This window comes from Streptomyces sp. NPDC034670 (assembly GCF_055574875.1).
Genome location: NZ_JBVITR010000006.1, coordinates 132,901 through 186,588 on the forward strand (window position 1 = coordinate 132,901; position 53,688 = coordinate 186,588).

The 53,688-nt window shown below is 72.0% G+C and carries 67 protein-coding genes (1 of these 67 only partly in view); 58 read left to right on the forward strand and 9 right to left on the reverse strand.

Annotated elements, in window-relative coordinates; genetic code table 11:
- Positions 1–154 precede the first annotated feature (154 nt).
- The 46 genes from ACZ56B_RS06755 to ACZ56B_RS06980 all read left to right on the forward strand — a co-directional run bounded on the left by ACZ56B_RS06755 (position 155) and on the right by ACZ56B_RS06980 (position 31,857).
- On the forward strand, positions 155–1,081 hold the full coding sequence (locus ACZ56B_RS06755; RefSeq protein ID WP_468786993.1) for a bifunctional DNA primase/polymerase: 927 nt from the start codon (positions 155–157) through the stop codon (positions 1,079–1,081).
- Positions 1,078–2,256, forward strand: coding sequence for an AAA family ATPase (locus ACZ56B_RS06760; RefSeq protein WP_468786995.1), 1,179 nt, complete (start codon positions 1,078–1,080; stop codon positions 2,254–2,256). Before ACZ56B_RS06755 ends, ACZ56B_RS06760 begins: the two co-directional genes overlap by 4 nt.
- Before the next feature lie 274 nt (positions 2,257–2,530).
- Entirely contained in the window at positions 2,531–2,743 is a 213-nt protein-coding gene (locus tag ACZ56B_RS06765) for a hypothetical protein (RefSeq protein WP_468786997.1), read from the forward strand.
- The gene (locus ACZ56B_RS06770; protein WP_468786999.1) at positions 2,740–3,165 is read left to right on the forward strand and encodes a hypothetical protein; all 426 of its coding nucleotides are present in this window, start codon (positions 2,740–2,742) and stop codon (positions 3,163–3,165) included. Before ACZ56B_RS06765 ends, ACZ56B_RS06770 begins: the two co-directional genes overlap by 4 nt.
- Positions 3,166–3,269: 104 nt before the next feature.
- Complete coding sequence (locus ACZ56B_RS06775; protein ID WP_468787001.1) at positions 3,270–3,695, forward strand: hypothetical protein; 426 nt, start codon at positions 3,270–3,272, stop codon at positions 3,693–3,695.
- A gap of 119 nt (positions 3,696–3,814) precedes the next feature.
- The gene (locus ACZ56B_RS06780) at positions 3,815–4,315 is read left to right on the forward strand and encodes a single-stranded DNA-binding protein (RefSeq protein WP_468787003.1); all 501 of its coding nucleotides are present in this window, start codon (positions 3,815–3,817) and stop codon (positions 4,313–4,315) included.
- Positions 4,316–4,328: 13 nt separating this feature from the next.
- Complete coding sequence (locus ACZ56B_RS06785) at positions 4,329–4,535, forward strand: hypothetical protein (protein ID WP_468787005.1); 207 nt, start codon at positions 4,329–4,331, stop codon at positions 4,533–4,535.
- On the forward strand, positions 4,532–5,158 hold the full coding sequence (locus tag ACZ56B_RS06790; protein ID WP_468787007.1) for a hypothetical protein: 627 nt from the start codon (positions 4,532–4,534) through the stop codon (positions 5,156–5,158). Before ACZ56B_RS06785 ends, ACZ56B_RS06790 begins: the two co-directional genes overlap by 4 nt.
- A gap of 41 nt (positions 5,159–5,199) precedes the next feature.
- Positions 5,200–5,439 (forward strand): hypothetical protein, encoded by a 240-nt coding sequence (locus ACZ56B_RS06795; protein WP_468787009.1) that lies wholly within the window; start codon positions 5,200–5,202, stop codon positions 5,437–5,439.
- 99 nt (positions 5,440–5,538) lie between these two features.
- Positions 5,539–5,808, forward strand: a complete 270-nt coding sequence (locus tag ACZ56B_RS06800; RefSeq protein WP_468787011.1) for a hypothetical protein — start codon at positions 5,539–5,541, stop codon at positions 5,806–5,808.
- Complete coding sequence (locus tag ACZ56B_RS06805) at positions 5,805–6,212, forward strand: DUF6907 domain-containing protein (protein WP_468787013.1); 408 nt, start codon at positions 5,805–5,807, stop codon at positions 6,210–6,212. The genes ACZ56B_RS06800 and ACZ56B_RS06805 overlap by 4 nt, the downstream gene beginning before the upstream one ends.
- Complete coding sequence (locus ACZ56B_RS06810; protein WP_468787015.1) at positions 6,209–7,351, forward strand: conjugal transfer protein; 1,143 nt, start codon at positions 6,209–6,211, stop codon at positions 7,349–7,351. Before ACZ56B_RS06805 ends, ACZ56B_RS06810 begins: the two co-directional genes overlap by 4 nt.
- Positions 7,348–7,521 (forward strand): hypothetical protein, encoded by a 174-nt coding sequence (locus ACZ56B_RS06815; protein ID WP_468787017.1) that lies wholly within the window; start codon positions 7,348–7,350, stop codon positions 7,519–7,521. Before ACZ56B_RS06810 ends, ACZ56B_RS06815 begins: the two co-directional genes overlap by 4 nt.
- Positions 7,518–7,823 carry a hypothetical protein gene (locus tag ACZ56B_RS06820; protein WP_468787019.1) on the forward strand — a complete coding sequence of 102 codons (306 nt, stop codon included), beginning with the start codon at positions 7,518–7,520 and terminating at the stop codon, positions 7,821–7,823. The genes ACZ56B_RS06815 and ACZ56B_RS06820 overlap by 4 nt, the downstream gene beginning before the upstream one ends.
- 92 nt (positions 7,824–7,915) lie before the next feature.
- Positions 7,916–8,119, forward strand: a complete 204-nt coding sequence (locus tag ACZ56B_RS06825; RefSeq protein ID WP_468787021.1) for a hypothetical protein — start codon at positions 7,916–7,918, stop codon at positions 8,117–8,119.
- A 32-nt stretch (positions 8,120–8,151) separates the two neighbouring features.
- The gene (locus ACZ56B_RS06830) at positions 8,152–8,337 is read left to right on the forward strand and encodes a hypothetical protein (protein WP_468787023.1); all 186 of its coding nucleotides are present in this window, start codon (positions 8,152–8,154) and stop codon (positions 8,335–8,337) included.
- Positions 8,334–8,513, forward strand: coding sequence for a hypothetical protein (locus ACZ56B_RS06835; protein ID WP_468787025.1), 180 nt, complete (start codon positions 8,334–8,336; stop codon positions 8,511–8,513). Before ACZ56B_RS06830 ends, ACZ56B_RS06835 begins: the two co-directional genes overlap by 4 nt.
- An 86-nt stretch (positions 8,514–8,599) precedes the next feature.
- The gene (locus tag ACZ56B_RS06840) at positions 8,600–10,711 is read left to right on the forward strand and encodes an FtsK/SpoIIIE domain-containing protein (RefSeq protein WP_468787026.1); all 2,112 of its coding nucleotides are present in this window, start codon (positions 8,600–8,602) and stop codon (positions 10,709–10,711) included.
- 183 nt (positions 10,712–10,894) lie between these two features.
- Complete coding sequence (locus tag ACZ56B_RS06845) at positions 10,895–11,095, forward strand: hypothetical protein (protein ID WP_468787028.1); 201 nt, start codon at positions 10,895–10,897, stop codon at positions 11,093–11,095.
- A 280-nt stretch (positions 11,096–11,375) separates the two neighbouring features.
- Positions 11,376–11,630: a hypothetical protein gene (locus tag ACZ56B_RS06850; RefSeq protein ID WP_468787030.1), complete on the forward strand. Its 255-nt coding sequence runs from the start codon at positions 11,376–11,378 to the stop codon at positions 11,628–11,630.
- 12 nt (positions 11,631–11,642) lie between these two features.
- Complete coding sequence (locus tag ACZ56B_RS06855; protein ID WP_468787032.1) at positions 11,643–11,924, forward strand: HNH endonuclease; 282 nt, start codon at positions 11,643–11,645, stop codon at positions 11,922–11,924.
- Positions 11,925–12,103: 179 nt separating this feature from the next.
- On the forward strand, positions 12,104–12,541 hold the full coding sequence (locus ACZ56B_RS06860; protein ID WP_468787034.1) for an AAA family ATPase: 438 nt from the start codon (positions 12,104–12,106) through the stop codon (positions 12,539–12,541).
- Between the two features lie 249 nt (positions 12,542–12,790).
- Positions 12,791–13,057, forward strand: a complete 267-nt coding sequence (locus ACZ56B_RS06865; protein WP_468787036.1) for a hypothetical protein — start codon at positions 12,791–12,793, stop codon at positions 13,055–13,057.
- Complete coding sequence (locus tag ACZ56B_RS06870) at positions 13,041–14,516, forward strand: terminase (RefSeq protein WP_468787038.1); 1,476 nt, start codon at positions 13,041–13,043, stop codon at positions 14,514–14,516. The genes ACZ56B_RS06865 and ACZ56B_RS06870 overlap by 17 nt, the downstream gene beginning before the upstream one ends.
- A complete protein-coding gene (locus tag ACZ56B_RS06875) occupies positions 14,510–14,686 on the forward strand; it encodes a hypothetical protein (RefSeq protein WP_468787040.1) in 177 nt (58 codons plus the stop codon). The genes ACZ56B_RS06870 and ACZ56B_RS06875 overlap by 7 nt, the downstream gene beginning before the upstream one ends.
- Positions 14,683–16,029: a phage portal protein gene (locus ACZ56B_RS06880; protein WP_468787042.1), complete on the forward strand. Its 1,347-nt coding sequence runs from the start codon at positions 14,683–14,685 to the stop codon at positions 16,027–16,029. Before ACZ56B_RS06875 ends, ACZ56B_RS06880 begins: the two co-directional genes overlap by 4 nt.
- Positions 16,013–16,768, forward strand: a complete 756-nt coding sequence (locus ACZ56B_RS06885) for an HK97 family phage prohead protease (protein ID WP_468787044.1) — start codon at positions 16,013–16,015, stop codon at positions 16,766–16,768. Before ACZ56B_RS06880 ends, ACZ56B_RS06885 begins: the two co-directional genes overlap by 17 nt.
- A 66-nt stretch (positions 16,769–16,834) precedes the next feature.
- Positions 16,835–18,085, forward strand: coding sequence for a phage major capsid protein (locus ACZ56B_RS06890; RefSeq protein WP_468787046.1), 1,251 nt, complete (start codon positions 16,835–16,837; stop codon positions 18,083–18,085).
- 38 nt (positions 18,086–18,123) lie between these two features.
- Positions 18,124–18,513: a hypothetical protein gene (locus ACZ56B_RS06895; protein ID WP_468787048.1), complete on the forward strand. Its 390-nt coding sequence runs from the start codon at positions 18,124–18,126 to the stop codon at positions 18,511–18,513.
- The gene (locus tag ACZ56B_RS06900; RefSeq protein WP_468787050.1) at positions 18,513–18,731 is read left to right on the forward strand and encodes a hypothetical protein; all 219 of its coding nucleotides are present in this window, start codon (positions 18,513–18,515) and stop codon (positions 18,729–18,731) included. Before ACZ56B_RS06895 ends, ACZ56B_RS06900 begins: the two co-directional genes overlap by 1 nt.
- Before the next feature lie 12 nt (positions 18,732–18,743).
- Positions 18,744–19,286 (forward strand): head-tail connector protein, encoded by a 543-nt coding sequence (locus tag ACZ56B_RS06905; protein ID WP_468787052.1) that lies wholly within the window; start codon positions 18,744–18,746, stop codon positions 19,284–19,286.
- Entirely contained in the window at positions 19,287–19,748 is a 462-nt protein-coding gene (locus ACZ56B_RS06910; protein ID WP_468787054.1) for a hypothetical protein, read from the forward strand.
- Between the two features lie 13 nt (positions 19,749–19,761).
- A complete protein-coding gene (locus ACZ56B_RS06915) occupies positions 19,762–19,977 on the forward strand; it encodes a hypothetical protein (protein WP_468787056.1) in 216 nt (71 codons plus the stop codon).
- Positions 19,977–20,468 carry a phage tail tube protein gene (locus tag ACZ56B_RS06920; protein ID WP_468787058.1) on the forward strand — a complete coding sequence of 164 codons (492 nt, stop codon included), beginning with the start codon at positions 19,977–19,979 and terminating at the stop codon, positions 20,466–20,468. The genes ACZ56B_RS06915 and ACZ56B_RS06920 overlap by 1 nt, the downstream gene beginning before the upstream one ends.
- A 5-nt stretch (positions 20,469–20,473) precedes the next feature.
- On the forward strand, positions 20,474–20,980 hold the full coding sequence (locus tag ACZ56B_RS06925; protein WP_468787060.1) for a hypothetical protein: 507 nt from the start codon (positions 20,474–20,476) through the stop codon (positions 20,978–20,980).
- A 15-nt stretch (positions 20,981–20,995) separates the two neighbouring features.
- Positions 20,996–21,442: a S1 domain-containing protein gene (locus ACZ56B_RS06930; RefSeq protein WP_468787062.1), complete on the forward strand. Its 447-nt coding sequence runs from the start codon at positions 20,996–20,998 to the stop codon at positions 21,440–21,442.
- Between the two features lie 134 nt (positions 21,443–21,576).
- Positions 21,577–24,375: a hypothetical protein gene (locus tag ACZ56B_RS06935; protein WP_468787064.1), complete on the forward strand. Its 2,799-nt coding sequence runs from the start codon at positions 21,577–21,579 to the stop codon at positions 24,373–24,375.
- On the forward strand, positions 24,376–25,350 hold the full coding sequence (locus tag ACZ56B_RS06940) for a phage tail family protein (protein WP_468787066.1): 975 nt from the start codon (positions 24,376–24,378) through the stop codon (positions 25,348–25,350). It abuts the gene before it with no gap.
- A gap of 13 nt (positions 25,351–25,363) precedes the next feature.
- On the forward strand, positions 25,364–26,548 hold the full coding sequence (locus ACZ56B_RS06945; protein WP_468787068.1) for a siphovirus ReqiPepy6 Gp37-like family protein: 1,185 nt from the start codon (positions 25,364–25,366) through the stop codon (positions 26,546–26,548).
- Positions 26,549–26,550: 2 nt separating this feature from the next.
- Positions 26,551–27,495, forward strand: a complete 945-nt coding sequence (locus ACZ56B_RS06950; protein WP_468787070.1) for a hypothetical protein — start codon at positions 26,551–26,553, stop codon at positions 27,493–27,495.
- Between the two features lies 1 nt (position 27,496).
- Positions 27,497–29,023, forward strand: coding sequence for a right-handed parallel beta-helix repeat-containing protein (locus tag ACZ56B_RS06955; RefSeq protein ID WP_468787072.1), 1,527 nt, complete (start codon positions 27,497–27,499; stop codon positions 29,021–29,023).
- A 14-nt stretch (positions 29,024–29,037) separates the two neighbouring features.
- Positions 29,038–29,835 (forward strand): LysM peptidoglycan-binding domain-containing protein, encoded by a 798-nt coding sequence (locus tag ACZ56B_RS06960; protein WP_468787074.1) that lies wholly within the window; start codon positions 29,038–29,040, stop codon positions 29,833–29,835.
- A gap of 70 nt (positions 29,836–29,905) precedes the next feature.
- Positions 29,906–30,823 carry an N-acetylmuramoyl-L-alanine amidase gene (locus tag ACZ56B_RS06965; protein WP_468787076.1) on the forward strand — a complete coding sequence of 306 codons (918 nt, stop codon included), beginning with the start codon at positions 29,906–29,908 and terminating at the stop codon, positions 30,821–30,823.
- Positions 30,824–30,825: 2 nt separating this feature from the next.
- Positions 30,826–31,059 (forward strand): hypothetical protein, encoded by a 234-nt coding sequence (locus ACZ56B_RS06970; RefSeq protein WP_468787078.1) that lies wholly within the window; start codon positions 30,826–30,828, stop codon positions 31,057–31,059.
- On the forward strand, positions 31,059–31,490 hold the full coding sequence (locus ACZ56B_RS06975) for a hypothetical protein (protein WP_468787080.1): 432 nt from the start codon (positions 31,059–31,061) through the stop codon (positions 31,488–31,490). Before ACZ56B_RS06970 ends, ACZ56B_RS06975 begins: the two co-directional genes overlap by 1 nt.
- The gene (locus ACZ56B_RS06980) at positions 31,480–31,857 is read left to right on the forward strand and encodes a hypothetical protein (protein WP_468787082.1); all 378 of its coding nucleotides are present in this window, start codon (positions 31,480–31,482) and stop codon (positions 31,855–31,857) included. The genes ACZ56B_RS06975 and ACZ56B_RS06980 overlap by 11 nt, the downstream gene beginning before the upstream one ends.
- Before the next feature lie 103 nt (positions 31,858–31,960).
- On the opposite strand, the gene ACZ56B_RS06985 is transcribed toward ACZ56B_RS06980, so the two are convergent.
- On the reverse strand, positions 31,961–32,206 hold the full coding sequence (locus ACZ56B_RS06985) for a GntR family transcriptional regulator (protein ID WP_468787084.1): 246 nt from the start codon (positions 32,204–32,206) through the stop codon (positions 31,961–31,963).
- Positions 32,207–32,356: 150 nt separating this feature from the next.
- On the opposite strand from ACZ56B_RS06985, the gene ACZ56B_RS06990 reads away from it, so the two are divergent.
- A complete protein-coding gene (locus ACZ56B_RS06990; RefSeq protein WP_468787086.1) occupies positions 32,357–32,710 on the forward strand; it encodes a hypothetical protein in 354 nt (117 codons plus the stop codon).
- On the forward strand, positions 32,707–32,892 hold the full coding sequence (locus tag ACZ56B_RS06995; RefSeq protein ID WP_468787088.1) for a hypothetical protein: 186 nt from the start codon (positions 32,707–32,709) through the stop codon (positions 32,890–32,892). The genes ACZ56B_RS06990 and ACZ56B_RS06995 overlap by 4 nt, the downstream gene beginning before the upstream one ends.
- Here the strand turns inward: ACZ56B_RS06995 and ACZ56B_RS07000 are convergent.
- Together ACZ56B_RS07000 and ssd are read right to left on the reverse strand one after the other, a co-directional pair.
- Entirely contained in the window at positions 32,843–33,838 is a 996-nt protein-coding gene (locus tag ACZ56B_RS07000) for an ATPase, T2SS/T4P/T4SS family (protein ID WP_468787090.1), read from the reverse strand. The two genes, ACZ56B_RS06995 and ACZ56B_RS07000, sit on opposite strands and share 50 nt — an antisense overlap.
- Positions 33,835–34,941 (reverse strand): septum site-determining protein Ssd, encoded by a 1,107-nt coding sequence (ssd, locus tag ACZ56B_RS07005; RefSeq protein WP_468787092.1) that lies wholly within the window; start codon positions 34,939–34,941, stop codon positions 33,835–33,837. Before ssd ends, ACZ56B_RS07000 begins: the two co-directional genes overlap by 4 nt.
- A 579-nt stretch (positions 34,942–35,520) precedes the next feature.
- Between ssd and ACZ56B_RS07010 the strand changes: the two genes are divergently transcribed.
- Positions 35,521–36,354, forward strand: coding sequence for an HAD family hydrolase (locus tag ACZ56B_RS07010; protein ID WP_468787094.1), 834 nt, complete (start codon positions 35,521–35,523; stop codon positions 36,352–36,354).
- Positions 36,355–36,791: 437 nt separating this feature from the next.
- Here ACZ56B_RS07010 and ACZ56B_RS07015 read toward each other — a convergent pair whose 3' ends face one another.
- Positions 36,792–37,655: a Fic family protein gene (locus tag ACZ56B_RS07015; RefSeq protein ID WP_468787096.1), complete on the reverse strand. Its 864-nt coding sequence runs from the start codon at positions 37,653–37,655 to the stop codon at positions 36,792–36,794.
- 101 nt (positions 37,656–37,756) lie between these two features.
- Between ACZ56B_RS07015 and ACZ56B_RS07020 the strand changes: the two genes are divergently transcribed.
- Positions 37,757–38,737, forward strand: coding sequence for an ATP-binding protein (locus ACZ56B_RS07020; protein WP_468787098.1), 981 nt, complete (start codon positions 37,757–37,759; stop codon positions 38,735–38,737).
- A gap of 3 nt (positions 38,738–38,740) precedes the next feature.
- Here the strand turns inward: ACZ56B_RS07020 and ACZ56B_RS07025 are convergent, their stop codons facing one another.
- Entirely contained in the window at positions 38,741–40,027 is a 1,287-nt protein-coding gene (locus ACZ56B_RS07025) for a polysaccharide deacetylase family protein (RefSeq protein ID WP_468787100.1), read from the reverse strand.
- Between the two features lie 345 nt (positions 40,028–40,372).
- Between ACZ56B_RS07025 and ACZ56B_RS07030 the strand changes: the two genes are divergently transcribed.
- Together ACZ56B_RS07030 and acs are read left to right on the forward strand one after the other, a co-directional pair.
- Complete coding sequence (locus ACZ56B_RS07030) at positions 40,373–42,775, forward strand: bifunctional SulP family inorganic anion transporter/carbonic anhydrase (RefSeq protein WP_468787102.1); 2,403 nt, start codon at positions 40,373–40,375, stop codon at positions 42,773–42,775.
- Between the two features lie 224 nt (positions 42,776–42,999).
- On the forward strand, positions 43,000–44,955 hold the full coding sequence (gene acs / locus ACZ56B_RS07035) for an acetate--CoA ligase (RefSeq protein ID WP_468787104.1): 1,956 nt from the start codon (positions 43,000–43,002) through the stop codon (positions 44,953–44,955).
- A gap of 198 nt (positions 44,956–45,153) precedes the next feature.
- Here the strand turns inward: acs and ACZ56B_RS07040 are convergent, their stop codons facing one another.
- Positions 45,154–45,621 carry a hypothetical protein gene (locus ACZ56B_RS07040; RefSeq protein WP_468787106.1) on the reverse strand — a complete coding sequence of 156 codons (468 nt, stop codon included), beginning with the start codon at positions 45,619–45,621 and terminating at the stop codon, positions 45,154–45,156.
- Between the two features lie 136 nt (positions 45,622–45,757).
- Between ACZ56B_RS07040 and ACZ56B_RS07045 the strand changes: the two genes are divergently transcribed.
- The 5 genes from ACZ56B_RS07045 to ACZ56B_RS07065 all read left to right on the forward strand — a co-directional run bounded on the left by ACZ56B_RS07045 (position 45,758) and on the right by ACZ56B_RS07065 (position 49,746).
- Positions 45,758–46,102, forward strand: a complete 345-nt coding sequence (locus tag ACZ56B_RS07045) for a hypothetical protein (RefSeq protein ID WP_468787108.1) — start codon at positions 45,758–45,760, stop codon at positions 46,100–46,102.
- A 230-nt stretch (positions 46,103–46,332) separates the two neighbouring features.
- On the forward strand, positions 46,333–47,772 hold the full coding sequence (nhaA, locus tag ACZ56B_RS07050) for a Na+/H+ antiporter NhaA (RefSeq protein ID WP_468787110.1): 1,440 nt from the start codon (positions 46,333–46,335) through the stop codon (positions 47,770–47,772).
- A 140-nt stretch (positions 47,773–47,912) separates the two neighbouring features.
- A complete protein-coding gene (locus ACZ56B_RS07055) occupies positions 47,913–48,401 on the forward strand; it encodes a phage holin family protein (protein WP_468787112.1) in 489 nt (162 codons plus the stop codon).
- Positions 48,398–49,363, forward strand: coding sequence for an alpha/beta fold hydrolase (locus ACZ56B_RS07060; RefSeq protein WP_468787114.1), 966 nt, complete (start codon positions 48,398–48,400; stop codon positions 49,361–49,363). Before ACZ56B_RS07055 ends, ACZ56B_RS07060 begins: the two co-directional genes overlap by 4 nt.
- 200 nt (positions 49,364–49,563) lie before the next feature.
- Positions 49,564–49,746: a hypothetical protein gene (locus ACZ56B_RS07065; protein ID WP_468787116.1), complete on the forward strand. Its 183-nt coding sequence runs from the start codon at positions 49,564–49,566 to the stop codon at positions 49,744–49,746.
- Between the two features lie 102 nt (positions 49,747–49,848).
- On the opposite strand, the gene ACZ56B_RS07070 is transcribed toward ACZ56B_RS07065, so the two are convergent.
- From ACZ56B_RS07070 to nth, 3 genes are all read right to left on the reverse strand, one after another.
- Positions 49,849–51,048, reverse strand: a complete 1,200-nt coding sequence (locus ACZ56B_RS07070) for a MarP family serine protease (RefSeq protein WP_468787118.1) — start codon at positions 51,046–51,048, stop codon at positions 49,849–49,851.
- 114 nt (positions 51,049–51,162) lie between these two features.
- On the reverse strand, positions 51,163–51,870 hold the full coding sequence (locus ACZ56B_RS07075) for an NUDIX hydrolase (protein WP_468787190.1): 708 nt from the start codon (positions 51,868–51,870) through the stop codon (positions 51,163–51,165).
- Between the two features lie 118 nt (positions 51,871–51,988).
- Positions 51,989–53,005, reverse strand: a complete 1,017-nt coding sequence (gene nth, locus ACZ56B_RS07080; protein ID WP_468787120.1) for an endonuclease III — start codon at positions 53,003–53,005, stop codon at positions 51,989–51,991.
- Between the two features lie 251 nt (positions 53,006–53,256).
- On the opposite strand from nth, the gene ACZ56B_RS07085 reads away from it, so the two are divergent.
- Positions 53,257–53,688 carry the 5' portion of a Crp/Fnr family transcriptional regulator gene (locus ACZ56B_RS07085; protein ID WP_004985207.1) on the forward strand. 243 nt of this gene lie beyond the right edge of the window, so 432 of the gene's 675 nt are visible here — the first part of the coding sequence; its start codon is at positions 53,257–53,259; its stop codon lies beyond the right edge, outside the window.

Genomic DNA, 53,688 nt, shown 5'->3' on the forward strand with positions numbered 1-53,688 from the left:
ACGGAGTCGGCCCCCCTCCCACCCCCGCCGACCAGGAAGACCCCCCCAATCAAAAGCAAGTCCCCCCCCCCCCTTGTTTCCCCCCCCCCCCCCCCCCCCCCCCCCCAGCACCCCACGAACCACCTGATCCAGCTCGTAGAAGAGAGCCCCGTTCGTGATCGGCATCCGCATCCCCGCCGAACTCCCGGCCGCCGCCGAGACCTACGGCGAAGCGGGCATCAAGGTCTTCCGCGTCCGCCGCAACAAGACCCCTTACGCAAACTGTCCGCGCTGCGACCGGCAGAGCAGCCTGTACATCAAGCACCGGCCCGAGGACTGCCAGTGCGGCGTCCCCACCTGCCACGGCTTCCACGCCGCCACCACCGACCTCGACCTGATCCGCAAGTGGTGGCGCGAAGAACCCGACGCCAACATCGGCGCCCCCTGCAAGCTCAACGGCTGGGCCGTCATCGACATCGACCCGCGCAACGGCGGCCGCGAGTCCTACCAGGCCCTGGAGAAGCGCGTGGGCGTCCTGCCTGGCACCACCATGCAGCTCACCGGCGGCGGCGGGCTCCACATGCTGTACCGGTCTCCCGACTTCGACCTGCCCGGCCTGCTCGGCCCCGGCATCGACTTCAAGCACAACGGCTACATCCTGCTTGCCCCCTCCGTGCACTCCTCCGGAGGCCGCTACCGGTGGGCGGGCAGCGGGGGGTACCTCGCTCCGACCGTCGCCTGGCCCGAGAAGCTGCTGCCCCGGAAGGCGAAGCGCCGGGTATCGTCCCCGCGGGCAACCCCGCGCCACCGCTTCCCCGCGCCGGAGAAGCCCGGCCAGCGGCCCGGCGGTGGGCGCATGTGGACCGTGGCCGACCTCGTCCAGCACGTCATGGACTCCCGACCCGAGGGCGACCGCAACAACCGCTTCTACTTCGCCGCGTGCCGCGCGCACGAGCTCGCCGAACAGAACCTCATCGATCTCAACGAAGCCGAAGTCGGCCTGATGTCCGCTGCGTCCGCGGTCGGCCTGACCGACTCCGAAGCCCGCGCCTCGTTCGACAGCGCGTCCACCCGTCCCTCTGACCGGGGGTGGGTGGCGTGACGACCGACTTCGAGCAGACCATGGACGCCTACTTCGGCCCGGACGGCGAGGAGCCGCCCGTCGACTGGGGTGACGTGGACGCGGCGCCCGCCGAGAACAAAGAGCCGGCGCCCCGCACGTGGGCGGCCCAAGATCTGCGGTCGGTCCTCGACGGCTCGTACAAGCCGCCGCAACCCACCGTCGGCCGTCGCGACGACGGCGTCGGCCTGTTCTACCCGGGCCGCATGAACAGCGTCGCCAGCGAGTCCGAGGCGGGCAAGACGTGGTTCGCCCTGATCGCCTGCTTGCAGGAGATCAACGACGGCAACCACGTTCTCTACCTCGACTTCGAGGACGATGCGGGCGGCGTTGTCGGTCGGCTCCTCTGCCTCGGGGCCAACCCGGCGGATGTCCTGGAACGCTTCCACTACGTCCGGCCCGAGAACTCACCCAGCGACATCGACCTCATCGACCTCGCCATGGTCCTGGAGCACAGCCCCACCCTGGCGATCGTCGACGGCGTCACCGAGGGCATGAGCCTCTTCGGCCTGGAGCTGAAGGACAACACCGACATCGCCAAGTTCGGGCGGCTTCTCCTGCGGCCGCTACAGAACGCCGGAGCCGCGGTCGTCACCCTCGACCACGTCGTCAAGTCCAGCGAGAACCGAGGCCGGTACAGCATCGGCGGCGTCCACAAGCTCAACGGCCTCAACGGCGTGATGTACATCCTCGAGAACCGGCGTCCGTTCGGCATCGGCGTCACCGGCAAATCCACCATCCGCGTCGCCAAGGACCGACCCGGCCAGATCCGCAAGAACGGACTGTCGCACTCCAGCGGCATGCACTGGTACGCCGACCTCGTGGTCAAGTCCGAGTCGCAGGAGTACGCCGAAGCTCACCTGTACGCGCCGAGCGTCCGCGACGAGGACGACCGCGAAGCCGACGAAGAAGCCCGCCGCATGCGCGCCCTTCAGGCCAAGGTCCTCGACGCGCTCGCCGGCGCACCGGGGCCGCTGCCCGGCAAGGGCATCGAGGACCGCGTCGCTGGCCGTGCCGTGGACGTGCGGCGGGCGGTCGCCGCCCTCGTCGACTCCGGCCGGATCGTGACCGAGCCGGGCCCCCGTGGCGCCACTCTCCACAGCCTCTCAACCGCTCCCACAAATGGGGATGAACCACCCGAAGGGGAGGCCGCTTGACCTCGTCCCGGGCATGGGACGAGGTCGTCTGTCCGACTCTGTCCCGCTTTATACACCGGTCCTGATCGACAGTCCACCGAAATGACCTCGTCCCACCTCGTCCCACCTCGTCCCGGACGAGGTCGTGAGTCCTCGTCCCTCGTCCCACTCTTTTAGGTGGGACGAGGACGAGGTCACACAGCGGGGCTCCAGAGGCGCAAGCCGCCGGGACGAGGTCAACCACCCGCCATAGGAGGCGCCCAATGCCCGTCTTCACCACCAGCCGGACCGAACCGTGAACGTCGACGACATCGTGGCGGAGAAGATCGCCGCCGCCCGCGCCCGCGCCGAAGCGGCTAAGGCCCGGCGCGCAGCCCTCAACGCCGCCCGGCAGCGCGGCCTCGCCCACCGGCACGCCCAACGCCTCCGCAACCAAGCCGCCGCCCGCACGACGGACGGAACCGTGACCGAGACGGTCACGGACGACACCACCGAGGAGACCCAGTGATCCCCGCCAACCGCCCCGCCTACGTGGCCCGTTACCGGCACCACAACAAGGCCACCGACACCACCCATCACTCCATCAAGCCCGTCGTCGCCTGGGACGACGACAAGACCGCCCTCGTCGTCGACGAGAAGACCGGCCGCCTCGTCGACGCCGACAGCTACAGCAACTTCGCCGGCCTCCACGAGGCCGACCTGCCGGTCGTCGTTTCGCTGCCCGGTGGCGGCTGGCTCGCCGAGCACCGTGACAGCGACGGCACTGTCTGGACGAGGACAGTCGTTGCCTGGAACGCCAAGAGCGACGGCGAGCTCGTGCCCGTCTGTGTCGACGCCGACGGCTTGACCGGCGACCCCTGCAACGACCACGGCTTCCTGCGGCTGTACCACCCCAGCGAGGAGCCGCCCGCACCCGAGCAGTCCACCTGACCCGCACACTCCGGCCGGGCCCGCGGATATCGGGCCCGGCCATCCATCCAGCATCCCGCCCGGCCGTCGCGGCGGCCAGCACCACCGCCCATAGGAGGCATCTCATGCTCACCACCGACAAGATCACCAACCGGTACGTCACCAGCGAGCAGGCCAAGCAGATCACCGACGAATGGAACCCCGTCTACCCGGCGGTCCGGCAGCACCTCACCGACCTCATCAAAGCTGGCACCGTCACCATCGCCCACCCGTCCCGGACCGATAGGCAGCTGGACCTTCGGCACCTCCGCCTCACGCTCGGCCAGCTCGACCGCGGCACGTTCAAGGGCTGCACGCGCAGCCCCGGCTCGTTCGACGTGACCCAAGCGGACTGGAGCCTGCGGGACGTCCTGCACGCCCTTCCCGACGGCCACCCGCTCCGTGACGCCGTGACCCGTCTCCGCAGGGTCCTGAAGGCCGTGCGCAGCGCCGTTTATGAAGCCCGCGAAAGCGACCCGGAGTGGCAGAAGCTCACGCAGAACGCTTCCTGATCCGCACGCAGTCGGCCGGGCCCGCGGTCATCGGGCCCGGCCTCCCACCCAGCATCCCGCAGATCAGGGCCATTCCGGTGACACCACCGGGATGGTCCGCCCCCCCGAAGGAGCCCGCCATGGCAGGCGAGACCGTGATCACCGTCGTCGGCAATCTGGTCGACGACCCCGAACTCCGCTTCACCCCGTCCGGCGCCGCGGTCGCCAAGTTCCGCATCGCGTCCACCCCGCGCACCTTCGACCGGCAGACCAACGAGTGGAAGGACGGCGAGGCGCTGTTCCTCACCTGCTCGGTGTGGCGCCAGGCCGCCGAGAACGTCGCTGAATCCCTCGCCCGCGGCATGCGCGTGATCGTGCAGGGCCGGCTGAAGCAGCGGTCCTACGAGGACCGTGAGGGCGTCAAGCGCACGGTGTACGAGCTGGACGTCGACGAGGTCGGTGCCAGCCTCGCCTACGCCACGGCCAAGGTGACGAAGAAGACCGGTGGCCAGCGGCAGGCGTCCGGCCCGGCCGGCGACGCGTGGGCGAACGCCCGGCCTGCGAACGGCCAGCAGCAGGGCGGCGGCTGGGGGTCCGCCCCGCCCGCCCAGCAGCAGCCCGCCGATGAGCCCCCGTTCTGATCAGGGAGACGACGTGACTGAGAACGAGATCATCCTGTTCTTCACCGGCCTGCTGGTCGGCGCGAACCTCATGGCCATGTGGCACGCGATCCTCGACATGCGCGAGGCCCGCCGCGACCTCGTCGAGTCCCACCAGGCCCGGCGCCGTGCGGCCGGCGACCACTTCCTGCGCAGTCTGGAGCTGTACCAGGTTCAGCAGCGCTACGGACTCGTCCCGTGAACGGCTGCGAGCTGTGCGGCGAGGATGCCGCGGGCCGGTACCTGTGCGAGCGGCACACCGTCGCTCTCGCCAAGCGGCTGGAGGAACTCCCGGTCCTGTACGCCGAGGTTGGCCAGTGCCTGGTGCCCCGCGGCCGCGGGTGGGGCGAGATCGTCGCCACCCGCGGCGGGGCCGGCCCGCGGTCCCCGCTCGACGAGGACGTCCTCGACACCGTGAACTGGGGCCGGGCAGCCGAGGTGATGCGGCTGTGGCGGGTGGACGTGCAGCGCGAGCGGTGGCCGCAGCACTCGCCGCCGCCCCCGCCGGCGGACCTCGCCGCAGACTGCCGCTGGCTCGGCATGGAGCTGGACTGGATCGTCGACCACTACCCGGGGACCGGGGACCTGTTCCGCGAGACGCGGGAGCTGGAGACGGCCGCCCGCTCGATCGTCGGCGATCCGGCCCCGCGGCCGCAGCGACTCGGGACGTGCGTTGCGGTCGACAGTGACGGTGTCGTCTGCGGTGCGGTCGTCTCTCGCCTGCCAGATCAGACCCGGGTGACGTGCCGGTGGTGCGGATACAGCTATAAGTCCGAGCAGGACTGGCTGCTGCTGCTTCACTTCCAGCCGAAGGAGGCAGCGTGAATGCATTGCATCCAACACCCGTGTTGGATAGAGTCGTCTCGATGGAACCGAAGCCCTGGCGGGAGCGGGTCCGCGACGAGGAAGAGCTGTTGGCGCAGCTCAACCAAGCCGCGTCCGAAGCCGCCGCGCGACGAGCCGAGGCCCTGCTCGAAGGAGTGGAGGAACTCGGCTCCCGAGCAGAGGTCGCCCGAGACTTGGGCCGCAGCTGGCAAGCAGTGGACCAAGCGATCAAGCGCTACCAGCGCAAGCGTCCGCCCGCGGACGCTCCCACAACCGAATAGACAGCGAGGGCCGGACAGCAGCTCCCAGGTGTTGGCGCACCCGGGGCGATCGCACCGCCCGACCCTCTACCGAACATCCTGACCACACCAGGAGTCGGCATGACCGATCTTTTCGCGGGCCCTGACACGCCCGCAAGTCACCCCACCCGCGAGCCGCTGTACGGCACGGCGGCCGACGCCGTCCGCGACCAGCTGCGCAAGCCCACCCAGCTCGACACCGCGATCAGCATCGCCCGCGAGATGGTCGCCACCTACGGCGACGCCAGCGGCTTCGACCTCTTCGCCTACGCCCAGGCGTTCGGCGCCACCCGCGAGGCCCTCCGCATCCTGCTCCGCGCCCTCGACGCCGAAGCGGGTGAGCGCCAGTGAGCACCGCACCCCGCAAGCAGGACCCCCGCTACCGGGACCACACCGTCATCCTGCAGACCCTCGACCACGGCGAGGTCACCGTGCCCGAACCGGCCTGGTGCCGCGGTCACGACGACGACCTCGTCGGGTACCTCGCCGACACCACCCACAACGGGCCCGCGGTCCGCGCCGACGCCGTCACCACCCAGTACGGCCTCCTGACGGTCATGGAGGCCCGCATCACCCAGGCCCCCCACGCGAAGCAGCGACCCGAACCGCTACCGCTGCTCGCCATCCACGTGGACGTCGACGCCACCGTCGCCACCGAGGACGGCCGGCACCTCGCCCAGGCCCTCCGAGTCGCCGCCCGCCGCCTCGACCGCGTCCTCGACGAGGTCGCCCGCCTGCGAGGTGAGCGCCGATGACCACCCGCACCCTCACCAAGGGCCAGGCCAGCGTCCTCGGCGCGGCCGCGGCCGCCATGGTTGCCGTCGGCGCCGCAGGCGGCTGGGGCACCTACAGCAACGCCGTCTCCGAGTTCGGCCGCCAGGCCACCGCCGCCGGCGTCGTCGCCGCCGGAGAGGGCCTGACCCTCATCCTCGCGATGGTGATGCTCGGCCGCACGATGCTCGGAATGTCCTCCCCGGCCGTCGTCCGCGCTGGCATGTGGCTCGCCCCGGTCTCCGCCTCGTGCATCGGCATCACGATCGCCGGCAGCGTCCGGGAGGCCGCGGTGTACGCGGTGACCCCGCTCGCCATGTCCGGCGCCGCCGAGGGCCTCGGGTTCATCGCCCGCAGCGTGGTCGTCTACCGCACCGGTGTGGACGCCGAGACGCTGCGCCGCAACGCCGACGTCGCCCGCCAGCTCGCGTTCTACCGCGCGGTCGCCGAGGGCCACCCCGGCAAGTGGAAGCGGTGGGCCGCCGTGCGCCGCTACTGGCGGCTCGCGAAGCACGTCGGCTTCGGTGATGCCGAGCTCGGCGCCGGCCTGGTCGATGTCCAGCGTCACCGCGTCCGAGAGGGAGCGGACGCGGCCCTCGCCGACATGTACCGCGCCCCGGCGGTCGAGGTGACCGTGGAGCGCGTCAAGGACGACCAGCCGGTCCCGCCCGCGCTGCCCGCCCGGCCGCTGCCCGAGGTGGTCCCGGCCGGCGCCCGCCTGCTGCCGATCGTCGCCCGCCCCCAGCCGGTCGGGATGGCCATCGACAAGGGGGCACCGAAGTACCAGCGGAACCCCTTCGTGCCGCGCTGGTCGGTCGCCCGGTCGGTCATGCCGCCGGTACCCGCGCTGGAGTCGGGGACGTTCTGGAGCCCCACGAAGGCCTCCGACCTGAGCCTCAAGAAGACCGCTTCGGTCCCCGCTGAGCAGCCCCGGCAGGTGGTCACCGCCACCGTCACCCTCACCCCGTCCGACCTGCGGCGACAGGCCCGCAGGCTGAACCGGGAGGCGGTCAGGTCGAACGGCCGGCCGGTGACCATCAAGACGCTGCAGGACGAACTCGGCCTGTCGCGTCGAGAAGCGACCAAGCTGCGGCACGAGGTCGTCGGGGGTGAGCGGTCATGAAGTGGCTGATCCTCGGCGCCCTGCTCGGCCTGCTGCTGACCACCCCGCAGGCGGCCGCCCTGACCACCACCACGGTCACCGCACTGACCGCCCAGCCGCTGCTGCTCGCGTTCGCCCTCGGTGCCGCAGCCCGCCCGCACCTGCCCCTCGCGGGGAGGCGGATCCGATGAGCGACCTTGAGAAGGCCGCCCGGGACGCGGTCGAGGCCGCCGACAACACCGAGCTGACTCGGCAGATCGCCGCGATCATCGCCGCCCAGCAGCTCCTCGCCCAGCAGCAGCCGCAGGCGCCGGCCTGCCAGCACCGGCAGGGCCGCAGCACCGGCGAGTGGCTCGGCATCGGCGCCGCCGTCTGCGTCGGCGGTGTGGGCCTGGCGTTCGCGTCCATCGCCATCGCCATCGGCGCCCTGTCCGTCGCGGTCCTCGCCCTGGTCCTCCGCTCCATCTGGCAGGACGCCCAGAAGAAACGCTGACCGGCTGACCAGCTGCCCGATCCGCCCGTCTCGCACGGGCGGTGAGGGGAGCCGGGACAGCCCCGGCCCACCTGATCCGGAAGGAGCCCGTCATGGGCCTGTTCAACTCCACCGCGAAGAAGGCCGCGATCCAGGCCGCCGTCAACGCCACCGCCGCCGCCACTGAGGCGATCAACACCTACGGCCGCAACTCGCAGAAGGCGCGGATCGCCATCGAGAACGCGAAGGCCGAGGTGTATGACGCCCGGCAGGCCGGCGCCACCGACGACGAGATCCGCGCCGCCCGCCCCGCCTGACCCACCCCTCACTGACCCGAGAGGAGCCCGTCATGGGCCTGTTCAGCCGCAAGTCGTCTCCGCCGACCGCCACGGTCGACCTGGACGTCGCCCGCCGTGCCGCCGAGGCCGTGAACCGCGGCGACGCCGAAGAGGCCGGCCGCATCGTCGACGCCACCAGCGACCCGCAGGCACACGCGCTCGCCGCCTTCCGCTACATCGACGTCGAGGAGGCGTGACCGTGCCCGCCACCAACCACGACGCCCTGTCCTGGGCCGAGATCGCCCGGGTCGTCGCCCTCGGCGCACAGATCCAGCGCCGCAAGGCCAAGGGCCGGGGCACCGCCCGGCTGGAGAAGCAGGCCGAGGAGATCATCGCCAAGGCCGAAGCCCGCGAAGCGGCCCGAAGGAAGTGAATCCGCCCCGGGGACGGCGTCCTGCGGCCAAGCTGTCCGCCGTCCCCGGGCCTTCCCAACCCCCAGAAGAGGCAGGAAGCCCCATCATGACCGAGACCGCTCCAGAGCGGGTCAACGGGCACGCGAACCCGCAGGTCTCCCTGCTGAAGTTCGCTCCCGAACAGCCTGCGCCCGCCCCGGGCGCCGAGCAGGCTGAGAAACCGCGCCGCCGGATCCACATCGACCACTTGCGCCGCATCGTCGTCCAGGTCCGCGCCGACGACGGATACCGCACCCTCGTCCGCCACGGCGCCTACACCCTGGGCGGTGCCCGCATCCTCGCCCGCCGCGCCTGGGACTCCCGCACCACCGCCCGCCACGAGCGGATGATGCGCGCCGCCGAGGCCGCCGGCAACGAAGAACTGGTGCGCACCTGGGAGCAGCGCGCCTACGCCTACCGCTTTGCTCGTCACCGCCGCCGCGTCGAGCTGCTGCAGATGGCCCTCAACGCCCCCAAGGCCATCGGCTCCGCCACGGCCACTGGTATCGGAGCCCTGCTGATGCTCGGCGTGCTGATCGCCCTGGGCACCGAGGACACCAGCGACATCTTCACCCCCATCAAGGCCGTCGTCGACTTCGTCGGCTGGGCCGCGTTCATCGCCGGAGTCGTGTGGGAGCCGCTGCTGTACTCCCTCCCCGTGCTCGCCCTCGCCGGCGCCTGGGCCGTCGGCCGCCACCAGCACACCGCCCCCACCTGGTCCCTGCCCGCGGACGCCGAAGACCGCGACATCGTCCCCGACGAAGGCGCCATCCTGCGCGCCCTGGGCAACCTCGGCATCGGCCCGCTGAACAAGGCCATCAAGGACGGCTGGCAGCCCCGCTGGGTCTCTCCGACCACCCGTTCCGGGAACGGCTGGCACACCCAGCTGCAGCTCCCCATGGGCGTCACCGTCGAAATGATCGCCGCCCGCAAGAACGTCCTCGCGCACAACCTGCTCCGCAAGCCGGTCGAGGTGTGGCCCACCGAGCCGCCGAAGATCCCCGGCACCCTGGACCTGTGGGTCGCTGACCAGGGATCCCTGTCCGGGCCCGTCCCGCCCTGGCCGCTCCTCACCGAAGGCACCGCCGATTACTTCAAGGGCGTGCCCGTCGCCGTCTCCCAGCGCGGCGAACCCATCCTCGGCAAGCTCATGGCCGCCAACTGGATGGTCGGCGGCATCATGGGCTCCGGCAAGTCGAGCCTGGTCATCGCTCTGCTGCTCGGCGCGATCCTGGACCCGCTCGTCGAGGTCGAGGCCTACGTCATGGCGTACAACGTCGACTACGACCCGCTCAAGCCCCGCCTGCGCGCCCTGATCAAGGGCGACGAGGACGAGCAGATCGAGGCCGCCGTGCGCGCCCTGCGCCGCCTGCGGGACGAGGTGACCGAACGGGGCAAGCTCCTGGAGGAGCTGGGCGGCGAGAACACCAAGCTCACCCGGGAACTCGCCCTGAAAGACCCGCGGATGCGCCCGAAGGTCGTCGTCTTCGACGAGTGCCACGAGCTGTTCATGCACAAGGAGCACGGCAAGGAGGCCGCTGAACTCGCTGTGAAGGTGATGAAGAAGGCCCGCAAGACCGGCATCACCCTGATCTGGGTCACCGTCTCCCCCACGGCGGACAGCATCCCGCGCGACGTCACCCGCAACACCAGCCACCGGGTGGCCTTCGCCGTCGGCGACCACGTCGCCAACGACGGCCTGCTCGGCTCCGGCAAGCACAAGGCCGGCGTCACCGCGACCACCCTCATCCCCGGCGAGGACATCGGCACCGCCGTCACCGTCGGCTTCACCAACAAGCCGTTCGAGGTGATCCGCTCCCACTACGTCGCCCGCGACCCGGAGAAGGGCATCGACGAAGTCACACCCGTCGTCGAGCGCGCCCTGGGCCTACGCGACGGCGTCGAGCCCGGCGCCGAGCCCGAGCACCAGGAAGCCGACCCGCTCGCCGACGTCGCCGCCGTCCTCGGCGACGAGCCGCGCATGCTCACCCAGGAGGTCCTCCACCGGCTCGCCGAACGCAACCCGGCCGCCTACCGCGAGTGGGGCCCGACCGACCTCAAGGCCGCCCTGGAGCCGTTCGGCGCCGAGCAGTACAAGAGCGGCGGCAAGTCCATGGTCTCCCGCGACCGCGTCCAGGACGCCATCCTCGACCGGCTCGCCGACACCGAAGACGACTGAGGGAGCCGCCAAGATCGAGGGAGTTCTCCCCGCCCGGCTCCCCAACCCGCCTCCCTCGCCATGACCTGCACAAACACCCAGTGAGGGAGGCGAGGGAGGCAACCGCAGAGAGGCCCGGATCCCGCTGGATCCGGGCCCTTCGCCTCCCCCGCCTGGCCTCCCTCCCCGGGGCATCATGGGGTCATGGAGTCGCAGATCATCCGGCCCGGGCACCTCACCGCACACCAGACCGCGCGCCTGCTCGGCGTGTCCCTCACCGGCCTCCGCAGCATCGTCCACCGCGGCCAGCTCACCCGCTCCGGCGGCACCCCGCGCCAGCCCTGGTACGCCGCCAAGGACGTCGCCGCCCTCGCCGCCAAGCGCGCCGCACGCGCCGCCGCTTGACCGCAGGTCAGGCCAAGTGCAACGATCTCGGTGAACAACTGTGCCCGCACGCGGCACCACAGACGCACGACGAAGCCCCCGCGCTCCTTCACCAGCCGGGGGCTTCGTCGTGCCCAGACGTCCGCGCAGGGCACCAACCTGGATCGCTCACGACGTGCGGGTTGCTGCTGGCGCACGCCCTGCGCGGACCCCCAACGTCACAGGACAGGCACAACGCACCCAGACGGTCCCCACAGAGCCGATGATGGCCCCGCCAGCATCAGCACACCGTGGGGGCCGCATGAGCCAGTACAGAGACATTCAGACCGCCGTCAGAGTCGAGAAGCTCCGCATCTGGTTCGCCTGGATCTGCGGCAACATCATCTTGCTGATCATCGCCAACGGCACCAAGGACATCGCCGTCGTCAGCACCATCACCCTGGTACTGCTCATCGTCGGCTTCCTCGCACTGACCGTCGCCCTGTTCCGCATGACCGGGGCCCTGAACCGCAAGGCGCTGGCCGCCCGCCGCGAGGTCCTCGGCGACGACCTGTAGGAGGTGGCGCCCGTGGCCGGCAATCCGCGCAACGGGCGCCCCTACCGCCGCCTCGTCGACTGGCTCCGCGCCCAGCGCCTGCCCTGCTGGATCTGCGGCCACAACATCGGCTACGACCTCGACGTCCGGCACCCGCTCAGCTTCACCCTCGACCACGAGACGCCCCTGTCCAAGGGCGGCAGCCTCCTCGACCCGGCCAACGCCCGGCCCGCGCACCGCCGGTGCAACAGCAGCCGCGGCAACCGCACCACCCAGCCCAAGGCAGCACCACAGCGCGCATCACGGAGGTGGTGACCGTGCGCTACCGCTACCCCAGTGAGTGCCGCACGGCACCGGAGTACTGGCTGTGCTTTGCCCTCGCCGAATCTCGCGAGTTCGCTTACGTCGTACCCCGCCGCATCGCCTGCCGCCTCTTCGGCCGCCACAACGTAACGTGCCGTGGCCGACAGAGCTGCCCACGGCGGTGACGCCCCGTGCTGTACGTCATCACCGGACCGCCGGCCGCAGGCAAGAGCTCCTGGATCGACGCGCACGCCAAGCCGCACGACGTGGTCATCGACCTGGACCGCATCACCCAGGCCCTCACCGGCCCCGGCGCCCCGGCCTGGAACCAGCACCCGCTGCACCTGCGCGTCGCCCACCGCGCACGGTACGCAGCCATCGACGAGGCGCTGCAGCTGCTCGACCGGCTGGACGTCTACCTCATCCACACCATGCCCAGCCCCAAGGCGCTGGCCAAGTACAAGCGGTACAAGGCGCGCATCGTGGTGGTCGACCCGGGCGAAGCGATCGTCATGGCGCGGATCCAGGCCATGCGCTCCCCCGAGATGGAGAGGGTGGCCACCCGGTGGTACCGGGCCCGGGCGGGCCGGCCCCGAGAGGCCATGCCGCAGGCGTCGCGGTCGTGGTGACGCAGCGTCGCTCAGCGTCGCTGCGCAGCGCGAACCGCGACCGCGAACATGATCGAAGCGCGTTCGGACCATGATCGGCCGGGGAGAGTGGGTCAAAAGTCCAGCGCGGTACCGGGCGACCCAAAAGCCCTTGTCGCCCGATTTTTTACACGGGGCCTGTACTCGCTAATCACCGCGAACTCAGGTGGGTCGAATTAGTGGACCGTCACTCTGTGTGATGTGACGCTGTGTGATGGCCGGGGGGTGATCATGGCGACCAACGTGGAGGCGGTCGAGGCCGAGCTCGAACAGATGCGGATCACCGATCGCGCCCCTGGCCTCGCGCAGCTCGCCCTCACTCTCGCCCGGCTGATGGACGGGGAGGACGGGGCAACCGCGAAGGCGAACGTCGGCCGCGAGCTCCGGGCCACCATGACAGAGCTGCGCAAGCTCGCCCCGGTCGCTGCGGAGGCGGACCGGGTGGACGAGCTGGCGAAGAAGCGCCAGGACGGGAGGATCCGTGCTCGCCGAGCCTGAGCTGTTGCGCGGCGCCCAGCGGCCCCGGCTGTTCACCGCGCCGCCGACGTTCCTGTCCTCGGCCGGACGGGAGGCGGTGGAGCTGGCCGCGCACGCCGGCCTGGACCTGATGCCGTGGCAGCAGCACGTCCTGGACGTCGGCCTGCGCGAGCGGGATGACGGACAGTGGGCCGCGTTCGAGTGCGCGGTCAACGTGCCGAGGCAGAACGGCAAGGGCGGCATCATCGAGGCCAGAGAGTTGGCCGGGCTGTTCCTGCTGGGCGAGCGCCTGATCATCCACTCCGCGCACGAGTTCAAGACGAGCCGGGTCGCGTTCCAGCGCATCCAATCCCTGATCCTTGGGTGCCCTGACCTGCGCAAACGCGTGAAGCGGATGCTGAACAACACGACCGAGACGTCCATCACGCTGGTCACCGGGCAGAGCCTGCAGTTCATCGCCCGGTCCGGCGGCTCCGGCCGCGGCTGGACCGGGGACTGCAACATCCTCGACGAGGCGATGATCCTCGGCGACGACGCCATGGGCGCGCTGATGCCGACCATGTCCGCGGTGGAGAACCCGCAGCTGTGGTACCTGGGCAGTGCCGGGATCGGCGCCCCGTCGGTCCAGCTCGCGCGCCTGCGCCGGCGGGCCCTCGCCGCGCTGGAGTCGGGGCAGCCCGACCCGTCGCTGGCGTACTTCGAGTGGTCGGTGGACCCGCACCTAGACGAGTGCCCGCCCGCCTGTACCGACCACGACAGCTCGGACGATCCGGCGTCGTGGGCGAAGGCGAACCCGTCACTGGGCTACCTGATCACCCCGGAGTTCGTCCGCAACGAACAGGCCTCGCTGGGATCGAGCGGCATCTTCGAGCGCGAGCGCCTCGGGGTGGGCGACTACCCGTCCGACGAGGCCGACACCTGGCAGGTCATCGGCGAGGACGCCTGGCGGGCCCTGGCCGCCGCTGACAGCTCCCCGTCGGATCCGGTGGCGTTCGCCATCGACATGACCCCCGAGCGGTCCCACGCGGCAATCGCCGTGGCGGGCGAGTGGCGGGGCGGCACGCACGTCGAGGTCGTCGACCACCGGCCCGGCACCGGCTGGATCCTGGACCGCGCTGCGGACCTGCACGCAAAGTGGCAGCCGCGCTGCTGGGTCGTCGACGCCGCTGGGCCGGCCGGATCGCTCATCGCCGACCTCGAGGAACGCCTCGGCGTCGAGATCGTGCAGCCGAAGGGCCGCGAGGTCGCCGCGGCCTGCGGTCAGTTCTTCGACGCCGTGGCCGAACAAACCCTGTCCCACCTGGACCAGGCTCCCCTGGCCTCGGCCCTGGCAGGCGCACAGAAGCGCCCGCTCGGCGACGCCTGGGCCTGGGCCCGCCGGATCGTCTCCGTGGACATCAGCCCGCTGGTGGCAGCGACGCTCGCCCGGTGGGGGCTCGGCGTCGAGGTGGAAGAGGAAGGGGCGCCGAACCTGTGGTGAGAACCGCCCTGCACCTGCTGGAGTTCCTGTTCGTGCTCACCGTCCTCGCCGGCGTCGCCCTCGTCTACGTGCCCGCAGCGCTCATCCTGGGCGGCCTGGCGGGCGTTGTGGCCGTCGAGCGGGTCCTCGCCCAGCCGCCGCCGACCCCCCGTAAGGAGGCGCGGTCATGAGCCTGTTCGGCCTGTTCGAGCGACGAGCGACGGTGGAGAACCCGGCGGTGCCGCTGACCTCCGCCAACCTGGTCAGCCTGCTGGGCGGTACGGCCGGTGAGTCCGGGGTGCAGGTCACGGAGACCAGCGGGATGCGCATGCCGGCTGTGTGGCGGGCCGTCGCGGTCATCGCGAACGTGGCCGCCGCACTGCCGCTGCACACCTACGCCGCGGGCACCCGGGACCGCACCACGGTGGCGCTGCTGGAGGATCCGCACCCGGAGCTGACCCCGTTCGAGCTGTGGCGGCTGGTGTACGTGCACCGGCTGCTGTGGGGTAACGCCTACCTGCAGAAGGTCCGCAACCGGGCCGGGGCCGAGGTTGTGCAGCTGTGGCCGATCCGCCCGGACCGGGTGAAGGTCGACCGGGAGGCACCGACCCCGGAGAACCCGGGCGGGAAGGTGTTCTGGGTCCAGGACGACAACGGGGTGCGGCAGCGGCTGACGTCCCGGGAGATCCTGCACCTGCCTGCCCTCGGGTACGACGGTGTGACCGGCTGCTCGCCGATCCGTGCGGCGGCCGAGGGCATCGGCCTGGGGCTGGCGGCGGAGAAGGCGGCCGCGCGGCTGTACGGCTCCGGGAACATGATCTCTGGGGTGCTGCAGACCGAGCAGCGGCTGACCGCCGAGCAGGCCGCGCAGCTCAAGGCCAACTGGAAGGCCAAGCTGTCCGGGTACGAGTCGGCCGGCGACATCGCCGTCCTCGACTCCGGGGCGTCGTTCCAGCCGGTGACGATGCCGTACCGCGACAGCCAGTTCCTGGAGTCCCGGCAGTTCCAGGTCGTCGAGGTGGCCCGCATGTTCGGCGTGCCGCCGTTCCTGCTGATGTCCACGGAGAAGAGCACGTCGTGGGGCACCGGGCTGGAACAGCAGGCGCAGGGCTTCGTCACCTGGGACCTGGCTCCGACGTGGCTGACGCCGACCGAGCAGCGCGTCACCAAGGAGCTGCTGGGCACCGACCAGTACGCCAAGTACCAGCTTGGCGGGCTGCTCAGGGGGGACAGTTCGGCGCGGGCGACGTTCTACCGGGCGATGCGCGACACCGGCGCGTTCTCCGCGGACGACATCCGCGAGCTCGAGGACCTCACGCCGATCGGCGGGCCCGAGGGCAGCATGCGACTGCAGCCCACCTACATGGCCCCGCTGGGCAGCGACCCGCTCGCCGCGCAGTCCGCACCGGCGGACGCCGAACCCGACGACCGCGCCGCGCGCGCTGCCCGGCACCTGGCGGCCGCGCACCGACTACTGACCCCCGAGCCCGAGCCAGTCCGCGAGGAAGGCGCCGAAGATGACCAGCAGGAATGAGGAGCGCCGCGACCTCACCCTGGCGACGGCCGGGGTGCAGCTGCGCGCGGCCGGAGATGACCAGGGCGTGCGCGGCTTCGACGGCCACGCCGCCGTATTCAACCAGCGCACTGCGATCGGCAACCCGCTGACGTGGGGGTTCTACGAGGAGATCGCGCCGGGCGCCTTCACGAAGACCCTGTCCGAGGGCGACGCCCGGTTCCTCGTCGACCACGACACCCGCCTGGTCGTCTCCCGGGTGTCGGCCGGCAGCCTGCGTCTGACGCAGGACCAGATCGGTCTGGCCGTCGACGCGGACCTCGACACGCGCCTGTCCTACGTCGGGGACCTGGTCGTGAACCTGGAGAACAAGAACGTCACCGGTATGAGCTTCGGGTTCCGCACCGTGAAGGACGACTGGGAGACCGTGAGCGTCTCCACGTCCGAGGGCGACATGGAGGCCGAGCTGCGCATCATCCGCGAGGTGCAGCTCTTCGAGGTCAGCGCCGTCACGTTCCCCGCCTACGAGGGCACCGACGCCGCGCTGCGCTCCGTCGGCGTGGCGCTCGCCGCACGCGGCGACGACGGAGCGTTCGACCGTCGGGCCGCGCACCGGCCCGAACTCAACGACTTCCGCCGCGAGCCGGCCGCCCCTGCGGCCACTCGGGGCAGCGACGCGACCCAGCCGGGAGAGACCACTGGGGGCCGTCAGGCGAGGCAGATGGAGCTGCTCGCCGCCCGCTACCGCCTGGCGCGGTAGCCGCACCCACCAACCATCCCCCAGCCCCTCGCCACCGGTGTGGGGCCCTTCGTGCTGGAGGCACACATGCCCACCCTGAAGGATCTGCTCGACCAGCGCGCCAGCGCCTGGGACGCCGCACAGAAGTTCCAGGACCGCGCGGCCACGGAGACGGAGCTGTCCGCCGAGGACCGCGCGGCCTGGGACGCCGCCCTCGCCGACGTCGAGCGGCTGTCCGCCGACATCGAGCGCGAGGAGCGCCACCAGCGCCTCGCGAGCGTCGACTACTCGCAGGTCATCGACGTGACCCGGGACGCCGACGAGGAGCGGCACGGCGGCCCCGACAAGGCCGAGGCCTACGCCAGCGCCTGGCGCTCCTGGGTCCGCGAAGGCACCACCGAGCTGACCAGCGAGGAGCGCGCCGCGCTGCGCACCGGCTGGATCGACGGCAAGGAGCTGCGCGCCCAGGGCGTGGCCACCGGCGCGGCCGGCGGCTACATGGTCCCGGCGCCGTTCCGGGCCAAGCTCGTCGAGACGATGGAGTTCTACAGCTCCATGCGGGACGTCGCCGAGGTCATCACGACCGAGACCGGCGCCACGCTGCCGTGGCCGACGAACGACGACACCGCGAACGTGGGCGCCATCCTGGCGGAGAACACGCAGGTCACCGAGCAGGACGTGACGCTGGGGACGAACGACATCGGCGCGTACATGTACACGTCGAAGCTGGTCCGGGTTTCCCTGCAGCTGCTCAACGACAGTGCGTTCGACCTGGAATCCTGGCTGGCCGGCGTCCTCGGTCGCCGGATCGGACGCGCGCAGAACATCCACTTCACCACGGGTACGGGCACCGCCCAGCCGGAGGGCGTGCAGACCAACGCCGTCATCGGGAAGACCGGCGCGTCCGGGCAGACCACCACGGTCACCTACGACGACCTGATCGACCTCATCCACTCCGTGGACCCCGCGTACCGCAACTCCGGCCGGGCCCGGTTCATGCTCAACGACGCCACCCTGGCAGCGGCCCGGAAGCTCAAGGACGGCCAGAACCGGCCGCTGTGGGAGCCGTCCGTGCAGGTCGGCGTCCCGGACGGGCTGCTGGGCTACAACTACACGATCAACCAGGACATGCCCGTCATGGCGGCCGGTGCCAAGAGCATCCTGTTCGGCGACTTCTACGCCGGCTACCTCATCCGCGACGTGCAGGACGTGCAGCTGCTGCGCCTCGCCGAGCGGTACGCGGACTACCTCCAGGTCGGCTTCCTCGCGTTCGCGCGCACCGACGGCACCCCGCAGGACACGGCCGCCTACCGCGCCTACGCCAACGCGGCCGCCTGACCCAGCTCTCCGGCCCACTCACAGGAAGGGACGCCCTCATGGCGACCAGCCCGAAGAAGGAGACCCCGGACAGCGGGGTCACGCAGAACAAGCCCACCGCGAAGGCCGCCGAGCACGGCGACCACGACCGCATCGTCATGGCCTCCCGCAAGGCGGACGGCTCCATGGACCAGGTCAACCCCGAGTTCATCGGGGACAAGGACACGGCGATCGCCGCGGCCAAGGAACAGCTGGCCGTGCAGGCGGTGTCCGCCGTCGACGTTGCCGCGCGCGGCGTGGCCGCCGGTCCGGCCGCCGACGGCACCGGGTCCTCGGAGCCGGACGCCGAGATCAAGGCGCTCAAGGAGGAGCAGGACAAGGCCGTCGAGGAGGCCAAGGCGAAGGCCGAGCGCGAGGTCGAGCAGCGGCACCAGGGGCTCGGCGACTGATGGCCCGCATCCGCATGCTGACCAGCGTGGCGGGTGAGGGCTTCTCCTGGCGGGCCGGGGAGGAGATCGACCTTCCCGGCCCGGAGGCGGCGAAGTGGGCGGACGGGGTGCGCGCCGAGCTGGTGCGCACCGCGCCCGTCGAGACGCCCGAGCAGACCAGCACCGAGACGACCGCCCGCCGGGCCCGCCGCAAGACGCCGCCGCGCGGCCAGTCGTAGGAGGGGGACGGGATGGCGCTGGTGACGCTGGAAGAGGCCAAGCGGCAGCTGGACATCACAGGCACCGCCGAGGACGTCGAGCTGCAGACGTACATCGACGCGCTGCCCGCGGTCATCGAGGGCTTCGTGGGCGTCGTCGAGCAGCGGGAGATCACCGACAGAGTGACCGGCGGCGGGGCGGCCCTGGCCGTGCTGCACCCGCCGCTGGTGTCGGTCACCTCGCTGGCGGGCGCGGGCACCACCTACGCGGCTGACACGCTGACGGTGGACGGCCCGGCCGGCGTCATCACCCGCGCGGACGGCGGCAGCTTCCCGGCCGGGACGTACACCGTCACGTACACCGCCGGCCGCGCCGAGGTGCCGCCCACCATCAAGTTGGCCGCGCTCGTCCTGCTGCAGCACCTGTGGCGCACGCAGCGCGCGACCCGCGGCGGACTGGCCGGAGGCGGCGATGACTTCTCCGTCACCGAGCCGGTCCCGGGTTTCGGGTACGCCGTCCCGCACCGGGTGATGCAGCTCCTCGACAGCTTCCGGCTCCCCCCGGGGGTGGCGTAGATGGGCTCGCGAGTGCCCGAGATCCTCGACCGCCTGGTCGAGCTCGGCAGGACCGACCCGGCCCTGGCCGATGTGCGGGTGTCGGACGGGCCGGAGAGAACCGACAGCAGCGCCCGGGACTGGTTGATCGTCGGGTTCGACGGCGACCCGGCCGGGGACTTCCAGGCCGCGCAGACCGTCGGCGGGTGGGCCGGGCTCAGCACCCGCTCCCGCGAGGAGCAGTTCCAGGTGATGGTCGCCGCGATCGCACAGCCCGGCAGCACCGACGTGCGAGCCGCACGGGTGCGGGCGTATGAGATCGGCGCCCGCGTCGAGGAGTGGCTGGCCGCCGACCCGAGCATCGGCCTCGGCCGCGGTGAGGTGGAAGCCGCCATTGAGGCGAGCCAGTTGACGCAGGACCAGACAGACAAGGGCGCTCAGGCTGTGCTGCTGCTGACGGTGGCCGGCCGGTGCTTCACGTAGAAGGGAGCGCACGGTGAGCGTGCGGATGAGGCACCCCGAGGTGGACCGGGAGATCGAGGTCCCGGAGATCTCGGTGATGCACTACGAGCGGTCGGGGTGGAAGAGGACGGACGTCCAGACCGAGGACGCCGCGGCGGTGGGCGTCCCGGCCGTGGACCCCCCGGCCGTCCCGGTCGAGAAGACGACGGCCGCGGCGAAGGGCCGTCGGCGGACTGAGGGAGAGAGCTGATGGCGACTCCGATCAACGCGTCGGTCAGGTACTACCGGCGCGGCGTGACCCGCGTGCTGTGGGTGCCGGTGATCGCGAACAAGAACGCGCCGACCCGGGCCGAGCTGGACGCGGGCACCGCGTTGGAGGGCGAGACCGGCGCGATGTCCGGGTGGCAGACCACCTCGGGCACCGTCCCCACCCCGGCGCTCGGCTCCCGCTTCACGCCGGTGGTCGGCGGTGAGATCACCGCCTCCGACTCCAGCCTCACGTTCTGGGCGAGCAAGGACGCCGACGACGTCCGCACGCTGCTGGTGCGCGAGGCGACCGGGTTCATCGTGTGGATGGACGAGGGCGACGTGCCCACCCAGACCATGGACGTGTACCCGGTCACCGTCACCTCGCAGGCCAAGGTGCGCGAGCTCGACACGGCCGCGCAGATCATGTGTCAGTTCGCCATTACCTCGGAGCCCGCCGAGAACGTGGCCATCCCCGCAGCGGCCGGCGGCTGACGGTCATGCCCAGCTCGGTTCGGATCCTGGGCACCGGGCAGCTGATAGAGCTGTCCCGGCGGATGCGCAGGGCGGGCGGCCCGCGGCTGCGGCAGAACTTCAGCCGCCGGGTCAGGCGGGCCGCCGAGCCGCTGCAGAAGGATCTGCAGCGGTCCATCCGCACGGTGCAGCTTCCCGGCCCGGGCCGCACCAAGCGGGGCGGCCCGTCGCCCACCACGCGCCCGCTGCGGTCGACGATCGCCGGGGCGGTCCGGATCAGCGTCCGCTCGGGCGCCGCCCCCGGCGCCCGCGTCTGGATCGACCGGGCCCGGCTCCCCGCCGACATGCGGAACATGCCCTGGGTCATCGAGGCGGGCAGGGTCCGTCACCCGGTGTTCGGCAACAGACGCCGCTGGGCGACGCAGTGGGCCCGGCCGACCGGCTGGTGGTCCAGCACCGTGCAGGCCGGTCTCCCGCGGATGCGGGCCGAAGTCGAACGCGTCCTCGGCGATGTCCGCCGGGACCTCGAATGAGAAGAGAGAACCACAGTGATCATCGCGTACAGGCAGGACGACGGCAGCGTCGAGCGAGTGTCCACCGACGACCTGTCCGCGCTGGAGGCGGCCGCCGTCGAGGAGGCCATGGGGGATGTGCCGTGGCGGACCATCGAGGACCGGCTGCGGGCGCAGGACCCGACCGCGATGCGCGCGGTGCTGTGGGCGTTCCGCCGGCGCAAGCAGGCCGGCCTGGAGTTCGCGACGTTCGATGTCCCGGGGTGGCGGCGCCGCCTGTCCGCGCGGATCGAGCGCGCTGAGATCGACGAGGTCCTCACCAACCTCATGGCGGAGGCCATGGCCAAGAGCGAGGACTCGATGATCGACGCGATCACGCCGCACCTGCGGAAGCTCGCCGACAACCGGGACGACGTCGACCAGGCGCTGGAAGCGCTGGGAAAAGGCCACTTGATCAAGGGCCGCCAGGACTCCGCGGCCTGATCCAGAGCTACGAGCCGCTGTTCTTCCACTACCTGCACATGCAGCCGTCCGAGTACGACCGGCTGCCGGTCGACCGGTTCCTGCGCCTGGTCGCCTGGCTGGACCGGCATGTCGCATCGCTGAGGGGGTGAGCCGTGGCTGAGCGTCTCACCTTCACGCTGGCCGGCCGGGACGAACTGAGCCGGGTGCTGGACGGCACCGCCGACTCGGCGGATCGGTTGAGGCTGCGGCTGGCCGGCATCACGGCGGACTCCGACGGCCAGCTGCGCGACCTGCAGGGCCGTTTCCTGTCGCTGGCCGACGCGCAGGCCCTGGTCGACGACCGCACGGGCACGGTCCAGCGCAGCATGACGTCGCTGTCGGACGCGTCCAGCAAGCTGGGCCAGTCCCTCAAGGCCAACCTCATCAGTTTGTTGCCCGCGGCGATCCCGGCCGCGGCGGGCCTGGCGAGCTCGGCGGCCGTCCTCGCCGGGCAGCTCGGCGCGGTCGGCGTGGCGGCCGGCGCCTACGCGCTCGCGCTCGGCCCGCAGATCGTCGCGATCGGGGAGGCCCTGGAGGCGCAGGAGAAGTACGAGGAGGCCGTAGCCGAGTCGGGCGCCACCTCGAAGAAGGCGATCGAGGCGCAGGTGGCGTACCAGCGGCAGCTGGAGAAGATGCCCCCGGCGACACAGAGGGCCGCGGTCGCCGTCGGTCTGCTGAAGGACTCCTACCAGGAGTGGTCCGACTCGCTGGCCGACGACGTGATGGGCCCGTTCACCAAGGGTGTCGCCGTCGCCAACGCGCTGTTGCCGAAGACGACGGGCCTGGTGAAGGGCGCATCCACGCAGTTCGACCGGCTCATCACCCTCGTCGGCGGCGCGATCTCCACGCCGGGGTTCGATGCGCTGAACCAGCGGTTCACCCAGTTCACGAACGAGACCCTCGACAACGGCATCGACCGACTGACGATCTTCTTGTCCAAGCTGGAGTCCGGCGAGTTCAACGGCGGCGCCCTACGGCAGTGGTGGGACTACGCCCAGCAGGCGGGCCCGCTGGTCGGGGACACGCTGGAGAACATTGCCGACGCCCTACTGAACGTCCTTGAGGCGGGCTCCGGTGTGGGTGTCGGCATGCTCGATGTCATCAACGCCCTGTCCGGCATCGTCAGTGCGGTGCCGCCTGAGGCGATCGCCGTGCTGCTGCAGCTGGCCATCGCCGTCAAGGCGGTCAAGCTCGCGGCGGCCGGCGGTGCTGCGATCAGCGCCGGCCTGGCCGCGCTCGGCGTGCAAATCGGCGCGATGCGCGCGGCGGCGGCCGGGGCCCCCGGCCCGCTGCTCGCCACCACGGCCGCCATCGGAGCCCTCTCCAAGGGCGCCAAGCTAGCCCTGGCCGGTACCGGGATCGGGCTCCTCGTCATCGCCCTGTCGGAGCTGTCGCAGGCCGGGGAGCCAGCGTCCCTGGACGTCGACAAGCTGACGACCTCGCTGGGTGAACTCGGGCGGACCGGCAAGGCGACGGGCTACGTGGCCGAGCAGTTCGGGAAGGACTTCGGAAAGCTCCGGGAGCAGCTCCAGAAGGTCATCGACCCGAGCGTGGCCGACAGCATCAACAACTGGGGCGCCGACGTCACCAACGGAATCCTCGACGCGAGCGACTCCATGGAGGAGTTCACCCAGAGCATCGACTCGATCGACGAGGGCCTGGCAAGCCTGGTCAGCAGCGGCAAGGCCGACCAGGCCGCGGCTGCGCTGGCCGCCATGACCAAAGGCATGAACGCCGAGGAACTCGAGGAATTCACGGGCAAGCTCGACAACTACAAGGAGGCGCTCGCCGCGCAGGCCTTCGAGCAGAAGCTCGCAGCCGAGTCGATGGGCCTGTTCGGCGCCCAGGCGCAGCAGGTGCAGAGCAGGCTCGATGCGCAGAAGGCCAGCGCCGACGGCCTGCGCCAGTCGATCCAGGCCCTCAACGACGTCCAGCGACAGGGCCTGTCGGGGATGATCGGGTTCGAGGCGGCGATCGACGCGGCCACGAAGGCGGCACAGGAGAACGCCGGCGTCCTCGACATGCAGGGCGGCAAGCTCGTCGTCAACACGGAGAAGCAGCGCACCGCGGCAACCGCCCTGAACGACCTCGCGGCGAAGACCGATGAAGCGGCGGCGGCGGCACGGGAGAACGGCGAGTCGTGGGAGACGGTCAACGGGATCTACGCCCGGGGCCGTGAGCAGCTCATCAAGAACGCACAGCAGATGGGCCTGAACCGGGACCAGGCGCGGGCGCTGGCGGACCAGATCCTGAAGACGCCGGACAAGACGGCGAAGCTGCGCGGCAACATGGAGGACCTGCAGGAGAAGCTCGACCGGGCGAAGGCCCGGCTCAAGAGCGTGCCGGACTCCCGCAAGGCGGCGGTGCGTGCGGAGATCAGCGACCTGCAGCGGAAGATCAAGCAGGCCGAGTACCAGCTGTCCCGGCTGAAGGACAGGACGGTCACGGTCACCACCCGGTATGTGGTGGTGGGCGACGGCAGCGCCGCACGCAGGAGCGGGTCCCACGGCTCTCAGCTCCGGTCCGCGCAGGGCGGCCCGGTCGGCCGTTACGCCAACGGCGGCGACGTGCAGTTCCTGCCGTTCGGCGGCCCGATCGTGGGTCCGGGCACCGCCATGTCGGACAGCGTGCCGGCGTGGCTGTCCAATGGGGAGTTCGTCATCCGGGCGTCCGCAGTCGAGCGGTACGGGCTGAAGTTCCTGGAGGCGCTGAACGAGGGCCGTCTGCCGGTCGGACGGGCCGCCCCTCCTGGCCTGCCCGCCGCTCCGGTGGCGGCCGTGGCCGGGGCGGGCGGGGACCGGCCGTCGGTGACGTACCAGGTGTACCCGCGCAAGTCGGTGATCGACGTCGAGGACCTGCGGCTGCTGCAGCGGCAGGAAGAGGCGCGGCAGCGTGTGGGGAGGCCCAGGTAGATGCCCCTGATCACAGCACCGGTCGTCACCCCCGAGGAGCCGACCACCCCGCCACCGGTCGACCTGCCGGAGGTCGGCTTCGCGTCGGTCACGTACATCGACCCGGCCGGGACCCGGTGGCCGATGACCGACCTGACCGCCGACTGGTACACCCTCGCCGAGGGCGTGTCCGGGCTGGGCGCGGCACCCTACGTGCTCACCTCGGACCCGCACCCGCGCGGGGGTGCGCGGCTGCGGCACGTCCAGGCGCAGGCCCGCACCATCGTGTGGCCGGTGCTGGTGAAGGGCGCCGACCACATGGCGTTCACCACCAACTGGCGGAACCTGGGGCGGGCGTTCCTGCGGACGCTGCGGCCCGGGCCGGACCGCCGGCCGGTGCCGGGCGTACTGGAGGTGGCACGCCCGGACGGCACCGCCCGCCGCATCGAGGTGTTCTACAGCTCCGGCTGGGACGGGCAGGGGCGCACGGCGACCGGCATCACCTGGGACTCGGCCGTGCTCACCCTGTGGTGCGAAGACCCGTACTGGGTGGACGTCCAGCCGCAGACCGTGCACCGGGAGACCGGCACGCAGGTGGACTACTTGGTGCCCTATCCGTCGGTGTCCTCGTCGCAGGTCCTCGGCGCCACGACCGTGTCCAACCCCGGCGACGCCGACGTGTGGCCGGAGTGGACGATCACCGGCCCCGCGTCGGCGATCACCTTCACGCGGGACGACACCGGCGAGTCCTTCACGCTCGACATGACGGCCACCCCGCACGGCCCGCTCCTGGCCGGCGAGACCGTCACCGTGTCGACCGACCCGCCGCGGGTGCGGTCCGGCACCGGCGAGAACCTCGTGGCCGGACTGAACTGGCCCGAGGCCGTCCTGTGGTCCCTGCCCCCGGGTGAGACGCCGGTGACGTTCCAGCTCAACGGCGCCGAAGCGGGCAGCGCCGTCGACCTGACGTTCTACCCCCGGTACGAGACGGCATGACGAAGGGGGCTCCGTGGCGATCCAGCTCCTGGTCACCGACAAGAACCTGAACGTCCTTGGTGACCCGATCACGGGGTGGACGAAGCTGGAGTGCGAGCTGAACTTCAACGCGCCCGCGGCCGGGGCGGTGGCCGTTCCCGCCTACCCGGAACACATGGAGCTGCTGCAGCCCGGCAACCGCCTCGTCGTCATCAGGGACGGCAGCATCTGGTGCGCCGGGCCGATGGAACAGCCGCAGGACTACGCGTGGGACCTCGCGCAGAACGCCGGCGTGGGCACGGTCACCGTGCGGTTCTCCGACGACCTGGCACGGATCGCCGGGTACCTGACCTACCCCGAACCGACGAAGACGTTCGCCAGCCAGACCAGGACCAGCGACGTCGTCCGCAAGCTGACCGCGAATGCGGAGACGATCATCCGGACGCTGGTGAACGAGAACTGCGGGCCGGGCGCGCTGGCCGCCCGCCGCATCGAGCAGCTGGTCCTCGACACGGTGGCCGGCGTCGGCAGCACCCGCACCGTCTCCACCCGGTTCGAGCCCCTGCTCGACGCCTGCCGCACCGCCGCCGTGTCCGACGGACTGGGTTTCCGTACCCGGCAGGTCGGCGACCAGATCCGGTTCGGGGTGTACGCCCCGGCCGACCGCACCAGCACCGCGCGGTTCTCCGACGGGCTCGGCAACCTGCGCTCCGTCGCCTTCACCATGGGCGCGCCGACCGGCACGTCCGAGCTCGTGATGGGCGGCAACGACCCCGCCGATCCTGCGGGTGAGGGTGAGCCGGCCAACCAGCGCGTCTACGTCGAGGTCACCTCGGGCGCGGCCGCGGACTGGTACCGGGTGGAGAAGCTGATCGAGCAGTCCGGCAAGGACGACTCAGAAGGCGAACTCACCCAGGCCGGACTGCTCGCCTTCGGCAACGACAACCCGCAGGCGTCGCTGGCCACGGTGACGGTGGACACCGAGGACCTCAAGGCCGGCCGGGACTACGGCCTCGGCGACCAGGTCGCCGTCGTCCTGCCCACCGGCCTGGAGATCTCCGACATCGTGCAGACCATCCGGCTCGAGGCCACCCCCGACGAGGGGGAGCTGGTCACCTCCGTGATCGGCAACAACGACAAGACCACCACGTCCCGCTTGGTCTGGACAGTGCGAGACCTGGCCTACCGCCTGGGACAGATCGAAGCGAGAGGGAGATAGCCGTGGCGCAAGAGTCGTGGCCGAGCCCAGGACACAACGACCGGGCCGTGACCGACCTGGAGTACGAGCGGCTCGCCGCCCGGTTCTCCGACGACGGGGTCTACGGCACCCCCGCTGACGATCCGGTCGTGACTGCGGGCGTCGGCCTGACGGTGAACGTGCGGGCGGACGTGCATGCGTCGCTGCGCGGTCACGGCTGGACGTCCGGGCCTACCGGCGACACCCTCCCCATACCGGCCAACACGGGCGGGCAGCCGCGCACCGACCGGGTGGTGCTCCGGCTCGACCGGTCCACGTGGACCGTGCGCGCCGTGATCAAGCAGGGCTCGCCCGGGGCCGGTGCTCCGGCGCTGGTGCAGTCGACCGGCGACAGCAGTGTCTACGAGATCCCCCTCGCCCGGGCGACGGTCCCCAACGGGGCGTCGTCGGTATCCGTGACCCGCGAGGAGCTGTACGTGGGCGCCCGGACCCGGCCGTGCACGTCGACCACCCGCAACCCCAACCCGGTGCGCGGCGAGATGTGTTACGAGACGGACACCGGCACGGTCCGTGTCTGGTCCGGGTCCACCTGGGAGACCGTCTACGAGAACAGCAGCTGGCACGTGGTCGACTCCACCGTGTCGGGGTGGAAGACGACGGCCGAGTCGGTGCTCGACTACCAGGCCGGCGCCGTGCACCTGAGGATGGGCGGTTTCGAGCGGACGGGCGGCACCCTCGCCGGGCCCACCGAGTCCCGGCTGCCGGTCCTGATCCCGGCTGCCTACCGGCACCCGACGCGATCGATCCGAGTGATCGCCTACATCACTGGAGTGAGGATCGGCAACGTGACCATCTACGCGGCGAACGACCGGAACAGGCCCGGGCAGGTGTGGCTGACGACGCACCCGCAGCTCACCACGGGCGACGTCGTCCTCCCCGGCCAGGTCTCGTGGGCGAGGGTGGGCTGATATGGCCAGGCACGCATACGGCGCGGGTATCGCCGACTACGTGGTGACCCCTGCGGGTGGAGTCTGGACCGTGGGCGCCGGCGCTGTGATCACCTTCTGGGACTCGCCCACCGACGGCACCCAGTACACCGATCTGCAGGACGCGAGCGGCACCCCCATGACGTCGGTGAGAGCCACCGAGGACGGGGCGTTGCCCCGCTTCTTCGGCCCGGACGAGGTGACCGGGATGTGGGCGGACGCCGGCGGTTCCTCCCGCGTGTGGATCGAGGCGCACAACCTCCCCACCACGGGGGGAGGCGGAGGTTCGTCGGGGAGTGCCGCCCTGGACTGGCTGGACATCCGGGACTACGGGGCAGTAGGCGACGGCGTCACCGACGACGCCCCCGCGATCCAGGCGGCGATCGCCGCGGCCTCGACGGCGGGCGGTGGCACCCTGTACGTCCCGGCGGGCCGCTACATCCTGAACGCGGCACTCACCTGGGCCAGCGGAGTCAACGCGATCGGCGCAGGTGAACGGGTGTCGATCCTGCAGTCGACGAACCCCAACCTCGACTGCATCGTCGGCACCGACGTCAGCAGCATCTCCCTGGAGCGACTGCAGCTGTCCGGGCCCGGGCGCGGGTTCGGTAGCGGCGTGCGCTTCACCCGGTTCTCCGCACCGGCGACTTCGGGCATCACCCTGCGCGACATGATGATCCAGAGTTTCGGCGGGGACGGGGTGTTCTGCCACCAGCTGGCGGGCAGCATCCTGCACCGTGTGCGGGTCCGCACCTGCGGCGGCAGCGGGTTCCACCTGCAGGCCCCGCAGGACACCGTCCTCGGCGGCGCCTCCACCTCCCTGATCGGCTGCAGCGCCGAGGGCTGCGTGACGACCGGGTACTGGCTGGACGGCATGGCCTACACCAGCCTGACCGCCTGCGCCGTCCAGCAGTCACCGGCCGGGTACCGGCTCGACTCCTGCACGTCCGTCGCCCTCACCGGCTGCGGCGCCGAGCAGTGCACCACCGGCCTGACCGTCTACGGCGGCACCGGACCCACCATCACTGGGTTCACCACGCAGGAGTCCGACGGCACCAGCATCTGGCTCACCGGCGGAGCCAAGGGCGTCGTCCTGTCGGGCGTGACCGAAGCGGCGCCCGTGCCGACGGCCACGACGTGCCTGCGTACCGACACCGGCACCACCGCCACGGTGCTCGGCCTGACCGCTGTGCGGCCGAACAGCCTGTCCGGCACCGTCACCCGGGTCGACCCAGGTGACGGCTCCGTGGTCCTGGCCGGCCGCACGGTCGTCCCCAGCGGCGGCACCGCAGCCCGTATGGGTACCGCCGTCCTAGCGGCGGGCACCGCCACCGTGACCACCACCGCGATCACCGCCAGCAGCGTGGTCGTACTGACCACCCAGACGCCGGGCGGCACCGTCGGCGCGCCCTACGTCAACGCCCGCACGGCCGGCACCTCGTTCGTCATCAAGTCGACAAGCGCGACCGACACGTCCACGGTCGGCTGGCGCATCCTCGACCCGTCCTAACCCTGGAGGCCCCCGTGCCCGCCGCGATCGCGCCCCAGACCCTGATCACCCTCGGGCAGCAGGAGGCTGCCATCAAGTACCAGGAGGACCGCAGCGGAAGCACCTGGACAAACCTGAACAAGTACGCGAAGGAGACACCCGGCATGGCCGGGTTCGACGGCCAGTCGTGGTGCGTGATCTTCCTGCTGTGGCTGGCACACCGGGCCGGGGACGTGACGATCATGCCGCAGACCCCGGCCTGCAGCACGGCCATCACCACCTACCAGAGCTGGGGCCGGTGGAGCTGGTACCCAGCCCTTGGCGCGCAGGTCATGCTCGGGGCGAACGGCCACGAACACACCGGCCTGGTCTACCAGTACGACGCCACCCGCATCTGGACGATCGAGGGCAACACCAACAGCACCGGCGGCGCCGAAGGCGACGGGGTCTACCTGCGGGTACGCAACCGGGCCGACGCCGCCGTGTACGGCTACGGCTACCCCCGGTACTGCTCGCCGATGGCGACCGCTGACCCGAACTGGGTCAACGACCCCGCCCTGATCAAGACGTCGTCCGGGACGGCCGCCACCTACGCCCCCTACCCGGGGCAGGACTTCTTCCGCATCGGACGCACCTCGCCGCTGGTCGCCGCAGCGGGCAAGCGGCTCGTCGCCGTCGGCGCCGGCAGCTTCAACGTGACCGCCGACATCGGCCAGGCGGACCTCAACGCGTGGGGGAACTGGCACGTCACATGCGGCTCCCCGGGTGGCACCTACGCCGGCTACCCCAACGAGACCATCTGGCGGGCCCTGCAGATCCCCCACAGCCACTGACTCCGCCCCCGTACCGTCCCCGCCCCGCGCCCCGCCCGGGCCCGGGGCTTCTTCATGCCCTGGAGGACCCATGGCACCACCCATGTCCGCGAACTCCTTCCTCCGGGCCCTGCTCGACGAGGGCCTGGACGTCGTCGAGGTCGGCGACTGGCGCGCCCACCACCGCAACCACGCCGGCCCCTGGGGCCCGATGCACGGCGTGCTCATCCACCACACCGTGACCAAGGGGTCGGCTCACACGGTGGACCTCTGCCGCCGCGGCTACCCGGGCCTGCCCGGCCCGCTGTGCCACGGCGTCATCACCAAGGACGGCCGCGTGCACCTCGTCGGCTACGGCCGCGCGAACCACGCGGGACTGGGCGACGACGACGTGCTGCGCGCCGTCATCGCCGAGCAGCCCCTCCCGGCGGACAACGAGCTGAACACCGACGGCAACCGGCACTTCTACGGCTTCGAGTGCGAGAACCTCGGCGACGGCACCGACCCCTGGCCGGACGTCCAACTGGAGGCCATCGAACGCGCGGCCGCCGCGGTGTGCCGGTACCACGGCTGGAACGAGCGGTCCGTGATCGGACACCTGGAGTGGCAGCCGGGGAAGGTCGACCCGCGCGGCTTCACGATGTCCTCGATGCGCGGCCGGGTCGGGAACCGGCTCGGCAACAAGACGCCGGCCCCGGCCCCGGCCCTGCCCGCGCCGCGGCGGCCGGTGGTCGACCTGTCCCAGCTGGTGGCCGCCGCCCGCGCCAACCCGCGCGCGTCCGGCCAGCCGGTCACCTACGCCGGGGTGCGCACCGTGGAGGCCGCCCTCGTCGACCAGGGCCTGCTCTCGAAGCGCTACTCGGACGGTCACTTCGGCACCACCACCATCGCCGCGTACAGCGCGTGGCAGCGCCACCTCGGCTACCGCGGCAACGACGCCGACGGCATCCCCGGCAAGACGTCGCTGGTCCAGTTGGGCAAGCGGCACGGCTTCGACGTGAAGGACTGACCATGGACAGCAAGTTCCTGCTGGACCTCGGCGAGCGCGCCGGGTGGACCGGGGCCGAGGCCGCGCTCGGCCTGGTCGTCGTCGAACTCGGCGACCTGCCAGTGTGGTGGGCCGCCCCCGTCGCGCTGGCCGCCGCGTCGGTGAAGGCCTGGATCGCCAAGCGGGTCGGCCGGAAGGGCACCGCGTCCACCCTGCCCGCGAGCAAGGACCCGGCGAGCGTCGTCAGGAGCGTCTGATGCGGGCGGCGGTCCGGCGGCTCACCCGACGTCTGGGCCGCCGCGGTGCGCTCCTCACCTGCAAGGGCATCGTCGCCACGGGCTACGGCTCCGGGCAGATCGTCCAACCGACGGGTGACCAGGACGGGCTGGCGCTGCTGCTGAAGCTGTGCCCGCTCGACTTCTGGGGCTGGGTGTGGATCACGGCGGGAGTGCTCGCCCTGGTCTGCGCCTGGCTCCCACCCCGCCGGGACTGGCCCGGCTTCCTCGCGGTGTGGCTGGTGTCCATGCCGTGGGCCATGGCGTACCTGCTCTCGTGGTGGCCCCTGGACCAGGCCCCCCACGGGTGGGTCGTCGCAATGATCTTCGGCGCGTTCGGAGCCGTGTGCCTTGTGGCGGTCGGCTGGGAAGAGCCGCCCCCGGCACGATCGGAGCCGCCCCGTGAGCCCTGAAATGCTGACCGCGCTGAGCGCACTGGCCGTCGCCGCCGTCACCGCCGTCGGCGGCATCGCCCAGGTCGTCATCGGCCGCCGCCAGCCACGCCGGCCGCGCGGCGCCGAGCGCCGGGACGACTTCACCGCTGTCACGGACAAGCTCGGCGAGCACATCGAGCGCCTGGAGCGCAGGATCGACGAGCAGGAGGAAGACGCCGAGCGGGACCGGGAACGGCTCGCGGCCCAGGACGTCGCCCTCCGGTACCTGGCCGGCTGGCTCCGCACCCTGGTCGCGTTCGCGCGCCAGTCCCGGCTGGAGCCGCCCCCGCCACCGCAGCCGGTGCCCGACGAGGCCCGGCCGTACCTGCACGACGTCGGGTTGTGAGTCCCGGACCGGCCCCGTCGTGGGAGGCCGGCCCGGGACGACTTCACCCCGCCGCCCGTATGCCCCCGCCTTCCCCGCTCATGGGGAGGGCGGGGGCGCTTCGTCATGCCCGGGGCGGGGAGTCGACCACGAAGGAGCCCTTGCCTCGCACGGTGCGGACCAGGCCGCGCTCGACGAGCAGCTGCACCGCGGCGCGGGCGGTCGGCCGGGACACACCGAACTCGTCAACGAGCTGCGCCTCGGAGGGGATGCGCCGGCGCGGCTGGTAGGTGCCGTCAGCGATGCGGGCAGCGAGGACCGCGGCGATCTGCTCGTACAGCGGGTCCGGGCCGTCGAGGTCCACGGTCATATATCGACCGTAGGAGGCATACGACGATGCTTCTCGTCATGTGACGTCACCTGACAAGTGCTGACAAGCGGAGTAGTTTCAGCACGAGAAGACCCCCGCGACCGAGCGACCGGTCCGGGGGCATGGCCAACGCTGACAAGGAGCGTCGACGTGCCAGAGCCTACGTACTCCACCGCCTTACGGACAGATAGCAGCGCGCTGCCCATGCTGCCGCTGCCCCAGTTCCTCGGCCTCTCCGACGAGCAGCGCCGCGGCGCCGTCTGCGTCTGGTGCAGTCAGCCGCTCACCGCTGAGACCGCGCGCGACCTCGGCGAGCGGCCCGCGCCGGACGGCACCCGCATCTGGCCCCGCGGCTGCACCCCGTGCGTCTGCGCCGAGGCCCGCCGCATCGTCAGCCTCCACCCCCGCCGGTGCCGGACCTGCGACGCCGGCGAGCGGTGCGACGACCGGGAGGCCCTGCGCGCCCTGGCCCTCGAGGTCCACCCGCGGGAGGCCCGCCGGTGACGACGAGAGGGCTCACGATGGACGGCCCGGTGCACCTGGGCCTGCCGCTCCCCGACGCGGTGCCCGCGCCCGGCTGCAAGAACTGCCAGGCCTGGGCCCGCAGGCGAGACACCGCCCGGCAGGCAGGTGACCTCACGCGGGTCTCCGACTGCAACGTCCACATCCGCCGCTGCGTCCACTGACTCCCGCTCCCGGCCCGCAGTACGCCGGCCGGGCCGGTAGCGGGACCGGGCGGCCCGCCCCCTGCCCCCCGTCGGGGACGGGCCGCCCACCCAACGGAGGCCACCAGCCCCGCCCACCCCGCGGCCCCGTGCTCTGAGGGCGGGCGGAAACTGCGGCCCCGACCGGTACGCCGATGCCGGCCGGGGCCGCTTTTTCGCGCTCACCTTCGATTCGAAGGTGATCACCGGACACGCCGAATCGGCCCGCAAAAACGCAGGTCAGGGCCATGGGTGGGCGCCAGTGCCCACCCTTCCAAGCAAGATCAATCCAGTGGTGTTGTAGCGGTAGATTGGGGTTGCCGCTGCCGGTGCCCCCGCTGACGAGGAACGACAGCCGGGCGTCCAGCAGCGCCCGCAGCACCCGGTCCCCGCCCGGCGGCACCGTCCCGGCCGCCACCAGTTCGTCGAGCGTGAAGGCGCGGGGCCGGACGACCCGCAGCGACAGGCAGGCGCAGCCGACGGCCACCGGGGGCAGCACCGCGTGCAGCCGCGTCCCGTCGGGGAGGCGCGCGTCGACCCAGGGCCGCGCGTCGTCCAGGCGCCGGCCGGCCACGGCGGCGAGCCGCTGCGCGAGGCGCCGGACGGCCACCGCGTCGGGGAAGGAGACGTCGGTGAGCTCCAGCCCTCCGCCCCGGTCCACCCAGACCCGGTCGGGCGCGGACACCAGCACGTCCGTCACCGACGCGTCGGCGAGGAGCCGTTCCAGCGGCCCGCTGCCGACCAGTTCGGAGCGCAACTGCTCGGCCGCCCGGAGCACCTCCGCGTCCCCGAGCACCCGTCCCTGGTCCCGCAGCGCCTGCGCCACCCGCGCGGGCGTCGGCTCGGCCCCGCTCTCGGCCAGCCGCCGCCGCACTCCGTCGAGCAGACCCGGCGGCATCCCCGCCCCGGTCACCGGCGTCCCCCTCATGCCGCCCTCGCCTCCACCAGCACCCGCTCCCAGAACTCCTTGCAGAAGCGGGCCAGGGGGTCCCGGCCCGACGCCCCGGGCGGCCGCCCCGTCCCGTGCGGGCGCCGCAGGGACGGGTCGACGGGCACCTCCCCCGCCAGGGGGAGGCCGAGCAGCCGGGACACCTCGCGGTCGTCCAGACCGGGCGCGTACGGCCCGCGGACCGCCACCCGCAGGTCGCGCAGCACCATCCCCACGGCGGAGGCGACGCGTCCCGCCGCCGCGACGGCGCGCAGTTCCGCGGGAACCACGAGGAGTCCGAGGTCGAGCTGGGCGAGGACCTCGGCGACCCCCTCGTCGACGCGGCGCGGCAGGTCGACCACGACCGCGCCGCCCCCGCGCCGCGCCGCGGCGAGCACCGCGCGCACGGCCTGGGGCGGTACGGCGACGCGGTCGCCGCGGTCCCAGCTGAGCAGCCGCAGGGAGTGCAGTTCGGGCAGCGACTCCTCCAGGGCCCCGCCGCCGACCCGTCCGCGTGAGGCGGCGAACGCGGGCCAGCGCAGTCCCTCGGCCGTCTCCCCGCCGAGCACCACGTCGAGACCGCCGCCCAGCGGATCCGCGTCCACCAGGAGCGTGCGCATCCCCTCCCGCGCGGCGGTGACGGCGAGCGCGCACGCGAGCGTGGACGCCCCGGCCCCGCCCCGGCCGCCGATGACGCCGACCGTCAGGGCGGGCCGCCCCACGCCCTCCGCCACATCGGCGATGCGGTCCACCAGCCACTGCTCGCCGTCGGGCAGCATCAGCACGTGGTCGGCGCCGATCTCGACGGCCCGCCGCCAGACCCCGGAATCGTCCTGGTCGTGTCCGACCAGCACCACCCCTCGTCGCCGCGGGGCCCCGCGCACCCGCCGCGCGGCGTCGTCGCCGACGAGGACGAGCGGCGCGGCCTCCCAGCTGCCCCTCGGTTCCGGCACCCCGTGATGGACCTCCGGTGTGGCGCCGGCCGCCGCGCACAGGCGCAGCAGGTCGTCGAGGAGTCCGGCGTCCTCGGTGACGATCAGCGGTGCGCCCTGGCGGCCCCCTCCGGCGGCGGGCAGCGGATCGCGTGTGACGGTTCCGGCCATGTTCGTCCCTCTTTGCTGCATCTTCCGCGGGAACCCTGCGGCCCCGCGGTCCGAACGTGTGAAGGGCCGGCGAGCGGCCTCCCCGGGGAGGGGGGCGTGAACCGGCCGCGCGCGTCCCGGCGAACGACGAACCGGGTGTGAACCCGTGACGAGCGGAACGCGCTGGAATCACGGTGCAGCGATCGGGAAAACCGTGTGGATCTTGGTGAAAAACTGTGGACGCCTCGACCGTTGTGAATATCGCCGTCACCCATACCGGTGAGCCCCGCGCATCTCCTGCGCGATGACCGCAGAGCAGTCCGGTGACTACCGGAAGTAACTACTCATGCGCATGACAATCATTTCCCACCCGCCGCACCACAACGGCGCCTCGACCGCGGAGAAAGAGGGAAAACCCACCCGGACATGCGACGACCCCCGCCGGGGGGGAGAGCGGGGGTCGTCCCCACGGCCGACTCGGGGGGGGAGGAGTCGGACCGGGTTAGCACGGTCGCGAACGATCCGTGACTTCCATGGTGTACCCGAGAGGCCTCTCAGGCAAACCCACACGCCCCACCTTACGCCGAATGGGCTGCGCCTATGCTCAAGGGCGTGGAAAACCACTCGTCGCCCCGCGCAGCCGCCTTCTTTGACCTGGACAAGACGGTCATTGCGAAGTCGAGCACCCTCACGTTCAGCAAGTCGTTCTACCAAGGCGGCCTGATCAACCGCAGAGCGGTCCTGCGCACCGCGTACGCCCAGTTCGTCTTCCTGGCCGGCGGCGCCGACCACGACCAGATGGAGCGGATGCGCAAGTACCTGTCCGCGCTGTGCCGCGGCTGGAACGTCCGGCAGGTCAAGGAGATCGTCGCCGAGACGCTGCACGACCTGATCGACCCGATCATCTACGACGAGGCCGCCGCCCTGATCGAGGAGCACCACGTCGCGGGCCGCGACGTGGTGATCGTCTCCACCTCCGGTGCCGAGGTCGTCGAGCCGATCGGCGAACTGCTCGGCGCCGACCGGGTCGTGGCCACCCGGATGGCCGTGGGGGACGACGGGTGCTTCACCGGCGAGGTGGAGTACTACGCGTACGGCCCGACGAAGGCCGAGGCGATCAGGGAACTGGCCGAGTCCGAGGGCTACGACCTGGCCCGTTGCTACGCCTACAGCGACTCGGTGACCGATGTGCCGATGCTGGAGTCGGTGGGCCACCCGCACGCGGTGAACCCGGACCGCGCGCTGCGCCGGGAGGCCCTCGCGCGCGAGTGGCCGATCCTGGACTTCCACCGGCCCGTCCGGCTCAAGCAGCGCTTCCCCGCGTTCTCCGTGCCGCCGCGCCCCGCTCTGGTCGCGGCGGCCGCCATAGGGGCCGCCGCGGCCACCGCGGGCCTCGTCTGGTACGCCAGCCGCCGCCGCGCGACGGCGGCCTGACCCCTCGGTGGAGCGCTCCGCCGGCCACCGGCCGCCGCCCCGCGTACCGGCGTCCGTTTCCCGCCTGTTTGAATCCAAAAGTAAAGAAGCAGGGCCCGCACTTCCGCTTGTCCCGGTCCTGGAGTACAAAGGAATTGACGGCCCGCGAGACCAAGGACATCCGAGAGGATCACCTTCACCACGCATTCGGCCCCACGGACCGCGCATGGACACCGGGCACCCACGCGACGTCGACCCGTCGATTACGGGCCAGCCGCACCAGGTGGCGGGCAAAGTCCCGACCTGATGGGCACATATCGAGGACGCCTGGTAACCCGGTCGACATGCCAGCGGCGGTACGAGTCCTCGTACCGCCGCATTTACCTGCACGCCCTGCGCAAGGGCCCTTGCGGGCCCCTTTCCTTTTCCCTTCTCGTTCCCTCCGCGCCCCGCGCCCGTCACGCCGCCCCGCGCTGGAGCGCCTCGCACACCGCCGTCGACTCGCGCGCCCCGAGTTCGATCGCGCGTCCGCAGTGGACGATCCAGGCCGCCACGCCCTCGGGCGTGCCGGAGACATAACCCTCCAGGGCCGCCAGGTAGGCCTCGCGCCCCAGTTCGGCGTGCCCCACCTCGGCCGGGCAGACCGACTTCGGGTCGAGACCGCTGCCGATCAGGACGATCCGTTCGGCCGCCCGCGCGACCAGGCCGTTGTGGGAGACGAAGGGACGCAGGGCGAGGAGCTCGCCGTGGACGACGGCGGCCGTCACCAGCGCCGGTGCGGAACTGCCCGCGATGACCAGCTCGGACAGCCCCTCCAGCCGGCCGTGCGCCTCCGCCGCGCTCGGCAGCCCGAGCCCGATCAGGGGCTCGTCGACCGGCTCGCCCTCCTGCCGGGGCCGTCCGACCCGCTCGGCCTTGTCGGCCGCCGCCACCAGGTGCAGCCTGGCCAGCACCCGCAGGGGCGACTGCCGCCAGATCGACAGCAGCTGCCCCGCCTCGGCGCTCAGGCGCAGGGCCGCACCCATGGTGCGCGCTTCGGCGTCACCGCCGAAGTCGCTGCGCCGGCGCACCTCCTCCAGGGCCCAGTCGGCGCCCGAGAGCGCCGCCGAGCCGCGGGCGCCGCGCAGCGCCGCCTCGGAGGTGATCTCGTTGCTGCGCCGCCGCATGACCCGGTGCCCGTAGACCCGGTCCACGGCCTTGCGCACGGACTCCACGGAGTCGGCCACTCCCGGCAGGGAGCCCAGGGCCGCGAGGGGGTCTCCCTTGCTCGACCCCTTCCGGGGGCTCGGGGGCGGGCCGGCGGTCGCGCCTGTCGTACTCATGGGTAAGACCCTACGCACCCCGGACGCGGACCCCACGTTGGAGTGGTCTTCTTCACGCCGGACCATCACCCCGAGCAAATGACCCACTACTCTTGGTGAACATGAAAATTGCTTTCGTTGGGAAGGGCGGCAGCGGAAAGACGACCCTGTCCTCCCTGTTCATCCGTCACCTCGCGGCCGAGGGCGCCCCGGTCGTGGCGGTCGACGCCGACATCAACCAGCACCTCGGAGCCGCACTGGGCCTCGACGAGGCGGAGGCGTCCGCGCTGCCCGCGATGGGCGAGCACCTGCCGCTGATCAAGGACTACCTGCGCGGCACCAACCCCCGCATCGCGTCCGCCGAGACGATGATCAAGACGACACCGCCCGGCGCGGGCTCCCGGCTGCTGCGGGTGCGCGAGGACAACCCGGTCTACGACGCCTGCGCACGGCCGGTGGACCTCGACGGAGGGGCGGTCCGCCTGATGGTCACCGGCCCCTTCACGGACGCCGACCTGGGGGTCGCCTGCTACCACTCCAAGACGGGAGCGGTGGAGCTGTGCCTGAACCACCTGGTGGACGGCCCCGGCGAGTACGTCGTGGTGGACATGACGGCCGGCTCCGACTCCTTCGCCTCCGGCATGTTCACCCGCTTCGACATCACGTTCCTCGTGGCCGAGCCGACCCGGAAGGGCGTTTCCGTCTACCGCCAGTACAAGGAGTACGCCCGCGACTTCGGGGTGACCCTGAAGGTCGTCGGCAACAAGGTGCAGGGCCCGGACGACCTCGACTTCCTGCGCGCGGAGGTCGGGGACGACCTGCTCGTGACGGTGGGGCACTCGGACTGGGTCCGGGCCATGGAGAAGGGCCGGCCGCCCCGCTTCCCCCTCCTGGAGGAACCGAACCGCCGCGCCCTGCGCCTGCTGCACACGGCCGCCGACGCGACGTACCGGCTGCGCGACGCGGAGCGCTACACCCGCCAGATGGTGCACTTCCACCTGAAGAACGCCCGGTCGTGGGGCAACGAGCGCACCGGGGCCGACCTGGCGGCGCAGGTCGACCCCGACTTCGTGCTCGGCGAGAGGGCTACGACGCCCGCCTGACCCTCACCCCGTCTCCGTCGGCGTTCCCGGCGCCCCCTTGGGCGCCGGGGCGGGGTCGGCGGCCAGGAAGGACTTCCAGCCCTGCTGCGGGGCCTGACCGACCTCCAGGGTGCGCAGCTTCGCCAGCGTCTTCGGGTCCTGGGCGTCCAGCCAGTCCGCGAGCTGCCGGAAGGAGACGCAGCGCACCTCGGACTTGGTGCACACCGTCTCGATGACCTCCTCGACGGCGCGCATGTAGGTGCCGCCGTTCCAGGACTCGAAGTGGTTGCCGATGATCAGGGGTGCGCGGTTGCCGTGGTAGGCCCGGTCGAACCCCCGCAGCAGACCGTCCCGCATCTGGTCACCCCACAGCTCGTGCCTGGCCGGGTCGCCCTGGGTGGTGGTGCCGGACTGGTTGACCATGAAGTTGTAGTCCATGGCGAGCTGCTCGAAGGAGTGCCCGGGGAAGGGTACGAGCTGCATCGACAGGTCCCACAGGCCCAGCTTCTTCTTCGGCCACACCTGGTTGTTGACGCCGCTGGTGTCGTAGCGGAAACCCAGGTCACGGGCGGCCTTCATGAAGTTCTCCCGGCCCTCCAGGCACGGGGTGCGGGCGCCGATCAGCTCCTTGTCGTAGTCGAAGGGCAGCGGGGCCGCGTCCTCCATGCCGGTGTTGCTCTTCCAGGTCCTCACGAAGCGCTTGGCCTGGGCGATCTCGTCCTTCCACTCCGCCACCGACCACTCGCCGACCCCACCGCCACTGCCGCAGAAGTGCCCGTTGAAGTGGGTGCCGATCTCATTGCCCTCCAACCAGGCCAGGCGCAGCTGCTTCACGGTGTCGGCGATGCCCTGCCGGTCGTTGAAGCCGATGTCGGAGCGTCCCGGGGAGTGCTGCGGCGGGCGGTACAGGTCGCGCTTCTCCTCCGGGAGCAGGTACACGCCGCTCAGGAAGTACGTCATGGTCGCGTCGTTCTCCTTGGCGACCTTGCGGAAGTGGGAGAAGAGCCGCTGGCCGTCCTCCCCCGCCCCGTCCCAGGAGAAGACGACGAACTGCGGCGGCTTCTCGCCCGGCTTCAGCCGTTCGGGCCGGGGCAGGTGCGGCTGCGCCCCGGTGTACGCGGTGGAGCCGTCGCCGATCAGCTTGACGACGTTCTTCGGCGCGGGAGCCGGCTCGGCCTTCTCCCTGCTCCCCTTCTGCCGGTTCCTCTCCCGCTCGCCGTCGCCTCGCTCGCCGGCCCCGCAGCCGGCGAGCGAGGCGACGCACACCGCGGCGACCACGGTGCCCGCGGCGATCCTGTGGGTGGCGGCCATCCGCCCACCTTCTTCCTTCTCTCGGGCCGGCCCCGACGGGGGCGCTCTCTGGTGCTGTGCCGGTCCGGACCGGCAGCGCCGCCAACGTCGCACGGAACTGAGAAGGAATAAGTACGACAAGCCGATGAAATGGCCACTTCACTCACAGGGATGACTGATTACCCCATTTGCCTGGAAAGCCCAGGACTTCTCTTTACTCTGAATTACGATTCGTTTACTCATTGTTGATAAATCCCGCCGTCCCACGCCGTTCCCCTGCCGTGACCGCCCTACCCGCGATCGCCCCGCCACCGTGCGGCACCCACCCTTTCCGCGACCGCGCAGACCCGGAAGAGACGGGAGACCATGTCCGCCTGCGTTCCCGCCCGCGCCTCCGACTCGGATCGGACCGAGCGCGCCCATCCGCCCCACAGCCCGCCGCCGACCGGGCCGCGGCTCCCGCGCATCGCGGGCGCCGACCTGTCGGCCTCGATCGCGGTCTTCCTGATCGCCCTTCCCCTGTCCCTCGGCATCGCCCTCGCCACCGGCGCACCGCTCCAGGCGGGACTGGTCGCCGCCGCCGTGGGCGGACTCGTCGCCGGGCGGCTCGGCGGCTGCCCGCTCCAGGTCAGCGGTCCGGCCGCCGGGCTGACCGTCGTCACCGCCGACCTCATCCAGCACTACGGCTGGCGGACGACCTGCGCCATCACCGTCCTCGCCGGGCTCGCCCAGCTCGGCCTGGGCTGTCTGCGGGTGGCGCGCGGCGCGCTCGCCGTCAGCCCCGCGATCGTGCACGGCATGCTCGCCGGCATCGGCGTCACCATCGCCGTCGCCCAGCTGCACATCGTCCTCGGCGGCACCCCGCAGAGCTCCGTCCCCGACAACCTCCGCGCGCTCCCCGCCCAGCTGGCGAACCTGCACCCCGCGGCCCTGTCGGTGAGCGTGCTGACCCTGACCCTGCTGCTGTCCTGGCCCCGGCTGCCCGGCCGGATCGGACGCGTGACCCGCCCGGTCCCGGCCGCGCTCGTCGCCGTCGCCGGAGCCACCGCGGTGGCCGGCGCGGCCGGCCTCGCCCTGCCCGCGGTGGACCTGCCGTCCTGGCGCAACCACGCCCTGGCCGGGCTGCCCGAGGGGCCGGTGCTCGGCCTCGCCGCCGCCGTGCTCACGACGACCCTGGTGTGCAGCGTGCAGTCGCTGCTCGGCGCGGTCGCCGTGGACAAGCTGGTGTCCGGCCGCCCCGGCCCCGCCCGCGCCGGGCGGTCCGACCTGGACCGCGAACTGCTCGGGCAGGGCGCGGCCAACGTCGTCTCCGGCTCCCTCGGCGGACTGCCCGTGGCCGGGGTGGCCGTCCGCAGTTCCGCGAATGTGCGCGCGGGCGCCGTGAGCCGGAACTCCACGATGCTGCACGGCGGTCTCGTGGTGATCGCCGCGCTGCTGATGGTCCCGCTCCTGGAGCTCATCCCGCTCGCCTCGCTCGCCGCCCTGGTGATGGCCGTCGGCGTCCAGATGGTGTCCCTGCACCACATCCGCACGGTGACCCGTCACCGGGAAGTCCCGGTCTACGCCGTGACCACCCTCGGCGTGGTGTCCCTCGGCGTCCTGGAGGGCGTGGCCCTGGGCGTCGCCGCGGCCGTGGGCGTGGCCCTGCACCGCCTCACCCGCACCCGCATCACCCACGAGGAGAAGGAGGGGACCCACCACGTCCACGTACGGGGGCAGCTGACGTTCCTCGCGGTGCCGCGGCTCAGCCGCACCCTGCATCTGGTCCCCCACGGGACCGACGCCGTGGTGACGCTGGACGGGTCGTTTATGGACCACGCGGCCTACGAGACGCTGCAGGACTGGCAGAGCACGCACACCGCGCGGGGCGGCACCGTGGAGATCACCGGCCGCCGCGCCGGGGTCCGGATCGCCGAGCCCGCGGCACTCGCCGGCCACCCGGCGGACGGGAGCGGGCAGGCCGGCGCGCCCGGCGCCGCCTGCCGCTGCCGGCCCTGGACGGCCTGGCGCAACCACCAGTGCGACCACCCGGGGCCCGTGCCGGGCGGCGGTGGACGGCCGATCGCGTCCGGCGCGGACGGGCCGGAGCCGTCCGGCACCGCGGGGCACGAACTGGTGCGGGGCCTCAGCGCGTTCCAGTGCCGCACCGCTCCTCTGGTGCGCGGTGAACTGGCCCGGCTGGCGCGCGAGGGCCAGCGGCCCGCGCAGCTGTTCCTGACCTGTGCCGACTCCCGGCTGGTCACCTCGATGATCACCTCCAGCGGCCCGGGGGACCTGTTCGTGGTGCGCAACGTCGGCAACCTCGTGCCGCCACCCGGCGAGGAGAGCGGCGACGACTCGGTGGCGGCCGCCCTCGAGTACGCCGTGGAGGTACTGGCGGTGCGGTCGATCACCGTGTGCGGCCACTCGGGGTGCGGTGCGATGCAGGCGCTGCTCGCACCGGAGCCGGGCGGCGCCGGCACGCCGCTGGGGCGGTGGCTGCGGCACGGGCTGCCGAGCCTGGAGCGCATGGACGACGGGCTCGGCCCCCGGGTGCGACTGGCCGGACGGACACCCGCCGACGCGGTCGAGCGGCTGTGCCTGGCGAACGTGATCCAGCAGCTGGAGCACCTGCGCGCCCACGCGTCGGTGGCCCGGGCCCTGGAGAACGGGACCCTGGAGCTGCACGGGCTCTACTTCCACGTGGGCGAGGCCCAGGCGTACCTCCTCACGGAGCGGGACGGGGAGGGGGTGTTCGAGCGGGTGCGGGCGATGGAACCGGCCGGGTGAGGGAACCCTGAGGAGCGTGAGGGACCCCGGCGAGTGTGAGAGGCGTTACACCTCTTGAACCGGTCTGCGCCGGGGGCCGTGGGAACGGGTGACCGGGACGACGGCGGCCCCGCCCCCACCCCTCACAGGTCTAAACCACTTTGCCGTCGGCCCTTGTCAGCGCACCCCAGGTCTGATGAGCTGTGGTCTGGGACACAACGGACACCCCGGGAAAGGCAGATGCCGTGAGCAATGAAAGCCTGGCCAACCTTCTGAAGGAGGAGCGTCGCTTCACGCCCCCCGCCGACCTGGCCGCGAACGCCAACGTCACGGGAGAGGCGTATGAACAGGCCAAGGCTGACAGGCTCGGCTTCTGGGCCGAGCAGGCCCGCCGACTGACCTGGGCCAAGGAGCCCACGCAGACCCTCGACTGGTCGAACCCGCCGTTCGCCAAGTGGTTCCAGGACGGCGAGCTCAACGTCGCCTACAACTGCGTCGACCGGCACGTGGAGGCCGGCCACGGCGACCGGGTCGCCATCCACTTCGAGGGCGAGCCGGGCGACAGCCGATCCCTCACCTACGCCCAGCTCAAGGACGAGGTCTCCAGGGCCGCCAACGCCCTGCTCGAGCTGGGGGTGCGCAAGGGCGACCGGGTCGCCGTCTACATGCCGATGATCCCGGAGACGGCGATCGCGATGCTGGCCTGCGCCCGCATCGGCGCCGCGCACTCCGTGGTCTTCGGCGGCTTCTCCGCGGACGCGCTCGCGACCCGCATCCAGGACGCCGACGCGCGCGTCGTCATCACCGCCGACGGCGGCTACCGGCGCGGCAAGCCCTCCGCGCTCAAGCCGGCCGTGGACGAGGCCGTCTCGCGCGTGGAGCACGTCGAGCACGTCCTCGTGGTGCGCCGCACCGGCCAGGACGTCGCCTGGACCGAGGGCCGCGACGTGTGGTGGCACGACCTGGTCGAGCGGCAGAGCCCCGAGCACACCCCGGAGGCGTTCGAGGCCGAGCAGCCGCTGTTCATCCTCTACACCTCGGGCACGACCGGTAAGCCGAAGGGCATCCTGCACACCTCCGGCGGCTACCTCACGCAGACGGCGTACACGCACTGGGCCGTCTTCGACCTCAAGCCGGAGACCGACGTCTACTGGTGCACGGCCGACGTCGGCTGGGTCACCGGGCACTCCTACATCGTCTACGGCCCGCTCGCCAACGGCGCCACCCAGGTCATGTACGAGGGCACGCCGGACACCCCGCACCAGGGCCGCTTCTGGGAGATCGTGCAGAAGTACGGCGTGACGATCCTCTACACCGCGCCCACCGCGATCCGGACGTTCATGAAGTGGGGCGACGACATCCCCGCGAAGTTCGACCTGTCCTCGCTGCGCGTCCTCGGCTCCGTCGGTGAGCCGATCAACCCCGAGGCGTGGGTCTGGTACCGCAAGAACATCGGCGCGGACCGCACCCCGGTGGTGGACACCTGGTGGCAGACCGAGACCGGCGCCATCATGGTCTCGCCGCTGCCGGGGGTGACCGCGGCCAAGCCCGGTTCCGCCCAGACCCCGCTGCCCGGCATCGAGGCGACCGTCGTCGACGACGAGGCGAACGAGGTGCCCGACGGTGGCGGCGGCTACCTGGTGATCACCGAGCCGTGGCCGTCGATGCTGCGCACCATCTGGGGCGACGACCAGCGGTTCATCGACACCTACTGGTCGCGGTTCGAGGGCAAGTACTTCGCCGGCGACGGCGCCAAGAAGGACGGCGACGGCGACATCTGGCTGCTCGGCCGGGTCGACGACGTCATGCTCGTGTCCGGCCACAACATCTCCACCACCGAGGTCGAGTCCGCGCTCGTCTCCCACCCGTCGGTCGCCGAGGCGGCCGTGGTCGGCGCGGCGGACGAGACGACCGGCCAGGCGATCGTCGCCTTCGTGATCCTGCGCGGCACGGCGGCGGAGACCGAGGACCTGGCCGCCGAGCTGCGGAACCACGTGGGCGCCACGCTCGGCCCGATCGCCAAGCCCAAGCGGATCCTGCCGGTGGCCGAACTGCCGAAGACCCGCTCCGGCAAGATCATGCGCCGTCTGCTGCGGGACGTGGCGGAGAACCGCCAGCTCGGTGACGTCACCACGCTCACCGACTCCACGGTGATGGACCTGATCCAGGCCAAGCTGCCCCGGACGTCCGGCGAGGACTAGGGTCCGCGGCGGGACGGGGGCGTCGGGGCGGCCGCTCCGAGCGGCGGAGTTCCCGGCACCGGGCTCGCCCGATGCCGCGGAAGCACGGGAACTCCGCCGGACGCCCCCGTCCGGCGTCGTCCGCACCGTCACGGTGGCCGGGTGCACCCGGCCACCCGGCCGCCCCGCGCACCCGCCCGGCTCGCCCCCGCTCGTGCGTCACGCGTCCTTGCGCTCGTCCGCGTTGCGGCGCCGGGTGGTCTTCAGCTTGGGCCGGCGGATCAGGTCGTCGTCCTGCGGCTCACGGGGCACGTAGAAGAAACCTTCCTCCGTGTCCGGGTCGTAGTGGACGACGACGTTCTCCTCCGCCAGCGTCCGCTTCCAGGACTCCAGTCGTCTGACCCGGTCCTCCTCCAGGTCCATGCCGGCACGGCGCCGGCCCTCCACGCGCAGCATCGCCAGCGGGTAGAGCTGCCGGTGCTCGGGTTTCACGGCCCACGGGATCAGGTCGTCGTTCCGGGCGATCCGCCTGCTGAGGCCCTTGCGGTACCGGAAGTTCCCCCACATCGAGGAGACGGTCTCGATCCCGTACTTCCTCCGGTACTCGTCGGCCATCTGCTGGTAGGTCCACCCCTGCTCGAACCAGCGGATGACTTCGCCCTCATCGACGATCTTGCGCTTCGGCACGACCCCTCCCGCTTCCGCCGCCCGGTCCCCTCCGTTGCCCCGCAACGCCTGCGCTCACGGTATCCCGCACGCTTGTCAGACTTGCACGCCGGTAGCCTGGGCCCGGGGCCGCGTACGTCACGGACAGGGGGCAGGTGTGAAGATCCAGGTCGTCGCGTGCGACGTGGACCGGCGGACGCCCGCCAGGACCTACACGATCAGGTCGGACGACGGCAGGGCCGCCGAGAAGGACCTGTGCGCCGCCTGCGCCGGGCCCCTGGAGGAGCTGCTCGGCGGCCCCGGGAGGCCGGCCGCCGACGAGACGGCCCCCGCGTCGGCCGGGGCCGAGCCCGAACCCCGGCGCGTCCCCCGCGGACGACGACGCATACGCGTGACCACGCTGGAGGAGATCGAGGCGAAGAAGAAGGCCCGGGGCCGGGGCGGGCAGAGCCCTGCGCCGACCGTACCGGCCGAGCCGCCCCGGGCTCCCGGCGAGAACTGAACGAGCACGGACCGGTCACCGGTGCCGGCCACCCGGCCGATCACCGCCCGACGGGGTGCCCGGGCGCCCGACGGACACCCCGCACGGCGTTCGGAAGGTCACGGCCGGGAGGCTCCCGGCGCGCCCCGGGAGCGCGTTGGGTAGGCTGAACGCCAAGAACTGTCTCATGGGGCGCCGGGAAGTCTGGTCGGCACGCGATTCGTGCTACCCGACCACCGGAGGAACCGTCCGTGACCGCGCCCCGCACCCCCACCCCTCGCCGCAAGGCCCTCGGCCGCCTCTCCCTGCCCGAGCGGACCTTCGTCGCGAACGCCCTGCGCACCGAGACCGTCGGCGGTGTGCTCCTCCTCCTCGCCGCCGTCGTCGCGCTGGTCTGGGCGAACATACCCGCGCTGCGGGACAGCTACGAGAGCGTCAGCCACTTCCACTTCGGCCCCGAGGCCCTCGGGCTGAACCTGTCGGTCGCGCACTGGGCCGCCGACGGACTGCTGGCGGTGTTCTTCTTCGTCGCCGGGGTCGAGCTCAAGCGGGAACTCGTCGCGGGTGATCTGCGCGATCCGAAGGCGGCGGCGCTGCCGGTCGTCGCCGCCCTGTGCGGCATGGCCGCGCCGGCGCTCGTCTACACGCTCACCAACACCCTCGGCGGCGGCTCGCTGGCCGGCTGGGCGGTGCCCACCGCCACCGACATCGCCTTCGCCCTCGCCGTGCTCGCCGTCATCGGCACCTCCCTGCCGAGCGCGCTGCGCGCCTTCCTGCTCACCCTCGCCGTCGTCGACGACCTGTTCGCGATCCTGATCATCGCGGTCTTCTTCACCTCCGACCTGAACTTCGCCGCGCTCGGCGGCGCGGTCGCGGGCCTCGCCCTCTTCTGGCTGCTGCTGCGCAAGGGCGTGCGGGGCTGGTACGTGTACGTCCCGCTCGCGCTCGTCGTGTGGGGGCTGATGTACAACAGCGGCGTCCACGCCACCATCGCCGGTGTGGCCATGGGCCTGATGCTGCGCTGCCACCGTCACGAGGGCGAGGAGCAGTCCCCCGGCGAGCACATCGAGCACCTGGTCCGGCCGCTCTCCGCGGGCCTCGCGGTTCCGCTGTTCGCGCTGTTCAGTGCCGGGGTGACCGTCTCCGGCGGCGCGCTCGCGGACGTGTTCACCCAGCCCGAGACGCTCGGTGTCGTGCTCGGCCTCGTCGTCGGCAAGATGCTCGGCATCTTCGGCGGCACCTGGCTGACGTCCCGCTTCACCCGGGCCTCGCTCAGCGAGGACCTCGCCTGGCCGGACGTGTTCGCCGTCTCGGCCCTCGCCGGGATCGGCTTCACCGTCTCGCTGCTCATCGGCGAACTGGCCTTCGAGGGCGACGCGGTCATGACCGACAGCGTCAAGGCCGCCGTGCTGACCGGCTCGCTGATCGCCGCCGTCCTCGCGACGGTGCTGCTGAAGGTGCGGAACGCCAAGTACCGCAGGCTGGCCGAGGAGGAGGAGCGCGACGAGGACCTCGACGGCGTCCCGGACGTCTACGAGCAGGACGACCCGGCGTACCACCTGCGCATGGCGGAGATCCTCGAGCGCAAGGCCGCCGAGCACCGGCGGCTCGCCCGGGAGAAGGCCGCCGAGCGGAACGGGCTTGCCGAAGTGACGGGCAGGGCAGGCGAGGACCACGACGGTCCGGCATGATCTGACGAGACGGTACAAAAGACAGGACCACGGCGGTCGCACCCGGTCAGCCGGGTGCGAGCAGTCGTGCACGGGCCGTCAGACGGCAGACTGAACCGTACGCGCAGGCACGCAGAAGTACGCAGAAGAGGGAGACCGCGATGAGCGCACCCGACGGCAGCCCGGTCGGCGCCGAACGCAGCATCGGCCAGCTGTTCGCCTCGGCGACGGCGGACATGTCGGCGCTGGTGCACGACGAGATCGCGCTGGCGAAGGCGCAGCTCAAGCAGGACGTCAAGCGGGGCGCCACCAGCGGCGGCGCGTTCACGGCGGCCGGCGTGCTGCTCCTGTTCTCCCTGCCGATGCTGAACTTCGCGCTGGCCTACGGCATCCGCACCTGGAGCGGCTGGAACCTCGCGGTCTGCTTCCTGCTGTCCTTCGCGGCGAACGTCCTGGTCGCGGCGGCCCTCGCGCTGATCGGCGTCGTCTTCGCGAAGAAGGCCAAGAAGGGCCGGGGGCCGCAGAAGGTCGCCGCCTCGGTGAAGGAGACGGCGGGCGTGCTGCAGAAGGCCAAGCCGCACCCGCGCCCCGAGCTGCCGGAGGACCGGGCCCACCCGGCCATCGAGGCTGTGGCACGCTCGTCCTCATGACGGGCTCCTTCGTCCCTTCGGGGCAACCACCTCAGGCGCACCCCACCTCGGTGGTACGCATCGGCATTCCCGGCGGTGCCGAGGTGACCCACCGGGACGTCGCCGCCAACGGCGCCCGCTTCCACATCGCGGAACTGGGTGACGGGCCGCTGGTGCTGCTGCTGCACGGCTTCCCGCAGTTCTGGTGGACCTGGCGGCACCAGCTGACGGCGCTCGCCGACGCCGGGTTCCGGGCCGTCGCCATGGACCTGCGGGGCGTCGGCGGCAGCGACCGCACCCCGCGCGGCTACGACCCGGCCAACCTCGCGCTGGACATCACCGGGGTGGTGCGCTCCCTCGGCGAGCCGGACGCCGCGCTGGTCGGCCACGACCTGGGCGGGTACCTGGCGTGGACGGCGGCGGCGATGCGCCCCAAGCTCGTCCGGCGGCTGGCGGTCGTGTCGATGCCGCATCCGCGGCGCTGGCGCTCGGCGATGCTCTCCGACGCCAGGCAGTCGGCCGCCCTGTCGCACATCTGGGGATTCCAGCGGCCCTGGATCCCGGAGCGCCGCCTCACCGCGGACGACGGGGCGCTGGTGGCCGAACTCATCCGGGACTGGTCCGGGCCCCGGCCGCCGGACGAGGAGGCGCTGGCCGCCTACCGGCGGGCCATGTGCATCCCCTCCACGGCGCACTGCTCGATCGAGCCGTACCGCTGGATGGTGCGCTCCCTGGCCCGCCCGGACGGTTTCCAGTTCAACCGCCGGATGAAGCGGCCGGTGCGGGTGCCGACGCTGCACCTGCACGGCTCGCTGGACCCCGTGGTGCGCACGCGCAGCGCCGCCGGCTCCGGGCAGTACGTCGAGGCTCCGTACCGCTGGCGGCTGTTCGACGGGCTCGGGCACTTCCCGCACGAGGAGGACCCGGTCGCCTTCTCGACCGAACTGGTCAACTGGCTGAAGGACCCCGAACCGGACCGGTGACCGGGCGGGCGCCCCCGCCGCCCGTTCCGCCGTCGCCGCCCGTTCCGCCGTCCCGGAGCCGCCGCCGACGCGCGGGCCGGCGACACCCTGATCCACATGACCGAACACCCGTTCCAGAAGCGGCCAATTGCCCGGCGCATAGGCCAATTGAGTGCCCATGAGGCGGTTATCGACCATGGGGCGGGGGCAGACGTCGGGGTATGGGCTGGACGCACGACTACAGTGACGCAAGCCGCACTCGCCGCTCGGCGAGCGGTACGGGTTCCCACCAGCGAGGCGGTGCACCGCAGATGGCAGGTACGGACCTCCGGGTGGGAATTCCGCACATCCTCCGTCGCCGGGCCCGCTGGGTCTCGGTCCGCCTGCGTCACCAGCGCGGCTGACCGGACGTCCGCTCGGCCGGCCGGCGGACACCGGCCGGCCGCAGGGCTCCTCCACGTTCCCCGCAGGCCCTTCCCGCGTTTCCGCAGGGTCTTCCCGCGTCCCTAGAGCGCACAGCTGTCGCTGTCCACCTCCTGGTTCGCGGCGCGGCCCTTGGTGATGTCCTCCCGGATCTCGTCCACGGTGAGCGCGTACCCGGTCTCCACGTCGTCCAGGGACTTCGCGAAGATCACGCCGGAGACCCTGCCCTCGGGGGTCAACAGCGGGCCGCCGGAGTTGCCCTGACGGACGGTCGCGTACAGGGAGTACACGTCGCGGCGGACCGTGCCCCGGTGGTAGATGTCCGGGCCGTTGGCCGTGATGCGCCCCCGCACCCGCGCGGACCGGACGTCGTACGCCCCGTTCTCCGGGAAGCCGGCGACGATCGCGCTGTCGCCGCTGCTCGCGTCCTCGGTGGTGAAGCGCAGGACGGGCGCCTTCAGGTCCGGGACGTCGAGGACGGCGATGTCGCGCTTCCAGTCGTAGAGGACGATCGTCGCGTCGTACTTCCTGCCCTCGCCGCCTATCTGCACGACCGGCTCGTCGACCCCGCCCACGACGTGCGCGTTGGTCATCACACGGCGCTCGTCGAAGACGAAGCCGGTGCCCTCCAGGACCTTGCCGCAGTCGACGGCGGTACCCGTGACCTTGACGATGGAACGCTGGGCGCGGGCGGCCACGGCGCTGTTCACGAGGGCCGGGTCCGGAGGCCGGACCTCGGTGATCGGCTCGTTGGCGAACGGGCTGAAGACCTGCGGGAAGCCGTTCTGCGCGAGGACGGAGGAGAAGTCGGCGAACCAGGTGTCGGCCCGGTCGGGCAGCGCCCGGGAGACCCCGAGCAGCACCTTGGAGCCGCGGACCTCCTTGCCGAGCGTCGGCAGCGTCGTACCGGCGAGGGCCGAGCCGATCAGCCAGGCGACCAGCAGCATGGCGACGACGTTGACCAGGGCGCCGCCGGTGGCGTCCAGCGCGCGGGCCGGGGACCAGGTGATGTGGCGGCGCAGTCGGTTGCCGAGGTGGGTGGTCAGGGCCTGGCCGACGGAGGCGCAGACGATGACCACGACGACCGCGACGACCGCGGCGGCCGTGCTGACCTCGGAGTGGTCCGTCAGGACGTCCCACAGGACGGGCAGCGCGTACACGGCGGCCAGGCCGCCGCCCAGGAACCCGACCACCGACAGGACGCCGACGACGAACCCCTGGCGGTAGCCGACGACCGCGAACCAGACGGCGGCGACCAGCAACAGGATGTCCAGCACGTTCACCGCTTCACGCCTCGCCTCGTCATTCCGTTCGCTCCCCCTCGGCCGGATTCCGGGGGCGGACGGCGCGAACCGCCGTCGCCGGTCCCCGGAGCGCACGGCACGACGCCCACCCTGTCACGCCCCCCAGTCCAGCGGGACCTGCCGGTCGCGGTCCCACGGGCGCTCCCATCCGGCGAAGTGCAGCAGCCGGTCGATGACCCCGGCCGTGAAACCCCACACCAGGGTCGATTCGACCAGGAACGCCGGGCCCCGGTAGCCGCGGGGATGGACCGCGGTCGCACGGTTGTCCGGATCGGTGAGATCCGCCACGGGGACCGTGAAGACCCGGGCGGTCTCCTTCGGATCCACCACGCCGACCGGGCTGGGCACGCGCCACCAGCCCAGCACGGGCGTGACGACGAAGCCGCTGACCGGGATGTAGAGCTTCGGCAGGACGTCGAAGAGCTGGACGCCGGACGGGTCGAGCCCGGTCTCCTCCTCGGCCTCGCGCAGGGCGGCCCGCAGCGGTCCGTCGCCCTGCGGGTCGCCGTCCTCGGGATCGAGGGCACCGCCGGGGAAGGACGGCTGGCCGGCGTGCGAGCGCAGCGAGCTCGCCCGCTCCATGAGCAGCAGCTCCGGGCCCCGCTCGCCCTCACCGAACAGGACGAGGACGGCGGACTGGCGCCCCGCGCCGTCCTCCGGGGGCAGGAAGCGGCTCAGCTGCCCCGGCGCGACCGTCTCGGCCGCGCGGGCCACCGGGTCCAGCCAGGCGGGCAGGCCCTCCTTGCCGAGCCTCGTCCGGCCGTCCCGGGTACCGCTCGCCGTGTCGCCCGCCCGTCTCATCGCCACCCCCGCGGTCCTGTCCCGTCCCACGCCGCACCTCACGGATCCAACGCCCGGCGTCCCCCGGATCGTTCCGCGGGCCGCCGCAGCCGTGCCCGCGGCCGTGCCCGCCGCCCCGTCACCCGGCCCCCAGCGGCGGGGCCGGCCGGCCGCCGGCGTCCAGGTAGGCCTGCGGGGGCTTCAGGCGCTGGCCCGGAAGGCCGGCCTTCTCGTACTTCAGCAGCTTCTTCGCCTTCTCCGGGTCCGTCTCGCCCTCGCCGTACGCCGGGCAGAGCGGGGCGATGGGGCAGGCGCCGCAGGCGGGCTTGCGGGCGTGGCAGATGCGGCGGCCGTGCCAGATCACGTGGTGCGAGAGGTCGGTCCAGTCCTTCTTGGGGAACAGCGCGCCGACCGCGGCCTCGATCTTGTCGGGGTCGGTCTCCCCGGTCCAGCGCCAGCGGCGGACCAGGCGCTGGAAGTGCGTGTCCACGGTGATGCCGGGGCGGCCGAAGGCGTTGCCGAGCACGACGAAGGCGGTCTTGCGGCCGACGCCGGGCAGCTTCACCAGGTCCTCGAGCCGGCCCGGCACCTCGCCGCCGAAGTCCTCCGCCAGCGCCTTGGAGAGCCCGATCACCGACCTGGTCTTGGCCCGGAAGAACCCGGTGGGGCGCAGGATCTCCTCCACCTCCTCGGGATCGGCCGCGGCCAGGTCCTCGGGGGTGGGGTACCTCGCGAAGAGGGCGGGGGTCGTCTGGTTGACGCGCAGGTCGGTGGTCTGGGCCGAGAGCACCGTGGCGACGAGGAGCTGGAAGGGGTTGTCGAAGTCCAGCTCGGGGTGCGCGTACGGGTACACCTCGGCGAGCTCGCGGTTGATGCGGCGGGCGCGGCGGACGAGCGCGGTGCGCGACTCGTTCCCGGCCGGCCCGGCGGCGGTCCTCGCCGCGGCGGCCTTCCCCGGGGCGGCGGGGGGCTTCCCGGCGGCCCGGGCCTTCCCCACGGGGGCGGAACCCCCCGCGTCCGCGGGCCCCTCCCCGGCCGCGCCGCCCGCGCGTGCCGTCGGCTCTTTCCTCACCGGCGCCTTCTTTGCCGCTTCCGTCGTTTTCCTACCGCCATCGGGGTCCTGTTCGCCCACGGCGGAATCGCGACGTACCCTCATCCGCGCAGCCTCCTCGGCCTGTGCTCTCACCGGCGATTTGGACACCCGGCCAGCCTACGGCCCGGCACCGGCGTCCGCCCCGGACCCCGCGGTTCGGGGTCCAATTGGACCCCTGCCGCTTACCCCGGCAGGCCTGTGCGGCATCCTTGTGACAGATCACACTGTTTGGACCGTCCGGCAAAATGGGCACCACGGTCCCCTGGTACGTGGGGGAACAAGATCCCCTGAGCAGGTCGACAAGGAGAGAACTCGTGGACGACGTTCTGCGGCGGAACCCGCTCTTCGCGGCGCTCGATGACGAGCAGGCCGCGGAGCTTCGCGCCTCCATGAGTGAGGTGACCCTGGCACGGGGCGACTCCCTGTTCCACGAGGGTGACCCCGGCGACCGGCTGTACGTGGTCACCGAGGGCAAGGTCAAACTCCACCGCACGTCCCCCGACGGCCGCGAGAACATGCTCGCCGTCGTCGGCCCCGGCGAACTGATCGGCGAGCTGTCGCTCTTCGACCCGGGCCCGCGCACCGCGACCGCCACGGCGCTCACCGAGGTGAAGCTGCTCGGCCTCGGCCACGGCGACCTCCAGCCCTGGCTGAGCGCCCGTCCCGAGGTGGCCACGGCGCTGCTGCGGGCGGTGGCGCGACGGCTGCGCAAGACCAACGACGCCATGTCGGACCTGGTCTTCTCG

Bases quoted from the DNA above. Each gene is read 5' to 3' on its own strand.
- ACZ56B_RS06775 (WP_468787001.1), top strand. From the start codon at position 3,270: ATGCTCACCACCGACAAGATCACCAACCGGTACGTCACCAGCGAGCAG.
- ACZ56B_RS06780 (WP_468787003.1), top strand. From the start codon at position 3,815: ATGGCAGGCGAGACCGTGATCACCGTCGTCGGCAATCTGGTCGACGAC.
- ACZ56B_RS06795 (WP_468787009.1), top strand. From the start codon at position 5,200: ATGGAACCGAAGCCCTGGCGGGAGCGGGTCCGCGACGAGGAAGAGCTG.
- ACZ56B_RS06800 (WP_468787011.1), top strand. From the start codon at position 5,539: ATGACCGATCTTTTCGCGGGCCCTGACACGCCCGCAAGTCACCCCACC.
- ACZ56B_RS06810 (WP_468787015.1), top strand. From the start codon at position 6,209: ATGACCACCCGCACCCTCACCAAGGGCCAGGCCAGCGTCCTCGGCGCG.
- ACZ56B_RS06815 (WP_468787017.1), top strand. From the start codon at position 7,348: ATGAAGTGGCTGATCCTCGGCGCCCTGCTCGGCCTGCTGCTGACCACC.
- ACZ56B_RS06820 (WP_468787019.1), top strand. From the start codon at position 7,518: ATGAGCGACCTTGAGAAGGCCGCCCGGGACGCGGTCGAGGCCGCCGAC.
- ACZ56B_RS06825 (WP_468787021.1), top strand. From the start codon at position 7,916: ATGGGCCTGTTCAACTCCACCGCGAAGAAGGCCGCGATCCAGGCCGCC.
- ACZ56B_RS06830 (WP_468787023.1), top strand. From the start codon at position 8,152: ATGGGCCTGTTCAGCCGCAAGTCGTCTCCGCCGACCGCCACGGTCGAC.
- ACZ56B_RS06840 (WP_468787026.1), top strand. From the start codon at position 8,600: ATGACCGAGACCGCTCCAGAGCGGGTCAACGGGCACGCGAACCCGCAG.
- ACZ56B_RS06845 (WP_468787028.1), top strand. From the start codon at position 10,895: ATGGAGTCGCAGATCATCCGGCCCGGGCACCTCACCGCACACCAGACC.
- ACZ56B_RS06850 (WP_468787030.1), top strand. From the start codon at position 11,376: ATGAGCCAGTACAGAGACATTCAGACCGCCGTCAGAGTCGAGAAGCTC.
- ACZ56B_RS06865 (WP_468787036.1), top strand. From the start codon at position 12,791: ATGGCGACCAACGTGGAGGCGGTCGAGGCCGAGCTCGAACAGATGCGG.
- ACZ56B_RS06880 (WP_468787042.1), top strand. From the start codon at position 14,683: ATGAGCCTGTTCGGCCTGTTCGAGCGACGAGCGACGGTGGAGAACCCG.
- ACZ56B_RS06885 (WP_468787044.1), top strand. From the start codon at position 16,013: ATGACCAGCAGGAATGAGGAGCGCCGCGACCTCACCCTGGCGACGGCC.
- ACZ56B_RS06890 (WP_468787046.1), top strand. From the start codon at position 16,835: ATGCCCACCCTGAAGGATCTGCTCGACCAGCGCGCCAGCGCCTGGGAC.
- ACZ56B_RS06895 (WP_468787048.1), top strand. From the start codon at position 18,124: ATGGCGACCAGCCCGAAGAAGGAGACCCCGGACAGCGGGGTCACGCAG.
- ACZ56B_RS06900 (WP_468787050.1), top strand. From the start codon at position 18,513: ATGGCCCGCATCCGCATGCTGACCAGCGTGGCGGGTGAGGGCTTCTCC.
- ACZ56B_RS06905 (WP_468787052.1), top strand. From the start codon at position 18,744: ATGGCGCTGGTGACGCTGGAAGAGGCCAAGCGGCAGCTGGACATCACA.
- ACZ56B_RS06910 (WP_468787054.1), top strand. From the start codon at position 19,287: ATGGGCTCGCGAGTGCCCGAGATCCTCGACCGCCTGGTCGAGCTCGGC.
- ACZ56B_RS06920 (WP_468787058.1), top strand. From the start codon at position 19,977: ATGGCGACTCCGATCAACGCGTCGGTCAGGTACTACCGGCGCGGCGTG.
- ACZ56B_RS06925 (WP_468787060.1), top strand. From the start codon at position 20,474: ATGCCCAGCTCGGTTCGGATCCTGGGCACCGGGCAGCTGATAGAGCTG.
- ACZ56B_RS06940 (WP_468787066.1), top strand. From the start codon at position 24,376: ATGCCCCTGATCACAGCACCGGTCGTCACCCCCGAGGAGCCGACCACC.
- ACZ56B_RS06955 (WP_468787072.1), top strand. From the start codon at position 27,497: ATGGCCAGGCACGCATACGGCGCGGGTATCGCCGACTACGTGGTGACC.
- ACZ56B_RS06965 (WP_468787076.1), top strand. From the start codon at position 29,906: ATGGCACCACCCATGTCCGCGAACTCCTTCCTCCGGGCCCTGCTCGAC.
- ACZ56B_RS06970 (WP_468787078.1), top strand. From the start codon at position 30,826: ATGGACAGCAAGTTCCTGCTGGACCTCGGCGAGCGCGCCGGGTGGACC.
- ACZ56B_RS06975 (WP_468787080.1), top strand. From the start codon at position 31,059: ATGCGGGCGGCGGTCCGGCGGCTCACCCGACGTCTGGGCCGCCGCGGT.
- ACZ56B_RS06985 (WP_468787084.1), bottom strand. From the start codon at position 32,206: ATGACCGTGGACCTCGACGGCCCGGACCCGCTGTACGAGCAGATCGCC.
- ACZ56B_RS07000 (WP_468787090.1), bottom strand. From the start codon at position 33,838: ATGAGGGGGACGCCGGTGACCGGGGCGGGGATGCCGCCGGGTCTGCTC.
- ssd (WP_468787092.1), bottom strand. From the start codon at position 34,941: ATGGCCGGAACCGTCACACGCGATCCGCTGCCCGCCGCCGGAGGGGGC.
- ACZ56B_RS07010 (WP_468787094.1), top strand. From the start codon at position 35,521: ATGCTCAAGGGCGTGGAAAACCACTCGTCGCCCCGCGCAGCCGCCTTC.
- ACZ56B_RS07015 (WP_468787096.1), bottom strand. From the start codon at position 37,655: ATGAGTACGACAGGCGCGACCGCCGGCCCGCCCCCGAGCCCCCGGAAG.
- ACZ56B_RS07020 (WP_468787098.1), top strand. From the start codon at position 37,757: ATGAAAATTGCTTTCGTTGGGAAGGGCGGCAGCGGAAAGACGACCCTG.
- ACZ56B_RS07025 (WP_468787100.1), bottom strand. From the start codon at position 40,027: ATGGCCGCCACCCACAGGATCGCCGCGGGCACCGTGGTCGCCGCGGTG.
- ACZ56B_RS07030 (WP_468787102.1), top strand. From the start codon at position 40,373: ATGTCCGCCTGCGTTCCCGCCCGCGCCTCCGACTCGGATCGGACCGAG.
- ACZ56B_RS07055 (WP_468787112.1), top strand. From the start codon at position 47,913: ATGAGCGCACCCGACGGCAGCCCGGTCGGCGCCGAACGCAGCATCGGC.
- ACZ56B_RS07060 (WP_468787114.1), top strand. From the start codon at position 48,398: ATGACGGGCTCCTTCGTCCCTTCGGGGCAACCACCTCAGGCGCACCCC.
- ACZ56B_RS07065 (WP_468787116.1), top strand. From the start codon at position 49,564: ATGGGCTGGACGCACGACTACAGTGACGCAAGCCGCACTCGCCGCTCG.
- ACZ56B_RS07075 (WP_468787190.1), bottom strand. From the start codon at position 51,870: ATGAGACGGGCGGGCGACACGGCGAGCGGTACCCGGGACGGCCGGACG.
- nth (WP_468787120.1), bottom strand. From the start codon at position 53,005: ATGAGGGTACGTCGCGATTCCGCCGTGGGCGAACAGGACCCCGATGGC.